At 54.0% G+C, this 57,671-nt stretch carries 55 protein-coding genes and 2 pseudogenes (2 of these 57 cut by a window edge); 31 read left to right on the top strand and 26 right to left on the bottom strand.

Annotated elements, in window-relative coordinates:
- A protein-coding gene (locus K3729_18280) for an alcohol dehydrogenase catalytic domain-containing protein (GenBank protein ID UWR01220.1) crosses the window boundary here: on the top strand, positions 1-727 show its 3' portion. 308 nt of this gene lie to the left of the window's left edge; only the last 727 of its 1,035 coding nucleotides appear in the window; the start codon falls outside the window, past its left edge; it ends in the stop codon at positions 725-727.
- Between the two features lie 2 nt (positions 728-729).
- Positions 730-1,509 carry an SDR family oxidoreductase gene (locus tag K3729_18275; GenBank protein ID UWR01170.1) on the top strand — a complete coding sequence of 260 codons (780 nt, stop codon included), beginning with the start codon at positions 730-732 and terminating at the stop codon, positions 1,507-1,509.
- Positions 1,510-1,801: 292 nt separating this feature from the next.
- On the opposite strand, the gene K3729_18270 is transcribed toward K3729_18275, so the two are convergent.
- The 9 genes from K3729_18270 to K3729_18230 form a co-directional block, all read right to left on the bottom strand.
- The gene (locus K3729_18270; GenBank protein ID UWR01169.1) at positions 1,802-3,109 is read right to left on the bottom strand and encodes a TRAP transporter large permease subunit; all 1,308 of its coding nucleotides are present in this window, start codon (positions 3,107-3,109) and stop codon (positions 1,802-1,804) included.
- Positions 3,106-3,669, bottom strand: coding sequence for a TRAP transporter small permease (locus K3729_18265; GenBank protein ID UWR01168.1), 564 nt, complete (start codon positions 3,667-3,669; stop codon positions 3,106-3,108). The genes K3729_18270 and K3729_18265 overlap by 4 nt, the downstream gene beginning before the upstream one ends.
- A 187-nt stretch (positions 3,670-3,856) precedes the next feature.
- Positions 3,857-4,873: a TRAP transporter substrate-binding protein DctP gene (dctP, locus tag K3729_18260; protein ID UWR01167.1), complete on the bottom strand. Its 1,017-nt coding sequence runs from the start codon at positions 4,871-4,873 to the stop codon at positions 3,857-3,859.
- A 257-nt stretch (positions 4,874-5,130) separates the two neighbouring features.
- Positions 5,131-5,586, bottom strand: coding sequence for an OsmC family protein (locus K3729_18255; protein UWR01166.1), 456 nt, complete (start codon positions 5,584-5,586; stop codon positions 5,131-5,133).
- A 169-nt stretch (positions 5,587-5,755) separates the two neighbouring features.
- Positions 5,756-6,646, bottom strand: a complete 891-nt coding sequence (locus K3729_18250; GenBank protein ID UWR01165.1) for an SMP-30/gluconolactonase/LRE family protein — start codon at positions 6,644-6,646, stop codon at positions 5,756-5,758.
- Positions 6,643-6,852, bottom strand: coding sequence for a tautomerase family protein (locus tag K3729_18245; protein ID UWR01164.1), 210 nt, complete (start codon positions 6,850-6,852; stop codon positions 6,643-6,645). Before K3729_18245 ends, K3729_18250 begins: the two co-directional genes overlap by 4 nt.
- Before the next feature lie 144 nt (positions 6,853-6,996).
- Positions 6,997-7,728, bottom strand: coding sequence for a response regulator transcription factor (locus K3729_18240; protein ID UWR01163.1), 732 nt, complete (start codon positions 7,726-7,728; stop codon positions 6,997-6,999).
- 21 nt (positions 7,729-7,749) lie between these two features.
- Entirely contained in the window at positions 7,750-8,985 is a 1,236-nt protein-coding gene (locus K3729_18235; GenBank protein ID UWR01162.1) for a GAF domain-containing sensor histidine kinase, read from the bottom strand.
- A 93-nt stretch (positions 8,986-9,078) separates the two neighbouring features.
- On the bottom strand, positions 9,079-9,993 hold the full coding sequence (locus K3729_18230) for a 2-dehydro-3-deoxygalactonokinase (GenBank protein ID UWR01161.1): 915 nt from the start codon (positions 9,991-9,993) through the stop codon (positions 9,079-9,081).
- Between the two features lie 443 nt (positions 9,994-10,436).
- Here K3729_18230 and K3729_18225 point away from each other — a divergent pair, with 443 nt between their 5' ends.
- The gene (locus tag K3729_18225; protein UWR01160.1) at positions 10,437-11,297 is read left to right on the top strand and encodes a bile acid:sodium symporter family protein; all 861 of its coding nucleotides are present in this window, start codon (positions 10,437-10,439) and stop codon (positions 11,295-11,297) included.
- Positions 11,298-11,311: 14 nt separating this feature from the next.
- Positions 11,312-12,967 (top strand): FAD-binding dehydrogenase, encoded by a 1,656-nt coding sequence (locus tag K3729_18220; GenBank protein UWR01159.1) that lies wholly within the window; start codon positions 11,312-11,314, stop codon positions 12,965-12,967.
- On the opposite strand, the gene K3729_18215 is transcribed toward K3729_18220, so the two are convergent.
- Entirely contained in the window at positions 12,964-13,602 is a 639-nt protein-coding gene (locus tag K3729_18215) for a TetR/AcrR family transcriptional regulator (GenBank protein ID UWR01158.1), read from the bottom strand. The two genes, K3729_18220 and K3729_18215, sit on opposite strands and share 4 nt — an antisense overlap.
- On the bottom strand, positions 13,599-14,597 hold the full coding sequence (locus K3729_18210) for a 2-dehydropantoate 2-reductase (protein ID UWR01157.1): 999 nt from the start codon (positions 14,595-14,597) through the stop codon (positions 13,599-13,601). Before K3729_18210 ends, K3729_18215 begins: the two co-directional genes overlap by 4 nt.
- A 156-nt stretch (positions 14,598-14,753) precedes the next feature.
- Between K3729_18210 and K3729_18205 the strand changes: the two genes are divergently transcribed.
- The 10 genes from K3729_18205 to K3729_18160 all read left to right on the top strand — a co-directional run bounded on the left by K3729_18205 (position 14,754) and on the right by K3729_18160 (position 23,106).
- Positions 14,754-15,986, top strand: coding sequence for an acyl-CoA dehydrogenase family protein (locus tag K3729_18205; protein UWR01156.1), 1,233 nt, complete (start codon positions 14,754-14,756; stop codon positions 15,984-15,986).
- The gene (locus K3729_18200) at positions 15,983-16,801 is read left to right on the top strand and encodes an SDR family NAD(P)-dependent oxidoreductase (GenBank protein UWR01155.1); all 819 of its coding nucleotides are present in this window, start codon (positions 15,983-15,985) and stop codon (positions 16,799-16,801) included. Before K3729_18205 ends, K3729_18200 begins: the two co-directional genes overlap by 4 nt.
- Positions 16,798-17,856 carry a phosphotransferase family protein gene (locus tag K3729_18195; protein UWR01154.1) on the top strand — a complete coding sequence of 353 codons (1,059 nt, stop codon included), beginning with the start codon at positions 16,798-16,800 and terminating at the stop codon, positions 17,854-17,856. The genes K3729_18200 and K3729_18195 overlap by 4 nt, the downstream gene beginning before the upstream one ends.
- 1 nt (position 17,857) lies before the next feature.
- A complete protein-coding gene (locus K3729_18190) occupies positions 17,858-18,517 on the top strand; it encodes a histidine phosphatase family protein (protein ID UWR01153.1) in 660 nt (219 codons plus the stop codon).
- A complete protein-coding gene (locus K3729_18185) occupies positions 18,492-19,253 on the top strand; it encodes an SDR family oxidoreductase (protein ID UWR01152.1) in 762 nt (253 codons plus the stop codon). Before K3729_18190 ends, K3729_18185 begins: the two co-directional genes overlap by 26 nt.
- Positions 19,254-19,471: 218 nt before the next feature.
- The gene (locus tag K3729_18180; GenBank protein ID UWR01219.1) at positions 19,472-20,092 is read left to right on the top strand and encodes a glutathione S-transferase; all 621 of its coding nucleotides are present in this window, start codon (positions 19,472-19,474) and stop codon (positions 20,090-20,092) included.
- Positions 20,093-20,124: 32 nt separating this feature from the next.
- Positions 20,125-20,793: a cupin domain-containing protein gene (locus tag K3729_18175; GenBank protein ID UWR01151.1), complete on the top strand. Its 669-nt coding sequence runs from the start codon at positions 20,125-20,127 to the stop codon at positions 20,791-20,793.
- Positions 20,793-21,476 carry an SDR family NAD(P)-dependent oxidoreductase gene (locus tag K3729_18170; protein ID UWR01150.1) on the top strand — a complete coding sequence of 228 codons (684 nt, stop codon included), beginning with the start codon at positions 20,793-20,795 and terminating at the stop codon, positions 21,474-21,476. The genes K3729_18175 and K3729_18170 overlap by 1 nt, the downstream gene beginning before the upstream one ends.
- A gap of 3 nt (positions 21,477-21,479) precedes the next feature.
- The gene (locus K3729_18165) at positions 21,480-22,553 is read left to right on the top strand and encodes an FAD-dependent oxidoreductase (protein ID UWR01149.1); all 1,074 of its coding nucleotides are present in this window, start codon (positions 21,480-21,482) and stop codon (positions 22,551-22,553) included.
- Positions 22,543-23,106 (top strand): TetR/AcrR family transcriptional regulator, encoded by a 564-nt coding sequence (locus tag K3729_18160; protein UWR01148.1) that lies wholly within the window; start codon positions 22,543-22,545, stop codon positions 23,104-23,106. Before K3729_18165 ends, K3729_18160 begins: the two co-directional genes overlap by 11 nt.
- Before the next feature lie 58 nt (positions 23,107-23,164).
- On the opposite strand, the gene K3729_18155 is transcribed toward K3729_18160, so the two are convergent.
- Positions 23,165-23,587: a DUF4437 domain-containing protein gene (locus K3729_18155; GenBank protein UWR01147.1), complete on the bottom strand. Its 423-nt coding sequence runs from the start codon at positions 23,585-23,587 to the stop codon at positions 23,165-23,167.
- A 77-nt stretch (positions 23,588-23,664) separates the two neighbouring features.
- The gene (locus tag K3729_18150; GenBank protein UWR01146.1) at positions 23,665-24,498 is read right to left on the bottom strand and encodes a cysteine hydrolase; all 834 of its coding nucleotides are present in this window, start codon (positions 24,496-24,498) and stop codon (positions 23,665-23,667) included.
- 126 nt (positions 24,499-24,624) lie between these two features.
- Between K3729_18150 and K3729_18145 the strand changes: the two genes are divergently transcribed.
- Positions 24,625-25,533 carry an AraC family transcriptional regulator gene (locus K3729_18145; protein UWR01145.1) on the top strand — a complete coding sequence of 303 codons (909 nt, stop codon included), beginning with the start codon at positions 24,625-24,627 and terminating at the stop codon, positions 25,531-25,533.
- A 160-nt stretch (positions 25,534-25,693) separates the two neighbouring features.
- Here K3729_18145 and K3729_18140 read toward each other — a convergent pair whose 3' ends face one another.
- The 3 genes from K3729_18140 to K3729_18130 are packed head-to-tail and all read right to left on the bottom strand — an operon-like array spanning position 25,694 to position 28,646.
- Positions 25,694-27,121, bottom strand: coding sequence for a c-type cytochrome (locus K3729_18140; GenBank protein ID UWR01144.1), 1,428 nt, complete (start codon positions 27,119-27,121; stop codon positions 25,694-25,696).
- Positions 27,122-27,135: 14 nt separating this feature from the next.
- The gene (locus K3729_18135) at positions 27,136-27,897 is read right to left on the bottom strand and encodes a hypothetical protein (GenBank protein UWR01143.1); all 762 of its coding nucleotides are present in this window, start codon (positions 27,895-27,897) and stop codon (positions 27,136-27,138) included.
- A gap of 23 nt (positions 27,898-27,920) precedes the next feature.
- Entirely contained in the window at positions 27,921-28,646 is a 726-nt protein-coding gene (locus K3729_18130) for a c-type cytochrome (protein UWR01142.1), read from the bottom strand.
- 253 nt (positions 28,647-28,899) lie between these two features.
- Between K3729_18130 and K3729_18125 the strand changes: the two genes are divergently transcribed.
- Together K3729_18125 and K3729_18120 are read left to right on the top strand one after the other, a co-directional pair.
- Complete coding sequence (locus K3729_18125) at positions 28,900-29,475, top strand: TetR/AcrR family transcriptional regulator (protein ID UWR01141.1); 576 nt, start codon at positions 28,900-28,902, stop codon at positions 29,473-29,475.
- A gap of 16 nt (positions 29,476-29,491) precedes the next feature.
- Positions 29,492-30,346 (top strand): SDR family oxidoreductase, encoded by an 855-nt coding sequence (locus tag K3729_18120; GenBank protein ID UWR01140.1) that lies wholly within the window; start codon positions 29,492-29,494, stop codon positions 30,344-30,346.
- A 96-nt stretch (positions 30,347-30,442) separates the two neighbouring features.
- Here the strand turns inward: K3729_18120 and K3729_18115 are convergent.
- The 8 genes and pseudogenes from K3729_18115 to vgrG (K3729_18080) form a co-directional block, all read right to left on the bottom strand.
- Positions 30,443-31,452, bottom strand: a pseudogene (locus K3729_18115) (IS30 family transposase).
- A gap of 203 nt (positions 31,453-31,655) precedes the next feature.
- On the bottom strand, positions 31,656-33,023 hold the full coding sequence (locus K3729_18110) for an ISNCY family transposase (GenBank protein ID UWR01218.1): 1,368 nt from the start codon (positions 33,021-33,023) through the stop codon (positions 31,656-31,658).
- Between the two features lie 202 nt (positions 33,024-33,225).
- Positions 33,226-33,663, bottom strand: a complete 438-nt coding sequence (locus K3729_18105) for a hypothetical protein (GenBank protein UWR01139.1) — start codon at positions 33,661-33,663, stop codon at positions 33,226-33,228.
- 1 nt (position 33,664) lies between these two features.
- Entirely contained in the window at positions 33,665-34,099 is a 435-nt protein-coding gene (locus K3729_18100) for a hypothetical protein (GenBank protein ID UWR01138.1), read from the bottom strand.
- A gap of 58 nt (positions 34,100-34,157) precedes the next feature.
- The gene (locus K3729_18095; GenBank protein ID UWR01137.1) at positions 34,158-34,652 is read right to left on the bottom strand and encodes an SMI1/KNR4 family protein; all 495 of its coding nucleotides are present in this window, start codon (positions 34,650-34,652) and stop codon (positions 34,158-34,160) included.
- Between the two features lie 12 nt (positions 34,653-34,664).
- Positions 34,665-36,302, bottom strand: a complete 1,638-nt coding sequence (locus K3729_18090) for a DUF4150 domain-containing protein (GenBank protein ID UWR01136.1) — start codon at positions 36,300-36,302, stop codon at positions 34,665-34,667.
- Positions 36,302-37,294 (bottom strand): DUF2169 domain-containing protein, encoded by a 993-nt coding sequence (locus tag K3729_18085; GenBank protein UWR01135.1) that lies wholly within the window; start codon positions 37,292-37,294, stop codon positions 36,302-36,304. The genes K3729_18090 and K3729_18085 overlap by 1 nt, the downstream gene beginning before the upstream one ends.
- A 71-nt stretch (positions 37,295-37,365) precedes the next feature.
- The gene (gene vgrG, locus K3729_18080) at positions 37,366-39,561 is read right to left on the bottom strand and encodes a type VI secretion system tip protein VgrG (protein UWR01134.1); all 2,196 of its coding nucleotides are present in this window, start codon (positions 39,559-39,561) and stop codon (positions 37,366-37,368) included.
- A gap of 1,337 nt (positions 39,562-40,898) precedes the next feature.
- Here vgrG (K3729_18080) and K3729_18075 point away from each other — a divergent pair.
- The 13 genes from K3729_18075 to K3729_18015 all read left to right on the top strand — a co-directional run bounded on the left by K3729_18075 (position 40,899) and on the right by K3729_18015 (position 55,739).
- Complete coding sequence (locus K3729_18075) at positions 40,899-41,114, top strand: helix-turn-helix domain-containing protein (protein ID UWR01133.1); 216 nt, start codon at positions 40,899-40,901, stop codon at positions 41,112-41,114.
- 1,441 nt (positions 41,115-42,555) lie between these two features.
- Positions 42,556-43,500, top strand: coding sequence for a DUF4123 domain-containing protein (locus K3729_18070; GenBank protein ID UWR01132.1), 945 nt, complete (start codon positions 42,556-42,558; stop codon positions 43,498-43,500).
- A complete protein-coding gene (locus K3729_18065) occupies positions 43,497-44,462 on the top strand; it encodes a hypothetical protein (GenBank protein ID UWR01131.1) in 966 nt (321 codons plus the stop codon). The genes K3729_18070 and K3729_18065 overlap by 4 nt, the downstream gene beginning before the upstream one ends.
- A 70-nt stretch (positions 44,463-44,532) precedes the next feature.
- Entirely contained in the window at positions 44,533-45,870 is a 1,338-nt protein-coding gene (locus tag K3729_18060; protein UWR01130.1) for a hypothetical protein, read from the top strand.
- 101 nt (positions 45,871-45,971) lie between these two features.
- Positions 45,972-48,026, top strand: a complete 2,055-nt coding sequence (gene vgrG, locus K3729_18055; protein ID UWR01129.1) for a type VI secretion system tip protein VgrG — start codon at positions 45,972-45,974, stop codon at positions 48,024-48,026.
- Positions 48,026-48,283, top strand: a complete 258-nt coding sequence (locus K3729_18050; GenBank protein ID UWR01128.1) for a PAAR domain-containing protein — start codon at positions 48,026-48,028, stop codon at positions 48,281-48,283. Before vgrG (K3729_18055) ends, K3729_18050 begins: the two co-directional genes overlap by 1 nt.
- Before the next feature lie 211 nt (positions 48,284-48,494).
- On the top strand, positions 48,495-49,298 hold the full coding sequence (locus K3729_18045) for a DUF4123 domain-containing protein (GenBank protein ID UWR01127.1): 804 nt from the start codon (positions 48,495-48,497) through the stop codon (positions 49,296-49,298).
- A gap of 1 nt (position 49,299) precedes the next feature.
- The gene (locus tag K3729_18040) at positions 49,300-50,613 is read left to right on the top strand and encodes a hypothetical protein (GenBank protein UWR01126.1); all 1,314 of its coding nucleotides are present in this window, start codon (positions 49,300-49,302) and stop codon (positions 50,611-50,613) included.
- On the top strand, positions 50,613-51,383 hold the full coding sequence (locus K3729_18035) for a hypothetical protein (protein ID UWR01125.1): 771 nt from the start codon (positions 50,613-50,615) through the stop codon (positions 51,381-51,383). Before K3729_18040 ends, K3729_18035 begins: the two co-directional genes overlap by 1 nt.
- Before the next feature lie 103 nt (positions 51,384-51,486).
- Positions 51,487-52,326 (top strand): DUF4123 domain-containing protein, encoded by an 840-nt coding sequence (locus K3729_18030; GenBank protein ID UWR01124.1) that lies wholly within the window; start codon positions 51,487-51,489, stop codon positions 52,324-52,326.
- Entirely contained in the window at positions 52,319-53,620 is a 1,302-nt protein-coding gene (locus K3729_18025; protein UWR01123.1) for a hypothetical protein, read from the top strand. The genes K3729_18030 and K3729_18025 overlap by 8 nt, the downstream gene beginning before the upstream one ends.
- Positions 53,617-54,783, top strand: coding sequence for a hypothetical protein (locus K3729_18020; protein ID UWR01122.1), 1,167 nt, complete (start codon positions 53,617-53,619; stop codon positions 54,781-54,783). The genes K3729_18025 and K3729_18020 overlap by 4 nt, the downstream gene beginning before the upstream one ends.
- A 14-nt stretch (positions 54,784-54,797) precedes the next feature.
- Positions 54,798-55,739, top strand: coding sequence for a hypothetical protein (locus K3729_18015; protein ID UWR01213.1), 942 nt, complete (start codon positions 54,798-54,800; stop codon positions 55,737-55,739).
- Positions 55,740-55,947: 208 nt separating this feature from the next.
- On the opposite strand, the gene K3729_18010 is transcribed toward K3729_18015, so the two are convergent.
- The gene (locus K3729_18010) at positions 55,948-56,484 is read right to left on the bottom strand and encodes a hypothetical protein (GenBank protein ID UWR01212.1); all 537 of its coding nucleotides are present in this window, start codon (positions 56,482-56,484) and stop codon (positions 55,948-55,950) included.
- Here K3729_18010 and K3729_18005 point away from each other — a divergent pair.
- Positions 56,483-57,499 carry a hypothetical protein gene (locus tag K3729_18005; protein UWR01211.1) on the top strand — a complete coding sequence of 339 codons (1,017 nt, stop codon included), beginning with the start codon at positions 56,483-56,485 and terminating at the stop codon, positions 57,497-57,499. The genes K3729_18010 and K3729_18005 overlap by 2 nt on opposite strands.
- A 167-nt stretch (positions 57,500-57,666) precedes the next feature.
- Here the strand turns inward: K3729_18005 and K3729_18000 are convergent.
- A pseudogene (locus tag K3729_18000) lies at positions 57,667-57,671 on the bottom strand (IS3 family transposase); it runs 1,062 nt beyond the window's last position.

The following is a 57,671-nucleotide window of genomic DNA, read 5'->3' as shown; positions in this document are numbered from 1 at the left end:
TGGCCATGAACATATCTGCCATAAGCTAAAGTTTCTTGGCCTCGATACCGATGGTGCGATGCAAGAAATCTGGAACGTTCCGGCGCATACTTTGCACGCGTTGCCAGCCGATCTGCGGTTGGACCATGCGGCACTGATCGAACCTGTTGCGGTCGCTTGTCATGACGTGCGGCGTTCAGCGCTGAAAGAGGGTGAAGATGTTGTCGTGATCGGTGGTGGCCCGATTGGTGTTTTAGTCGCGATGGCGGCACGGGATGCTGGTGGCAATGTCGTGATTTCAGAAGTGAATCCAAACCGGTTGGCCATCGCCGAAAAGCTTGGCTTTGCGACGGTGAACCCCAAAGACGCCGATCTGGTAGAAACGGTCATGTCCCGCACCGGTGGCAAAGGCGCCGATGTCGTATTTGAAGTGTCAGGCACGCAGCCGGGCGTTGATGCAATGACAGCGGTTGCTGCTAGCCGTGCACGGATTGTCATGGTCGCAATTCACGCCACCAAACCGCAAATCGATATGTTCCAGTTCTTCTGGCGCGAACTAGAATTGCTTGGCGCGCGCGTTTATGAACCCGTGGACTACGAAAAGGCGATTGAAATTATTGCCAGCGGCGGTGTGGACGCCGAAACGGTCATTACGAATATCAGCCCGCTCTCTGATATTCAGGCGGCGTTTGAAGCGCTTGATGGCAGCGCGACTGCAATGAAAAGCCTTATCAAGGTAGGAGCGTAAACATGCTGGCCCAATTTGATCTCACTGGTAAAACTGCTCTCGTCACAGGGTGTAAACGCGGCATCGGACGCGGCATGGCTGAGGCCCTGGCAGCCGCAGGCGCGGACATCGTTGGTGTGTCTGCCACGTTAGAAAAGCAGGGAAGCGATGTTGAAAAAGCGGTTCAGGATTTAGGTCGTTCGTTCCGCGCATATACGTGCGATTTTTCTGATCGCGGTGCCCTTACTGAATTTGTGAAACAGCTTGAAGCAGACGGCATCGAGCCTGACATCTTGGTGAACAACGCAGGCACGATCAAACGCAAACCTGCCGCTGAACACCCTGACGAATGGTGGGATGAGGTGATTGAGGTCAATCTGTCTGCGCAATTTGTCCTGAGCCGCGAAATTGGCCGTGGTATGATCGCGCGTGCTGCAGATGGTGGTGCACGAGGCAAAATTGTCTTCACCGCATCATTGCTGACCTACCAAGGCGGCATCACGGTGCCTGGATATGCTGCCTCCAAAGGCGGGATCGGACAATTAACCAAAGCATTGGCGAACGAATGGGCGGGGCAGGGTGTCAACGTCAACGCAATCGCCCCCGGATACATTGCAACCGATAACACCGAAGCCTTGCGCAATGACAAAGAACGCTATGACGCAATTCTGGGCCGTATTCCGCAAGGACGCTGGGGGACACCACAAGACTTTGCCGGACCGATTGTGTTCCTGTCATCGCCTGCATCTGACTACGTGAGTGGCGAAATTCTAACGGTAGATGGCGGCTGGATGGGGCGCTAAGCCGAACAAATGTTTAGACTGACCATTTGCGCCCCGTGATAGGGGCGCAAATTATCTTTCACGTCGAAGGTCGACACCCATCTCAGACGCTTTATGGCCTTCACCATCGGTCGCGGTTCAGTTTCCGGCTTGGAACCGGCGCTCGTATCAAACGACCGTCCTACTCAGATCTATACACAAGCACTGCCGTGGACATCGAACTCCACAGCGCGCGCTCCGAAACTGTTGGGGCGTATTCGCACCCCAACAAGCCATGACGTCGTTGGGGCTGCGCGCTGTTGAGATCACGTCCTCACTTTGCATAGGCCAGTTCCGGCAAGAAAGTGGCAATAGCTGGGATGAACATGATCATGATCAGGGTGATCACTTCAACCTGTAGGAACCACCAGATGCCGCCGAAGATTTCTTTCAGCGAGAAAGACGGCGCGACACCTTTAAGGACAAATGCGTTTAAACCGACGGGTGGTGTGATCAAGCCAATTTCAAGCGTTTTCACCACGACAATGGCCAGCCAAATCGGGTGGGCACCCAGTTCGATCAGAGGGGGCACGAAGATCGGGACTGTAAGGAACATGACGGACACAGGATCAACCATGCACCCCAACACGAGCAAGAGCAGCACGTAGATGCAAACAATGCCCATCATCGACATATCAAGACCGACAATATATTCGGACACCGCACCTGATGCACCGCTGACCGCAAGGTAAGACGAGAAAATCAGAGCACCCACGAGAATGATGAAAATCACTGATGTGGTTTGCGCCGTATCGAGGAAAACTTCTTTCAAAACAGGGAATGACAGCCGCTTGCGGATCAGTGCGATCAGGAAAGATCCGATAGCACCGATTGCGCCTGCTTCTGTTGGGGTGATGATCCCTGCGTAGATGCCGCCGATCACAATACCGCCAAGGGCTATGAAGCTCCAAACGCCTTTCAGGGACTGCAACCGTTCCTCGATACCTGCTTTGGGCAGCGCTGGTGCCATTTCCGGATTACGGCTGACGCGGATGTAGATCATCACGAGGTAGGCAAAGGCCGTAAGCAGTCCGGGGGTGATCCCCGCAATCAGCAGCTTGGGAATAGATTCACGCGCGACGATGCCGTAGACGATCAAGTTGATGCTTGGCGGGATCATGCCCGCAAGTGTGCCAACCGTTGCGACACATCCTGCGGCCAATTTACGGTTCACTTTCAGGCGCAGCATTTCGGGAATAGCGACACGCCCAAAAACCGCTGTCGAAGATGTGGTAGACCCGGAGCAGGCGGCAAAGGCGACTGCGGCAACCGTCGTTGCAATCACGACGCTCCCCTTCAGGTGCCCAAGCCAAGCACGCGTTGCGCGATAGATATCCTGCGTAATACCGGCCTTGGCCGCGACATGCCCCATCAGAAGGAACAAAGGAACCGCGCTCAACGCGTACCCCGATCCAATGTCAAACAACCGCCCGCCGATGGCGTCAAAGGTGATTGTAGTGCCACGAATGAACGCAAATCCTGCAGCACCAGACAAAAGCAGGGAAATCCCGACGGGGACGCGCATTATCATCAATACCGCAACCATCCCGATCACGACCGGTAATTGAAGTGACTCAATCATGACTTATTCTCATCTTCTTCAGAGTTTTGGTGCGGAAATTCATTGACTGCGGTTTCTTCCAGCAGTTCATTTTTGACGATCAAGTTGATCAATTGCGTTAAAAAGCGCAGCGAAAACAGGGCCAATCCAATCGGAATACCTGCGCGTGCCCACCAGGTTTTCACCTCTACGATGCCTAGGATTGTGTCGCCCATAACGTAGTTGCTCCACGCTGATTCAGCGCTGGTCCACGTCAGCATGGCGAAAAACAAAAACGCCCCGAGAAGATAGACGGCTTCAGCAGCTTTTCGTGCTGAGCGGGGTAGGAAATCGTAGAGAATTCCAACTGTGATATGTGCGTCGCGACGTTGGGAATATCCCAGACCCAGATAGATCAGATATACGAACATCAAGCTGACGTATTCATAGGCACCCGGTAGGCTCATGGAAAATAAAGCTCTTGCTGCGACTTCGAGGACGGTGATCGTCATCATTGTCGCGACAGCCAAAGCCGACGCATAGCAAGCGATTTCCTCCAGCTTTTTCTGCACCCCTAGGGCGCGGCTGGTTAAACTCGTCATTGCGACATCCTTCCCTCAAAATTCGGAAACTTGAACAAGCGTTTCACTTTGCGATCAGCGCAAAACTTTGAGCAACATGCATTATTCAGTGGTGGTTTAATATGGTTGCGCCGCCCATATCCCGTCTTAGTGGTTTGGACGGCGCAGGTGATAGCCGGACACATTGCCCGACCATCCTAGGGAGGGGTTAGCCGCCGTGCTTTTCAAGAAGCGCAAGGAATTCATCGAGGACAGCTTGGCCAGGAAGACCTTCTTCTTCGCGCGCATCAACCCAGCTTTGCCAAGCAGCGTCGCGTACTTCCAGCATCTTAGCGCGTTCAGCGTCGTCCAATTTCACGATTTCTGTTTGTTCGCTCAATCGGGCATGGGATTCAGTTTCCGCGACTTCCAGAAGGCTGCGGGCTTGATCCACCATTTCTTCGTTCAGCTCTTCAATAACCGCCTGAACATCAGCTGGAAGTGCGTTCCATGTGTCCAAGTTAATGGTGACCGGCAGTGGGAAGAAGAACCAGTCTTCGTCGTCCCAGTAGCTAAAGATTTCGCCAAAACCAAAGGCATAAGCATCCGCTGGTGATCCGATGATCGCGGCTGTAACAACGCCGCGTTCGGCAGCAGCTGGCAGTTCACCCCAAGGGATGCCGTAAACGGTGATGTCCAGTTCTTTCAGGATTTCGGCAGCGCCACCGTGTGCACGAATTTTGGCAGCTTGCAGATCTTCAATCGTACGAATTGGTTCGTGCGACAGCAGCTGAATAGATGTCCAAAGACCCGGAAACAGGTACTTCTGGTTCATCGCTGTAAATTCAGCTTCGACAGTTTCAGACTGGAAAAGTTCGTGGCCAGCACGTGCGTGTGCCAGTGGATCATCACTCATGAAGGGCAGGGATGTCACGTTGGCGAGCGGGAAAAGACCCGGGTTGTAGACAGGGGAAAACTCTCCCATGTCAAATGCACCCACTTTGATATTCTCCGGCTGACCCGAAAGTTTACCAAGCGCGCCACCAAAAATGCGTGTAAAATCCACATTGCCGTCAGTGCGGGCTTCAACTTCATCCATCCACCAGCGAACGGCCAAGTTTGATGGACCTTCACCTGTAAACGCATGGTACTTAAGGTTGATATCCTCTGCCATCGACACGGTTGGCGCCGCGAGCATTGCGACCGCAACTACGGCGGTTGTGCATAACGATTTGACTATCTTCATTTTTCTCTCTCCCACTTCTAGTTCTGTGCTCTTGCAAATGCAGAGCGTCCTCCCCTGAAAGCGACCCCATTTCACGTTATCAGCATGCTGAATGCTAAAGTTAGTGGATTTGGTTGTGTCGCTTAACAGTTTCTTAACTTTGCTTCGACTTGATCGGCACGGGGGATCACGCGGTGACTCTGCGGAAACCCGCAACAACGCGGTGCACCTCCGCAAAACCGCGTGAACGTCACGCTAATCATGCCCCAAAGTCATGTTCACTTTCTGACCCAGCTTTCTTGGATCTCGCAGCCCGCACGGCGCAGTAGAACCGATACCGGGCATTTTTCACCCACGATTTGCGCCAGCTTTGCGATTTGCGCGTCATCTGCGTCGGTATCCAGAATGACTTTCAGTTTGATCACCGGAAACGGCGTTCCGATCTCGGCCTTACCAAACACCCCGCGGGTGTCAAAATGACCGCAAACGTCAAATTCCATTCCGCGGACATCCATCTTGAGAAGACCAGCGACATAATTCGCGATGACATTTGAACAGCCGATGAAGGACGACAGCATCGTCTCCAGCGGGGTCGCAAATAAATCAGTTCCGCCACGTTCTGGCGGTTCGTCCGTCGTGACCACCTTGCCACGGGCGATCATTTCAGTGCGCGCATGCGTCACCGCGTGTCCGGTTACATCAATCTTGAATAGGTCGGGCATCACATGTGCCATTGCTTTCTCCTATAGTGGAACGACTTTTTTTACTTGTGAAAACGGGATCATCAGCACCGGTTCGACAGGGGTTCGGTTTTACCGATTAACTTGCTACGCATTCCGCCCTTGCCTCTACCGAACCAGTTCTGACTTTGGCTGATGACACTGGCCAACCAGCCGAACCGCCTCAAAACAGTGGAAGGCCGGGCGTTTTGACACGGACGCGATACAGCGATGTGGATGAGGTGATGTAGAGGTCATTCAGATCCGCGCCGCCCCATGCAAAGTTCGCCGTAAATTCTGCTGTACGGATAACGCCCAATGTTTCACTTGCCGGCGTGATCACGTGAATCCCACCGGGGCCTGTGCAATAGACGTTCCCTTTGCTGTCGATCTTCATACCGTCGGGATGACCCTCGCCTTCGCCCACAGTCACGTCGACCCAAACATCACCGCCCGTAGCTGAGCCGTCTTCGGCAATCTCGAATTTCCGGATGTGTTTGTGTTCTGTGTCGTTGACGTAAAGCACCGTGTGATCAAGCGAGAAACACAGACCATTGGGTTGCGCGAAATCATCAGCAAGGCGCTTGATCGTCTTCCCGTCGGGTGTGACGCAATAAACGCCCTGCGCGCCCATTTCGAGTTCACGTTCAACGCCAAAGTAATCGAGTCGCCCGTAAGTAGGGTCGGTGAAATAGATCAACCCGTCATTGCGAACTACGATGTCATTCGGGCTGTTCAGCTCTTTGCCGTCGAAGTGTGTGGCAAGAGTTGTGATAGAACCGTCCGCTTCGGTACGGGTCACGGCACTGTTTGCATGCTGACAGGTCAGCAAACGGCCCTGCGCATCATAGGTATTGCCGTTGCCCATGTTGCTTGGTTTGCGAAACGACTGAACCTTGCCATCTGCCCCAAGTCGGAACATTTCGTTTCCGGGGATGTCGGAAAATGTTAGGTGTTTCTCGACCGGATGCCAAATCGGACCTTCGGTGAACAGGAAATCACCAGCTACTTTTTCAAGGGTCGCGGCCGCATCGATAATGTCGTGCATGCCTTCGGTACGAACTTCAACCGTCATGAGTTCGCCCTCAGTTCTTTGACCCGCACGCCACCAGAAAACCAATCCTTTTCGTCGATCTCGTCAAAGGTGACCCAGACATTTTCGGCGGGGATACCGGCGGCCTCTGCCAATGACGCGGTGACGTCGGCTTGCACCTTGGCCTTAACGCCATCCGGATCCTTTTCTATAACTTGTTTTACAATGCGGATGTTCACAAACGGCATCTAGCCTCTCCCCTAATGTTCCGACTTGGATCACATCCAAGACAGCCAGTTTTCTAGGAAAACGATTAGAAGAGATGACATCTTCGGTCTGCGTAAAGACGCGCAACATCTATGCGGGAACCCGCAGATTTTCGATTGGGTGTGTTAGCGAGAGTAAGCCGATATCCACGCTTGCAGTTTTTCCTCTTCGCGGCGCAAGGCGTCAGCGTTCAAAATGCCCTGCGTTAACGCAAGTGAAATCGCCCGCGTGCGTGAATTGAAACTCGCCCCCCATTCCCCTGTTGGAATATCGTCCTTGTCCAGCCCGAGCTTTTGATAGAGGCTTTGCAATCTGCTTTGCACACCGCGCAACGATACATTCCGCCGTGCTGCCATGGCTTTGTCGGTAAGCCCAAGGCAAAGATCAACGAGCGCCTCAAATTCAAGTTCGCTCAACCCAGATAATCGGTTGTCTGCCCTTTGCTGCACGCCGCGCACTTCGCGGTCGATGACGCATTGTTCCGCAATAAAGACGCCTTGCAGGGCCAGTTTGAGCTGTTCGTCAGGGGCGGATTTCAGAATGTACCCGTATACTGCGGCGTCGGGCACAATCTTTGTGATTCCGCGAATATATGCTTCTTCAGTGTAGTTGGACCAAAACAAAATCTTGGTGGTGGGGGCTTTGGCCCAGATGGCTTTGGCAACGTCGACACCGGTGACTTTAGGCATCTGCAGGTCCAACAGGACGCAATCGTATTCGGCAGACTTGAAGGCCTCAATCGCCGCTGCGCCGTCGCTTGTGAGCGTCAATTCCTGCATTTCGGTGAACGTATCACGCGTCAGCCGTTCCAGAAATGTGCGGTGCAGTTTGTCGTCTTCGGCAATCAGTAGGCGCATGCAGCTTCTCGCTTTACAGAGTTATGTATTGTCACTTTCGACCTGCCCCGCATTCATCGGAACCACAATCATGACCCGTGTTCCAACTTGGCCATTCAAACGTTCGAAAACTACCTTCGCAGATATAAGATCCGTACGCGTCTTGATGTTGCTTATACCGCTGCGGGACTGCAAATCAGCGTCCTGAATACCCGTACCATTGTCGTCGATTGTTACTGTCACATTGGTGTCGGATTGCGCAATCCGCACGTCAATTCGGCTGCATTCGCCGTGCTTTAGGGCGTTGTTCACTGCTTCTTGGACAATGCGATATACGGCCGTACGCACAGTGTCTTGCAGTTCGTCCATCTTACCGTTCGACGTATCATCGACATGCATTTCGATCCGACGCTGCATGTTCTTAAGGCATCGCTGCAAATGCGCATCAACGGCTTCTGCAAAACCGAAAAGCTGCAGAACACCGGGTTTCATGTCCTCTACGATGCCGCGGACCTCGTCCAGACAGTGGTCTAGTTCATCCAGAATGGCCGTGATTTCGTTCATTGCGGCTTTTGAACCGCCCTCGATCCGCGACATACGCCGACGAATGCGCGATAAATCCGCGAGCGTTTGGTCGTGAAGATCCATTCCCAGCCGCTGCCGTTCGCGTTCCATCCCTTCGGTAAGACGCAAGGCGCCAATGCGCAGCGTGCGTTCGCGTGCTGTTGCCTCAAGTTCAGTGATTGCGGAATCTTTCGCTTCTTTGCCCCGTTCCAATGCAAACAGATAGGCAGATACCAGATCGGCGGCACCTTGCGCGAGGACGATTAGATCTTCGCTGTAAAAGTTCTTTTTGTGGCTCGAAATCGCAAGCGAACCGATCAATTCGCCCTGCACCCGCAGCGGCACGACGATACGACTTCGCAGGTTGGCCTCGAAAATTGGTTTGCTGTCCGACCCTTCAAAATGGAAGACGGGATCGGTCCAAGCGTCGTCCGTAAGTATATGCGCAACATCGCCGCGCAGGACGTCGCGGATCGGGCTTTCTTCAGTCGGATTTGCAGGGTTTTGTGTGTGGCTCCATGATGTGTGCATGCGGGCTTCGTAACAAATCTGGGTCCCTGTCGGATGCAGAAGCACAATGTCGAGATGATCGTGTGCAATCAATGCACGCAGACGATTTGCAAAGTTCTCGAGAACCAGTTCGTAGTCTGTCGGACCAGCAATCGCTTGTGCAATCGACAGATAACAATCCAAAGCTTCTGCTGCGTTTGGCATAAGAGCATACACCCCCTCTTTGGATGTATTTAGTTGATCATACTCCGACTTTTTTATCAACTAAACCTCTTCATATCCGGCCAGCTTTTGGCATCAAGCAGGTTCAGGCGCTTGCGCAAAAGCACGGGCTAAAGGGCGCAATCCGTCGATTATGGCCTGCATACCATCATAGATCAGCGGGTTGATATCGACCGTTGCCAAAGCTGCCTGATACAGCCGCGCGTTTTCGCGATCTCCGATTATGACGATATCGCGGGCGCGCCACATCTCGCGGACGGCCGCAATTTCAGCGCCAACCAACAAACCGGAAAGATGCGATTTGAGCACTTCATTCGGTGTTCCGTTCAATAGCGTTCTGGGACGCGCCGTGAACAGATTGGCGGTTAGTTTATCGGGGCATGACATCGCTTCTTGGACGCCTTCGAGAAACGCATCTTCATCCCACGCCGGACTTGTCGTGCTAAAGCGCAGCACTGATTGCTTCGTGAGCAAGCTGAACAACTCGCCGGTCATGAAGGTCGTGAAGTTGTAGATTTTTCCATTCGCTACGCGCGCCCATTTCGAATGGGTTCCCGGCAAACAAAAGCCACCATCAAAGTTCGGATTTTTCGCAAGGTATCCTGCGATCTGCGTTTCCTCGCCCCGCATGACATCCTGTGGTTTGCGCTGGCAGACGCCTGGCACGATGCGCACAGCCAAACGCGGATCATCAGTTGGAACCTGAACGGTTGTTTTTCCATCCACTGGCAGACACGGGGCTTCGGAATATCCTGCGTCCCGCCAGCCTTCCTTTGCACCGACCATACCGCACGCCAAAACAGGGGTGACCCGATCCGCCCGCAGCCAACGGCCAATCACGTCCAGCAAGGTGGGCTCAAATTCACTTGGTATAAGCTGGGACATTCCCATGCTGCTGTGAAACTGATCCACAAGCGTGCCGTCAGCGCCAATCGCATAGGCGCTCAGATTAGTCGTTCCCCAATCAAGGGCGACCCATTGAATTTCCATTTCCACTCCTCCGCCAAGATGACCTTGCCAATCGCCTCGACGTCTTCCGCTCGAAAACCTTTTAGGGCTGCAATCGCGTGTCCTGACAGGTTGTTCGTTCTTGGAATTGCGTTCCCATGTGGGTCGCTGTCTTTTGGTCGATTGGTGGTTCTTGACCACTGTAGAATGGTCATAAACGGTGCCGTTCGGGGTGGTATCTGCGATGCCCGCAAGAAAATTGCGGAAACCCGCAATGGTGATTTGTTTGCCGGACGGCATACTGCGCGGCTGCCGAACTTGATGTGACGAACGCAACGATGGCCCGTCAAACAGGGATTACATTAGACAATGAACGCTACGTAATACACGCTACCCTGCAAGAAAACGTTGTCGAAACGGCTTCAATCGGGAAAAACAGAATAATATTCCGATTCAGGAAGCGAGTCGCATTGGGAGGTGCAAACGTGGACATATTAATATCAGTGGTGCTGCCGCTAGGGCTGGCCTTTATCATGTTTTCACTGGGGGTGGGGCTAACAGGTGCGGATTTCTTGCGTGTCGGGCAAAGACCTGTCGCGTTCTTGATCGGTGCCGTACATCAAATCGTTCTGCTGCCCGTCGCCGCATATTTTGTCGTGACAGCCTTTGGCATTTCCGGTGAATTGGCCGTCGGTTTCATGATCCTTGCCGCATGTCCGGGTGGCGTCACCAGCAACATCATCTCGCGTTTGGCGAAGGGCGATGTGGCCTTATCTGTGTCACTGACCGCCGTGATCAGCCTAGCGAGCGTGGTGACGGTGCCTATCATCCTTAGCTTTGCGCTGATGACATTTCTGGGGGCAGATGCGCCGGACCTCGACATTGCGTCGACCGCTTTTACGATGTTTTTGCTGACTGTGGTGCCGATCCTTTTGGCCCTTGGGGTACGTCGCTTGGCACCTGATGCGATGACGCGGGTTGAGCCGACGCTGACACGGATTGCAACGGTGTTATTCATCATCATCATTTCTGCCGCTTTAGCTGCAAACTGGGATGCGTTCGTCGCGAACCTGCCAGAACTTGGGCCAGCATCGTTGGCGCTGGTGGTGGTTTTGACAACGATCGGGTTCTTTGTGCCCCGTTTGCTGGGGCGGAGCCTGAATGAAAGTAAGACCGTCTCAATCGAGACTGGCATTCAGAACGGCACCTTGGGAATTGCGATTGCCGCGATCATCGTAGGCGGCGCAGAGGGCTTTGGCCCATATTCGCTGCCATCGGCTGTCTACAGCATATTGATGTATGTGATCTTGGTCCCCGTCATTTTTGTCTATCGTCGCTTGAAATAAGCAGGAGAAATACATTGGAAACTTCTGATGTCATCGTTGTGGGTGGTGGGCTCGCGGGTTTGGTCGCAGCCGCAGAACTGGCGGATCGCGGCAAGTCCGTCACGATCATTGACCAAGAACCCGAGGGTTTCCTTGGTGGTCAGGCCTTTTGGTCGCTTGGCGGTTTGTGTTTGATCGACACGCCAGAGCAACGCCGGATGGGCGTGCGTGATTCACGCGAGTTGGCGATGCAAGACTGGATGGGTAGCGCGCAGTTTGATCGCCCAGAAGACATGTGGCCGCGTAAATGGGCCGAAGCCTATGTCGACTTTGCCGCGGGCGAAATGCGGCCTTGGCTGTATGAACAGGGCATGCGTTGGTTCCCGATTGTGGGCTGGGCTGAACGCGGCGGTGGTTTCGGGTCTGGTCACGGCAATTCGGTTCCGCGGTTTCACCTGACATGGGGTGTCGGCCCAGGCACGCAAGAGCCGTTTGAAAGACGCGTCCGCGAACATGAAAAAGCGGGGCGTATAACGCTAAAGTTCCGGCACCGCTGTTCCAATATCATTATGGAAAACGGTGCGGCCAAAGGGGTCGCAGGTGAAATTCTAGCTGCCGACAATGCAGAGCGTGGTCAAAAGACCAATCGCGATATCGTGGGTGATTTCGAACTACGCGCCGCTTCGGTGATTGTGACCTCTGGCGGGATCGGCGGCGATTTCGATCTGGTGCGCAAAAGCTGGCCGGTGGATCGGTTGGGACAACCACCCAAGGAAATGGTGGCTGGTGTCCCCGCGCACGTTGATGGACGTATGGTTGCTATCAGTCAGGCGGCCGGTGGTCATCTGATCAACGCGGACCGCATGTGGCACTACACCGAAGGCGTCAAGAACTGGGACCCGATCTGGCCGAACCATGGCATTCGCATTCTGCCGGGGCCATCGTCGATGTGGTTTGACGCAAACGGCAACCGCTTCCCGCCGCCCGGATTGCCAGGCTTTGACAGCCTTGGCACCTTGAAGATGATCCAAGATACCGGCTTCGACTATTCATGGTTCATCGCGACACAGAAGATCGTGAAAAAGGAATTCGCCCTTTCGGGATCGGAACAGAACCCAGACTTCCGCGACAAATCATGGAAAGAAGTTCTGAAGCAGCGCATCTTTAATAAAGCTGCGACACCTGCTGTCGAAGCGTTTAAAGAGCATGGTGAAAACTTTGTTGTCGCCAACACGCTGCGCGAATTGATTGCAAAGATGAACGGCCTGACGACGGACGATTTGTTGTCGGTGGACAAGATTGAAGCCGAAATTCGAGCACGTGATGCGCAGGTGGATAACCCGTTCACGAAAGACGTGCAGATGATGGCGATCCATGCGGCACGCAATTACAAAGGCGACCGCTATCAGCGTACCGCAAAGCCGCATAAGATCCTTGATCCGGCGAATGGCCCATTGATCGGTGTGAAGTTGAACATCATCACGCGCAAAACGCTAGGCGGTCTGCAAACGGACCTTAACAGTCAGATGCTGGACGCGTCGGGTGCTGTCATTCCGGGTCTGTTTGCTGCTGGCGAAGTCGCGGGGTTCGGCGGCGGCGGTTATCACGGCTACAACGCGCTTGAAGGAACGTTCTTGGGCGGCTGTATCTTCTCAGGACGGCAAGCAGGCCGCGCGGACACAATCGCCTAGTCGTCAGTCAGGTAGTGCGCGAGGTACGCTTCTAGCAGGGTCGAAAGCTCTGCTGAATAGGGGCGGGATGTATCGCGGTCCGGTTGGGTCGCGATCAAATCCTCCATCGCAAGTGCTACCTGCACCGTCGTATTTGCGACAACGGCAGGGTCGCCGCCATGAAATCCATCACCGCCTTGTGCCCAACGGGCCCGCAAAAACACGACCAATTCATCGTGGTCGTCGTCTTCGACGGCCACGGTTTCCCGATTTGCCATGAACCGCATGAGCAACGGCCGGTAGTAGGGGTGCCGTGCAATGTATTTGCGTTGCTTGGATAGAACGGCGCCCAGTCTGTCGCGCCAACCCGGATAGGTTTGTTCATCCGCAAAGATTGCAAAAAGCGCCTCGCGCAGTTCACTTGCTGATTGCAGATAAAGTTCGCGCAAAAGATCGTCGAGGGTCGGGAAATAGCGATAGATCGAACTGACAGGAATGCCCGCGCGTTTTGCGATGACGGTTGTCGACAAATCTTGCAACTTATCCGTCGCCAGATAGTCAGCCGTTGCACGCAGAATATCGTGAACACGGCGTATCGCGCGTTCTTGCTTTGGGGTGTCACGGCTTCGTAACGGGCTAAAGGACAGTTCGCTCATAATCCAACCTCTCGTAACAACCGCTGCGATGCAACTGGTCCGACGCTGTCACCCGTTTCTGCTGATTTCACAAGTCGTACCAGCGCACTGTTGACCGGTGTCGGAATTTCGTGTTGTCGTCCCAATGTGGCAATTTCACCCGAAAGTATGTCAATTTCTGTCAAACGTCCCGCCCGTAAATCGCTGGCCATTGAGGTCATTGCGGACCGGTCCAGACGCTGTTTGCGGAGCACCACAAGCCGAAACAGCCATGTCGGTGCGCGAAGCATACGTGCGGCAAGTCGTGGGTTATTCGGGCCGACTTGTGTCCAATCGATGCCTGCTTGATCGTAGACGTTCAATGCCTCTGCAATAGCAGCGGACAGCACCAAACGATAGCCGCGATCAAGTAGCATGTCGTAAAGCGGAATGCCCGCGAGCGCATTGATCGGATTGGCGAGGTTCAACAATAGCTTCCCATATTGGATGGGCGTCAGATCTGGATGCAGGTCGATTTCTACGCCTGCCGCAGCCAACCATTCGGTCGCCGGATGGCGTTGCAAGGCAATGTTGCCAGCGCCTGTGCGATGCAAATGGGTGCTGCTTTGCCAGACGACATTGTAAGGCACCATGCCAGCGAGACAATCCCGTTCGGGCAGGGATTGGCGCAGCAAGCGGACAGGTGCGACGCCGTTCAATAGCGACAGGATTGGCGTCTTTTCAGCGCTATGTGCGCGGATGGCATCAATCGCGTCGGGCAGCGCGCCAGCTTTATGCGTCAATACGATCAAGTCAGCCTCGGAAAGGATGCGCGGATCATCTGTAATGTGAAGCGCACCGGGGGCGACATTGACGTTATGCCCACCGGAAAGGTCCAGCGCGTGATCACGCAGGGCGGAAAGCCGTGAAGGACGTCCGATCAGCGTGATACGCCCACCCGCCGCAGCAACCGACGACAACCAAGCCGCACCAGTGTGGCATCCAATGGCGCCTGCGCCGAAAAATACGATGTGCATAGCATCCTCTCCCTTGAACCTTTGCGATTTAACAAAAGCCGTAACGTAAAACAGAATTATATTCTGTTTTTCTTGCAGCGAAAGCCATTTACCTTCAAATCCAACGTAAGGTTACGTTTTGTCGGACCAATGACCAGACAGCAGTAGGAGATGACTATGGATTTTCAGCCAAGCGCACGGTGCCAAGACTTGCAAGAACGACTGCAAGAATTCATGCGCCTTGAAGTCATCCCGCATGAAGCCGACTACCGTGCCCAACTGCGTAACCTGAATTCTGGGTCAGATTGGAAAACGTGGCAAGTTGTTCCAATGATGGAAGATTGGAAATCCAAGGCACGCGATGCGGGGCTATGGAACCTCTTTCTGCCTGACGACAAATTGGCCCTAGGGCTGAGCACCCTAGAATACGCGCCATTGGCCGAAACCATGGGCCGTTACCCATTCAGCGCCGAAATTTTCAATTGCAGCGCCCCAGACACCGGAAACATGGAAGTGCTGTGGCATTTCGGATCAGACGCACAAAAACAGGAATGGCTGACGCCGCTTCTTGCGGGCGAAATACGGTCTGTGTTTTGCATGACCGAACCGAATGTGGCGTCATCTGATGCCCGGAATATCAGTGCGTCGATCACGGAAGATGGCGACGAACTGGTGTTAAACGGTCGCAAATGGTGGTCCACGGGTATTGGTCATCCCAATGCGAAACTCGCTATTTTTATGGGTATATCAGATCTGGACGGCGAACCCCATGCCCGCCATTCAATGGTACTGGTGCCGCTTGATACACCGGGTGTCACGATCGAACGGATGCTGCCGACGATGGGTGAATATGATCCGCCTGCCGGACATGGCGAAGTCAATTTTGACAACGTGCGTGTCCCGAAAGAGAACCTTATTTTGGGTCTCGGCAAAGGTTTTGCTATCGCGCAGGGCCGTCTTGGACCGGGTCGCATTCATCATTGTATGCGCGCCATCGGTGCCGCGGAGCGCGCTTTAGAGCTGATGATTACCCGTGGCGGTAAACGCGAGGCTTTTGGAAAACCCTTGATCGCGCTGGATGGCAATCGCGGACAGGTCGCGGATGCGCGGATGGCCATAGATCAGGCCCGTCTGCTGACGCTTTATGCGGCGTGGAAGATTGACACTGTTGGCGCAAAGGCCGCGATGAGCGAGATTTCGGCAATCAAGGTTGTTGCGCCGAACATGCTGCAGGACGTTGTCGATAAGGCAATGCAGATACACGGCGGCCAAGGTTTGACCCATGAAACGCCGCTTGCCGATTTGTGGCTGATGGCGCGTGCCTTGCGCTACGCCGATGGCCCTGACGAAGTCCACCGCGCGATGGTCGCCCGTCAGGAACTGTCCAAATACCGTGGGAAAAGCGCATGAGTGCGCGTCGTGTTTTCATAACAGGGGGCGGCGCGGGCCTAGGGCGGGAATTTGCGCGTCAACTGGCCGCCAGCGGTGCAAAAGTCTGTATTGGCGATATCGACGCCGTAGCCGGAGTAGCCACCGCAAAAGAAATCGGCGGACATTTCATCAAGTGCGACGTGCGACTGGAAACGGATTTGCAGGCTGCCGCCCGTTGGATGAAGACGGAATGGGGCGGGGTGGATCTGTTGATCAACAACGCTGGCGTCGCACAAATGGGAACACTGACCGACACGCCTGTGGGTGACTGGCAGTGGATCGTTGAGATCAATCTGTTGGGTACCGTGCGCGGATGCAAAACCTTCGCGCCGCTCTTAGCCGAAACGCAGGGTACGATCCTGAACATTGCATCAATGGCGTCCTTCCTGCACCTGCCTGGTGCAGGGGCATACAACGCCACCAAAGCGGCGGTCTTGGCTTTATCGGAAACGCTGATGCTTGAGCTTGAACAGGATGGGATCACAACCCATGTCGCCTGTCCAAGCTTCTTTCGGACCGACCTTGCGCAGAACATGCGTGCCGGTGACGACAAAGCCCGCGCAATGACAGAACGTTTGGTTGAACGGTCCAGAACCAGCCCCGCCGACGTTGCCGCTGCGATCCTCGAAGGTATGGAACGCGGCGAACCGCGCATCTTTATCGATAAACGCACGCGTAAGGCGCTGCGGATGAAGAACTGGCTGCCGTTTTCCCGCTATCTGGGCGGGTTGCGCAAGGAGGTTGCCAAACTGGATGCGCGCATGGCCCGTGTCATGAAAGGACAATCGACATGAGCATTGATCAAGCAGGTGCCATTCGGGATGGCGAAGAACTGGACGTCGATCTGTTAGGTCCTTGGATGTCACAAAACCTGCCACATCTGCAGGGACGTCCTGAGGTCACACAATACACGGGCGGCGCTTCGAATTGGACGTACCGCCTGAAGTACGACAATGATGATTTGATCCTGCGTCGCCCGCCAATGGGCACCAAAGCCAAAGGTGCCCATGACATGGGCCGTGAATACCGCTTGCAACAGGCGCTACAGCCGGTTTTTTCATACGTCCCCACTATGCATGCCTATTGCGAAGATCCGGTTGTCATCGGCGACGAGTTTTACGTGATGGAGCGTCTGAACGGCATCATCCCACGCAAGAACCTGCCGCGTGATGTGTCCCTTTCACCAGAGGAGGTGCGCACCCTTTGCACTAATGTGTTGGACACCTTGATCGCATTGCACAAGGTCGATCACGTTGCCGCGGGTCTGGATACGCTGGCAGCCGGTGCTGGATACACGCAGCGCCAGATTGCGGGTTGGTCCAAACGGTATCGCGACGCCCGCACATGGAACGTTCCGCGCGGCGAAGGCATCATGCGGTGGTTAGAGGCAAATCTGCCCGAAAACGAACGCCTTTGCCTGACACATAACGATTTCCGCTTTGACAACGTCGTCCTTGACCCGTCCGAACCAACCCGCGTGATCGGCGTTCTGGATTGGGAACTTGCCACCATCGGCGATCCGCTGATGGATCTTGGCAACACGCTGGCCTACTGGGTCGAAGCGGGCGACGACCGACTGGCGCGTGCGACGCGTCGGCAACCAACGACCCTGCCAGGCATGCTGACCCGTGACGAAGTGATTGCCTACTACTGCGACGCCATGGACCTGCGCCCTGAGAGTTTCACATTCTATCAGGTCTACGGGCTGTTCCGCCTGTCCGGCATCGTGCAACAAATCTACGCCCGCTATCATAAGGGCCAGACGAAAAACCCAGAATACAAACGCTTTTGGGCCTTTGTGCATTACCTGCACCACCGTTGTCGCAAATTGATCCGCAAGGCTAGCTAAGATGGCACGTGTTCATTTGATACGGCACGGGCAAGCCAGCTTTGGCGCGGACAACTATGACGCCCTTAGCGCAAAGGGTCATGATCAGGCCAGTCATTTGGCAAAGGCGGTGTCGCTGCCGGATCGACTGGTTAGCGGAACAATGCAACGGCATCGCGAAACCGCAGCGCCATTTGGCCCCGTGAACACGGACGCCGGATGGAACGAATTTGACTATCTTGATGTTCTTGCGGCCTATCGGCCCGAATTGAACAGCCCTGCTGCCTTACGCGCTGCCTTTGCAGACGCGCCCAATCCGAAACGGGCCTTTCAAGACGTTTATGACAAGGCGACAACCCGTTGGGCGGACGGCGCGCATGACGGTGATTATGTCGAAAGCCGCAGCGCTTTTCGCGAACGCGTGCGCGATGCCATGACGACTTTGGTGGCTGAACTGGGCAAGGATGACACCGCCTATGTCGTGACCTCTGGCGGCCCCATAGTGGCGATTGTGCAGGATGTGCTGGGCCTGACCGAACATGCAACACGCGCCATGGAACATGTGCTTGTGAATTGCGGCGTCACGACTCTATCTGTGCGGCCCGGCCATGCGCGCCTGATCAGTCTTAACGAACAGCAACATCTGGGAGCAATTGATGCCAACCTCATCACATTCCGCTAAAGGCGTCATTCTAATCACTGGCGCAAGTTCCGGGCTGGGCGCAGGCATGGCCCGTGAATTCGCAAAGCGGGGCTATGATCTGGCGCTTTGCGCGCGCAGATTAGACGCGCTTGAAGCATTGAAAGGCGAATTGTCGGGAACCCGCGTTGAACTAGCAGCACTCGATGTGACTGACCATGCAGCGGTTTTTGAAACCTTCCGTCAATTTCGCGACAGTTTCGGGCGGCTGGACAAGGTGATCATCAATGCCGGTATCGGAGAAGGCGCACCGATTGGCAAAGGTGGGTTCGCGAAAAACCGGGCCACGCTTGAGGTCAATCTGATTGCAGCGCTCGCGCAAGCCGAGGCGGCGATGGAAATCTTCCGCGACCAGAATGCCGGGCATCTGGTTTTTATTTCCTCCATGAGCGCGATCCGCGGCATGCGTGGCGCGATGACAAGCTACGCCACCAGCAAAGCGGGTCTTGCACACCTTGCAGAAGGGCTGCGCCTAGAAATGCTACATAAGCCAATCAACGTAACGACCCTTATGCCCGGATATATTCAATCCGAAATGACCCAAGGGCAGGATACATCAAAGACCCCGTTTATCATTGATGGCGCCAAGGGTGCGCGTCTGCTGGCCGACGCCGTTGAGTCTGGGCGCAACCATGTGACGGTCCCGCGTTGGCCGTGGAGCGTTCTGGGCGCGGCGATGAAAATGTTGCCACTTTCATTGCTGCGGCGTGTAACATAGCACCAACTTTCAGGCGTTAGTCCAACCTCAAACAGGGCTCGTCACTGCAGGCATTTGCAGCGTGCCAATCGCTGCAAATTCACAAATCCCAGATCAATCTGTAGCAGGGCACGTTTCACGAAGCCGTGAGTGCCTAAATGTTGGCGAGAATTATCTTGCCAGATTGCCTACCTACTAGTAGGTGCATGAATATCGAAATTGAAATGGAGACGACCACGATGAAGATTTATGACACCGAAGGCTTCCCGAACCCTGCACGTGTGCGCATCGCACTTGCCGAAAAAGGTGCAACAAACGATGTAGAATTCGTCGCGGTTGACGTCATGGGCGGCGAACATCGCACAGATGCGTTCAAAGCAAAGAACCCAGATGCGGTCGTGCCTTGTCTTGAACTGGCTGACGGCAGCCATATTTCTCAGTGCACTGCGATCACCGAATACATCGACGGTCATTTTGAAGGACCGTCCTTGACAGGCGAGACCCCAAAAGAACGCGCACAAGTGTCGATGATGAACCTACGTGCTGAAAATGGCCTGCTGAACGCGGTTGGCGCTTATTTCCATCATGCGACTCCCGGCCTTGGCCCCGATCTGGAAACCTACCAATGTGCCGAATGGGGCAACAAACAAAGGGAAGTTGCCGGTCAGACGATGAGCTATCTGAACGAAGTTTTGTCAGACAATGCGTATTTGGCCGGCAATAAATTCTCGATGGCAGACATCACTGCTTTCGCAGGTTTGGCATTTGCCGACTTTGCCAAAGTAGAAATCCCGCAAAGCCTATCAAATCTTAATGCATGGCGCGCCAAAGTTGCTGCGCGTCCAAGCATCGCGGGCTAAGCTGCCTCCACTCAAGTCGAAAGGACAAAACAATGGAACTTAACGCTGACTTTTCTCAACGCGTGGTCGTTCACTCTGATCAGCTTGAGTGGAACGCATCGCCTATGCCCGGCGTTGACCGGCGCATGCTGGATCGCATCGGTGGCGAAGTGGCCCGTGCGACAACCATCGTGCGCTATGCACCGGAAAGCAAATTTTCGGCCCATACCCATTCGGGTGGTGAAGAATTCATCGTGCTTGATGGTGTGTTTCAGGACGAACATGGTGATTTTCCAGAAGGCACCTATGTGCGCAACCCACCCACGACATCCCACACACCGGGATCCGAGCAGGGGTGTACGATCTTTGTGAAGCTCTGGCAGTTTGACATGGAAGACCGCAATCAGTTCCGCAAAAATATGGCGGACGAATTGGCAGCGCCGGTTGATGGTGTCGCCACGGCCCAGTTGCACCGCGATGACCGTGAAACTGTGACCTATAGCCATGTCGATCCGGGTGCTGCGTTGAACATGTCGGATGATGGTGGGATTGAGATGCTTGTCATCGCAGGATCACTGACAGAAGGCGGTGAAACGCTCGGCAAAGGAGCATGGTTGCGCTTGCCCGATGGGAAGGCATTGTCGGCGGTTGCTGGGGCTGAGGGTGCTAAGGTTTGGATCAAATCCGGCCACTTGCCACATGCAAAGCCACCGGCTGTCTGATGGCTACACAGAAAAAACTGGCGCTTGTCGCCGGCGCGGGGGCTGGCCTTGGTCAGTCCCTTCTTGCGCGTTTTGAAGCAGGTGGGTTCACACCTGTCGGGCTTGGTCGCACGCAACCTGAAATCACCGGTGGCGCGTTCCATACGCTTGATATGGCGGATGACACAGCCGTGCCTGACGTTATTTCAGGGATCATCGCAGAACACGGCCCACCTAGCGTCGTCGTCCATAACACTGCTGAATTGTTCATTGCGCCGTTTGGCGATACGACGCTTGCGGATTACCAGCGCACGTGGACATGCATGGTGCAAACAGCTGTTTTGCTTGCGCAATCAACGTTGCAACCCATGATACGGGGTGGGGGCGGTACGTTTATCGTTTCCGGTGCAACGGCGTCACTGCGCGGCGGCGCAAAGTTTTCGGCTTTCGCGAGTGCCAAGTTCGCGCTGCGCGGATTGACCCAATCGTTGGCGCGTGAATATCAGCCCGCAGGCGTACATGTCTGTCATGCCATCCTAGACGGGATCATCGACACACCGCGGTCGCGCGACCTGCACAGCCTTGACCCTGCGAAGATGATGAAACCCGAAGACATCGCCGAAACCTATTGGCAATTGGCCCACCAGCCGAAATCGACGTGGACGCACGAGCTGGATCTTCGTCCAGCAAGCGAAGGATTCTAGCCCATGACAACTGTGATCATCGGCGGCGGTCTGTCGGGCCTTGCGTTGGCCGACATGCTGGAAACCGCAGGGCAGGATTACATGATGCTAGAGGCGCGCGGCCGATTTGGCGGGCGTATCATGACGGAACATCACGGAGCAGGGTACTTTGATATGGGGCCCGCGTGGTTTTGGCCCGGCCAGCCACGCATTGCTGCCTTGATCCAAAGGTTAGGTATGGAAAAATTTGACCAGTTTTCTGACGGTATTCTGACATTCGAAGACGAACGCGGGAATGTTGAACGCGGACGCGGCTTTGCATCGATGCAGGGGTCTTGGCGCTTGAAAGGCGGATTGGCTGCGTTGACGCAAACATTAGCGGACCGCTTACCGGATGCGCGAAAGCAACTGAATGCCCAAGTGGCGTCTTTGGATAAGAACGCAGCAGGGATCGTTGCAACGTTAACCAACGGCGATACCATCCGCGCGGACCGTGTCGTTTTGGCCTTGCCCCCACGGGTCGCAGCGGAGATCAAATTTACCCCAGCGCTACCGGATCAAACGATTACGTCAATGCGGTCCACCGCGACGTGGATGGCTGGGCAGGCCAAGGCAGTAGCGGTCTACGACACCCCGTTCTGGCGTAACGACGGCCTATCCGGCGACGCGATGAGCAGGACCGGTCCGATGGTCGAAGTCCACGATGCGTCCCCAGCGGACGGTGGGCCTTACGCGTTGTTCGGCTTTATCGGGGTGCCGCCACAAGGACGCGCTGATGAACAAGTGTTGCGGCAACATTTGCTTGCGCAACTGGGTCGTTTGTTCGGGCCACAAGCCGCGGAACCTGCCAAGCTGTACATTAAAGATTGGGCGTTTGATCCGCAGACGTCGACCCCAGCTGACCAAGCGCCGCTTCACGCGCATCCGACCTATGGGTTAACGCGCGCGATGGTCGGGCTTTGGGATGATACATTGCACTTTGGCGGAACAGAAGTTGCCCCCCAGTTTGGTGGCTATATCGAAGGTGCTTTAGAAGCGGCGGAAAACGTATTAGCAAGGCTTAAGGTCAACGATACGCGTGATACAAATGCCAACTGATACAAAAACCGCTTTGCTGGATTCTGCGGAACGGGCTGCGCGCACGCGCGGCTTTGACGGGTTCAGTTATGCCGATTTGGCGCAGGATGTCGGCATTCGCAAGGCCAGTATCCACCATCATTTCCCGACAAAGGCCGCCCTGTCCGCCGCTTTGATGGAACGTTATTACAACGATCTGAAAGCCGTGTGCGAAGACATCGATCTAAGCCAGAAAACGGGCGGCGCGCGGCTTACAGCGCTAATCGATCGCTACAGAACGGCGCTGGATGGCGGCAAAAGCCTGTGTTTGTGTGTGTCGTTTTCAACCAGTCGCGAAAGCCTGCCTCCAGAGGTGATCGCCCAAATCGGCCGCTTTCGTGAAATGATCATTGCTTGGACTGAAACCGTTTTTGCGGCAGGACAGACCGACGGAAGTATCGCACGTGTCACCGATCCGGCTGTCGAAGCGGCGGCAGCGCTACCGCTTCTGGAAGGCGCACAACTTGCGGCGAGGGTGGAAGAAAACCCCGCACTATTTGACAGTGCAGTGCGCATTTTAACCCAACGCCTGTAATAATCTGATCACTGAATTAGCTCGCAAGGAACGACGCGCCCCTTGCGAGCCATTCCATTTATTCCGTCGGCGCAAAGTCGAATTCGCTGTCGGAATACATGAAGAATTCGCAAGGCGTGTCAGAAACGCATGCTGTTGAATGCGTTTCACCTGCGCCCACAGCCCAGTACGATCCCGGACCCATAACAGGCGCATTGTCTTCGCCGTTGAACGGATTGGTCATTTGGCCCTTCAAGACAATTGCCCGGTAGCTGTGCGAATGGGTGTGTTCAGGTGTTTCAAAGTTCGCAGGGAATTGGCCAAAGGTGCCATGCGGCCCAGTCGCGCGGTCGCCATAGGCGTCTGCAAAATTGATCGGGCCCATCACGTTTTCAAAGACTTTATTTTCTTCCTGTAGAACGGCAGACATCACGCTGTCATCGGCGGTAACTGTGCTTGCTGCCATGACAAACAGGGCAGACAGAATTGGCAATGATTTCATGGGAATTACTCCTGTTGGGTATTGTTTAGTCTCGATCTGGGCCACCCGACATGCATCAGGCGGCCCAAACGGGGGACTTAGGACGCCGCTTTGATTTGCGCGACGGCTTCTTCGGTGGACCAAACAGCGTTGGCCATGTAGCGGAAGTTAATCAGCGCGGCGAGGTATCCATCACCTTCGGGCAGCATGGCAGCAGCGGTCGCATCACGGACAACGGCCACTTCAAAACCGTCCTCAAGCAGCTCACGCATGTGCGATTCCGTGCACAGGTTCGCGGACATACCCGCCAAGATAACCTGATCGACGCCTTGTTTGCGCAACTGAAGTGACAGATCATTCGTGTCGTTGCCGTAAACCTTGTGCGGCGATGTCACGATAGTTTTGCCGTCGTTAATGTACTGCTTGTACTGCGGCATCCAATCGGCGCCTGACCCTTCGAACCCGTCAAGGTTCAGCGGACCAGGACGGTCAAACATGCCAATGTTATGCATCAGCTTTTCCAGCGCGCCTTCAAATTTCCAGCCGTGATCGGTTGGATAGTAGTAGTGTGGGGATACCGCGACTGTCAGATCAGCGGCCTTAGCGGATTTGAAAAGCGTTTCGATGTTGTTGACCGTGTTGTGTTCTTCAACGCTGGCACCGATCACGCCCCAAGTCACACCTTCTGGATGCAAGAAATCGACCTGTGGGTCTGTGACGACAAGGGCAGTACGGCTAAGGTCCAGTTTCATAGTCGACGGCGGCAGCGCAGGTTCGGCAGGCGGGGCGTAGGGGCTGGAAGATTGCGCTTGGGCTGCAGTTGTTGTGGCGACCGCGGCTGCTGCGGCAACGGAGCTTGCAACGCCACCGCGCAGGGCAGCCCGACGTGTCATCCGGCCGTGGTTGTGGTTTGGATCATCGCATTGGCACATAGTCTGTTCCTTTCAGTGCTTGTGTTACATGAAGCTATGGCCCCCCATGTGCCTTTACGTCTTCGAAATGTACCCTTGCTTCGAATTGGGTGCCCTTTCGTCCAGAATGCGGTTAAGAATCTGGGCATGAGATACGATCACATATTCGATGAACTTGAGATTAAGACCGATCCATTTGCCCTGTGCGAACTTAGCGGGGCGTGCAGCCTTGGGCTGGGGCGCGATGCATCGGCGACACTGCATTACATTCTGTCAGGTGATGGGGAGATCACGTTCAAATCGCGGCCGCCTTTGAAAGTCGCGCGTGGTTCGCTTGTCTTTATTCCGGCACTCCAGAAGCATACCCTGAACAACTTTGGCACCGGCGGGGACCCTATCCCCGATTGCAAACCTGCCGAGATGAACCTGTCGCGTCTGATGGCGGGAACTTGCGAAACACAAGCGGGGCAGATGACCGCGCTTTGCGCCCATGTTGGCGTCGGATTGCGCGGTGTCACCGACATCATCGACCTGATCAAAGAACCATTGGTGGAACATGTATCGTCGTCCCACCGCATGCGGCCTACTCTGCAGATGTTGTTGCACGAACTGTCCCATCCGGGGTTGGGAAGCCGCGCGATGATCAAAGCTTTGCTGATGCAATGTATGATCGCGATGCTGCGCGAACGCCTGTCATCACAGGATGCTGCATTTCAATGGATGGCAGCGCTTGCCGATCCGTCGGTCTGGAATGCGCTACGGCTGATGTTGGATGCGCCGGGCGATCCGCACACCGTCGAAAGCCTTGCTGACAGCGTCCGGATGAGCCGATCTGCCTTTGCCAAACGCTTTGCCGCTGCATACGGATCAGGACCGATGAAGTTACTACGCGAACTGCGTATGCGCCGTGCTGGCGTCCTACTGCGCGACACAGATCTGCCGGTGAAACGTATCGCAGAAATGGTGGGCTTCGCATCGCGCAGTGCTTTCACACGCGCTTTCGAAAGCCAAGCCGGGCTATCGCCACGGACATTCAGAACGGCGCAGCAATCCTAATATCGCCCGGTCTTGGGAACCGCCGCTCTGATGACAAACGCCTGCACAACGCAATTTGGGCCACCCGTTCGAGGTGGCCCAAAGTTACGTTCTTACGTGTTTGTGGGGTCGCGCGATCAATCGATGTCGCAACTTTGTTCGCGCCCAAGGCAGCCCAAACTTATAGTTCAGGGATGACCAGAACTGTGCCAACCGCCAAATTCGACGGATCGCTGATAAGGTCTTTGTTCGCCTCATAAATATCTTGGTACCGCAGCACATCGCCATATTCACGCTGCGCAATAATGCCAAGGTTGTCACCAACCTGAACGATCACTTCGCGGCGACCAGATGACGGTTCCGCAGTTGGCGCGGTTCCGCTGGACATGTCGATGACAAGTCCGGCGCTGGTGGAAGAGAAACTGCTTTCAGCTGGTGTTTCTGCAACCGCCGCCGGCGTTGCTGTCGATGCGTTTGCGGCAAAATCACCGGCACCCGCTGATGTCTTCACTGCAACCGCGACCGTTTCGTAATCGGGCAGATCAGGGTATGTTTCGACGATCTCTGTACCAGAGAGGCTTTCAAGAAACGCAACCAGATCGGATTTTTCTTGATCAGTCAGGCCAAGCGGTTCGATCATGGCAGATTTTGTGCCAAAGACGTCTTCGGTGCCGCCTGCGTCGTAGAAGTTCACGACCTCGTCCAGCGTATAGAAAATGCCGTTATGCATGTATGGGGCCGTAAAGGTCAGATACCGCAACGGCGGTGTGCGGAACTTGCCCATGTCTTCGTCGTTTTGGGTCACCGCATATAGGCCAGGGTCACGATCAAGGCCTTCATAGACTTCCTTCGCGACACCGAAACCGCGCATCGCGGACCGGAATGTCACCTGAACAAGCGGATCTTCCAAGAATTCCGGATTGCGCGGCACGCTTGTGTTGTGGAAATCTTCGTCAGTGGCCAAAGCGCCGTTATGGCACGATACGCAATTCCCTTTGCCCGCGAAAATCACCTGACCACGGGCGGCTTCTGGGCTAAATCCAAACACGTCGCCAGCAGCAAAACGGTCGAATGGGCTGTCCGCAGAAACCAAGGAATGTTCATAAGCTGCAATAGCTTGGGTAATTTGTTCGATGGTTGGGTCTTCGCCCCAAATTTCAAGAAAGCGGTTCCGGTATTCCGGAATTTGCTTCATCCGCTCTTCAGCCATTGTGACGTCGATGTTGGCGGCAAAAGCCGTTCCCATCGCGCCCGGAACTTGGTGCAACAACGACCCAACTGAACCGTCCCAATGCAGGCCGTTGGTCAGATAGGCCGAATTCACCAAAGTTTGGGCGTTGCGCCAATGTTTCGTGCCGGGATAGCCACGGCTAAGTTCGGCACCATCGCCGTAACCGTATTCCGGAGCGTGACAGCTTGCGCAGGACGTCGAACTGTCGCCTGACAGGCGTGGATCGAAGAACAACAAGCGGCCAAGTTCAACCATGGCCTCGTCTTTTTCGGGTGTTGCACTGACTGGCAACGGCGGCAGTTTCATGATGCGGTCTGTTTCGGCAGCAGCGGAAGATGCTGCGGCAAGCGCTACGAGTGTCAGGATACGTGTTAACATTTGCTTTACTCCACTTAAGTGAGAACGAGATCGAGCTTCAAATCCGCATTCGCGGCGACGCTCAGGTTCGCAGTCTTTTCACCCAACAGAGGGTGCCAAATTGACAGGACGTACTGGCCCGGCGGGATATCAGGAATATCGAACCGACCATCGACACTGGTCACAGACAGATACGGGCTAGTCGATGTGTAGACCCAAGCCGCCATCCAGTTGTGTGCGTTGCAATCGATCATCATCAGATTACCACGCCGCAGGTTCAGATCGACGCGGTCAACCAAACCGGCCTCTGGCTGCGCGAAGTTGAACATGGACCGACGTGTCCCGTTGAACACTTCGTATGCGTGGATGTTGTGCAGGATCGGATCGAAGTTGTGGACATCGACGTAGGCGCTGCTGCGGATGATCTGCACATAAGGCTGGAAGCTGCAGTCGATCTGGTAGATCTTTCCGTGATTAAAAATCGGGTCCCAGTTTTTGCCTGCGGTGACGCCCTTAATTTCGACAACACAATCGCCAAGCTCGCCGTCGTCCGAAACACGCAAAGCTTTGGGTTCGCGATCATCGACGCCGCAAATATCGTGATCCTTGATGACAGGAAAACTAGGGACAAATTCGCCGTTGCCTGCATATTTCAGCTGACCAGAGACCCGACCCGCAGATTGCGGCGTACCAGTTTCATTGTATGCGGGGGTAGCGGCATAGATTCCCGTGCCAAGACCGGCTGCAAAAAGTGTAGAAGCGCCGCCCTTGATAAGCGAACGTCTATTCATTTCCATCACACTAACCTCAAAAATAGTTATTAATTTTCACTCAGGGCAATGACAGCACCTGTAAGATTCCAGAGATCGTCTACGTTAACATTCTGACCGAATGATGGCATGGGTGTGCCCGGAATCCCGCGATAAAGGCGCATAAACACATCTTGTGGATCACGCCCCCCTTTGAACGTACCCACCGTCAGGTCTGCAGGCGAAATGCTTGCGCCGCTCATGTCCTTTAGCGGTGCGGAAAGAACGCCGTCGCCTTGACCAGTAGCGCCATGGCAACTTGAACAATCAAGACTTTCGTACAGTTCCATACCGCGATCGATATCAAGACTTGCAGGGACGACGATGTCTTCTATCGGTTCGCCATATGCTGTTATGTCAGCGAATTGACGGATAACTTCGGCCAGAGCCAGCCGTTCACTGAGTGTGAAATCGGTAAAGGCGGGCATGGTCCGACCGAATGACCCTTCGATTCCCGTTTCAATGATTTTTGTGATGTCTGCGCGTGCTGGAAAGTCGCCTAGGCCGGTTGTGCCAAACTTGAAAACGCCGCCTGTGAAATCACGCGGGGCAGGCGCAAATTGGGCCGCCATAACACCATCGCCAGCGCCCGTTGCACCATGACAGATCGCACAATTTTCGATGTAAAGTGTCATGCCTAAGCGATGTAGTTCTGGGGTGGGGACGTTCTGATCGGCTTGGGCGCCGGAATTGATCAATAAAAACGGTAGGATGGCGAATGCCGAGATCTTCTTCATTTCTATTAACCCTTGCTCAACTCTGAATAACTACGCAGTGCGCATTAATTTACGCCTGTGCGCCGTATATCTATAAATATTGGCATAATTTTGTCCGATCTGGACCTTCGCAAAAAGATATTTGCGGTTGCCAGTGACGCTTGATGAGCCGCGACGCGCTGTCCTTCTCAACCAAAAGAAAGCCACAAAAATCGTTCGCTCTACTTGATAATGAATATTCATTATCCTAATTGAAGGCATGAAAGGGTGACCCATGCCGAAACCTGCCAAGCCAGTAACCAGAGCAAAAATTCGCGATGCGCTTGTCGCGGAAGTGGTTGAAAAAGGGATCGCGGCGGTGAACGTCGCAGGTATCGTCAAGCGTGCCAAAATTTCCGCAGGCACTGTTTACGTTCATTTTGAAAACAAGGACGACATGCTGCGCCAAGTCTATATGGAACTTAAGGCAGAGTTTCACAGCGCCATTACAGAAGACGGAAACGCAACAGATAGCGCACAACGCGTGCGGAACATGTGGTTCGCTATGTTCCGTTTTGTACGTGAACGTCCGCAAGATTTCTTGTTCCTCGAATACGCCAACGCCGCCAAAATTCTATCGCCTGATGAACAAGCCACCGTTGACGGTTTTGCCAAAGATATCGCCGCACGTCTCAAACGCGGTGTCGACGATGGCACTTTGGTCGATCTTGATACCGAGCTGCTTTCGCTTTTGCTGGTGGCACCGGCCATGCAGCTTGCGCGACGCGCGGTACTGTCTGGCGAACCCATCCCTGAAAATCTGATTGTCCAGACCTTTGATCGGGTCTGGCTATCTATCGCGAAAAACTGATCGAAAGGATCAAGTCATGTCAAAAATTGTTCTTATTACGGGCACCTCTACGGGGCTTGGCATTGCCACCGCTGTTCAGGCCGCGCAAGCAGGCCACACAGTCTATGCGACGATGCGCAACACCGGAAAACGCACTGCTCTTGATACATCGGCGGAAGCGGCTGGCGTGTCGCTTCGCGTATTACGACTGGATGTACAAGACATGTCCTCGATCAACGCTGCAGTCGAAACGGTCATTGCAGAACAAGGCCGCATTGATGTGCTTATCAACAACGCAGGCATGGGTTACGCCCGCAGCCTGGAACAGGCCGAAGAAGCCGACATTCAAAAGATCTTGGACGTCAACTATATGGGCGTTGCACGCTGCACGAAGGCCGTCATGCCCTTTATGCGCAAGGCCCGTGCCGGTCATGTCATCAACATCAGTTCTGTCGGCGGATTGGTCGGCCAGCCGTTTAACGAAATCTATTGCGGCGCGAAATTTGCGGTTGAAGGCCTAACGGAATCGATGGCCAGCTATATCACGCCGTCCTTCGGCATCCATTTCACGGCTGTCGAACCGGGCGGTATCACTTCGGAATTCGCCAATTCCGTGATGGAACAGATGGCGCAGACTGGCGGCATGTTAGAGGACGAATATCTTCCAATCCTTCAGAAATACGTCGCAGGTGCGCAAAACCGTCAGGACACAGGCATCTATCAAACCGCCGATGAAGTCGCCGCGGTCGTTATGCAAGTGATGGACGCACAGCAGCCACCAATCCGCGTCCGTACATCCGAATGGGCTGAAACCTTCACCAAGCTTAAGACAAGCCTTGACCCAGACGGCCTCAAGCAACAGGCGCAGGTTGTCGATCAATTCCTGACATAAAGTTAAGGTGCAAGACTGGGCATTGTCAGCCTTGCCCGAGCGATTGTGCGCGCCCCATGTGAACTCACGTTGAAGTGCAGTTCCTGATTTTCTCTTTTACTCCAACGGGTTCTGTATTTCCATCAGCTTGCCTTCGAAGACTCCGGCAGGCGTCCGGTAGCCAAGGCACTTGCGCGGGGTGGAATTGAGAGTCTGGCAAATCGACCTCAAATATCGATTTGTCAGGGCCGTCGGTTCGGTTGATCGGGGCAGGTAACGCCGCAGCCCATTGTTCGTGTTCTCGACGGTGCCTTTCTGGTAGGGCGCTTGCGGATCACAGAACCACGCGTCTGCGCCGATCCCATCTTTGAGACGTTTCCAGGCCGAGAACTCTGTGCCGCGATCAAATGTAATTGACTAGCGTGCATCGGAGGGCAGGGGCGCGAGGCCGTCGATCAGCGCCTCCATGATCGGCTTGGATGTTCGATCCTCGTTGCGCATGACGACGGCAAAACAGCTGACGCGTTCGACCGAGGACGTCACGTTCACCTTTCCATGCTCTTTGCGGAACATCATCAGATCGCATTCCCAGTGGCCGAAATCTGCACGTTTGGCAATGCGTCAGGCCTGTGTGACAGGCTTTGTGTATCAACGAAATGACCACGCTGATGGCGTCGATACCCGCGTGGTCTGCGGCGTCTGCGATGCTCGGGCAGGTGGCGATAAAACTGCTCTGCGCGGCCATCCTTGGAATAGGCGAAGCGGTAGATCGTCTCATGGCTCACGCGGATCGGATGACATTCCAATCGCATCCGGCCAGCGATTTGCTCTGGGGACCATCCGGCTTTGAGGCGGTCTTCGATGGCGGCTTTCAAATCGGGGTGAACCACCATCTTGCGATGAACTGCGCGGCACTTCTCATATATGTCTTGAGCATTCAAAGCATAGTAGCCGTTCAGGTGCGGCGGTTCCTTGTCATCAAAGTGGTTCCGCCTCAGATCACGGTAGATCGTCGATGCAGCGCGACCTAGACGATCCGCCATCTCTGAGATCCGCATTTTTGCGTCGCGCCAATTGGCAATCTTGCGGCGTTCTTCCAGACCCAGGTGACAGTAGTGGGTTCCCATTCAACATCCTCCATGCAGCACTCTGTTTTGATACAGAATTTGCACTTCGTTTGTGAATCCACCATCTGGACCCTATTATTGCAACCAAGTAGAAATGTCCGTCGTTGCGCAAAGTAGAAATGTCCCACTTGGCGGAGTTCGAGCATGGCTGGGCAGGGCGGAGACTTCACATATCGCAGCCCGGACTAGCCATGCGGGCGTTGTTATTCTGCTGCTGTCTGCGTAGCTTCCGCCTGTTTCTTTTTGGCTCTAATGGCCAGCTTTGAACTCCAACCTTCTGTGTTGCGCCGCCCGGTTGGCTCGTAGCGTGTGCGCTGTTTGCCAGCGCGGCGCTTTTTAGGAGCGGCCTTGTCCTGTTCAGCTTTGATGTGTTCAAGCACGGCACCTAGGCGCTTGTTCTCAGTGATGGCCGCATGTGTGACGCGCTGATCCTTGTCGAAGACGGTGTAAGGGATTGAAACGCCTTTCCATCGGATGTCCAAGCTGCCGTCTGGAAAGGCGAAGGTATCCACATATTTGCCCGGCAGATCGCGGGTGATCTCATTCTCGGCCAGGATGATACGTTGGCGCTCATAGGAGAAGGCCAGTTGTTTGCTGACAAGCCGCTCGTCTCTGAAACAGAAGATGTCACGCAGACGATCCGGTTCGATGTTCATCGGACGGTGCAGGTTGTCGGCGCGACGGGGCACCTTTGCAAACTTGGCGTTATAGCGGTCCGTGAAGCCGGGCAGGAACGCATTCGCCTCCTCCATGTCTGAGATGCCTGCAAGCCTAAGTTCTTTAACCAAACGATCCTGCAAGGTGCGGTTGGCGCGTTCGACACGCCCTTTGGCCTGAGAGCTGTTTGCGCAGAGAATCTCGATGTTTAACGCGTTCAAAGCCCGACCAAACTGGGTCATGCCGTGCCCTGATTTGGCCGACTGATTGGCGACACGAAACACTGTGTGTTTGTCAGAATAGAACGCAACCGGCCGACCATGTGCTGCCAGATACAGATCCAGCGCTTCAAAGTAACTGAAGGTACTCTCAGAGGTCACAAACCGCAGTTGCATCAACGTACTGGTCGCATCGTCTATGAAAACGAGCAGAGTGCACGCTGGCCCGCGATTTTCGAACCAGCGATGATCTGAGCCATCAATCTGGATCAACTCGCCAAAGCATTCCCGGCGCAATCTGGGCTGATGGAATGTGCGACGTTGTTTGCGTGACAACCAGATTCCAGCGTCCTGCATCAACTTGCGAAGCGTCTCACGGGATACCTTCAGACCGTGATCCTCGGCCAGCTTCTCAGCTGCAAAGGTTGGCCCAAAGTCGATGTAGTTCTCTTTGACCAGCGTCACAGCAAACTCAAGCACCGCAGGATCAATACTGTTGTTCGATCTTCGGCCACGCGCTTTGTGACGGATCACTGCTGGGCCTTCTGCCTGGAAACTCTTCAACAGCCGATGGACTTGTCGTCGGCTCAGTCCCAGAACATTTGCCGCTGTCACTGCCGTCATCCGGCCTTGTGTCACTTGGCTCAGTACTTCTATGCGGTTCAGCTCGCGTTCGCTCATGATCACCAATCCCACGGCCACACTCCAATCCTGCTTCAACAGGGAAGTGTGACACTTCTACTTTGCAGATGTGAGACATTCTAACTTTGCAGCGACATCTATAGCGCCAATAATCAGGGTTATGTTTTATTCTTTGGCGGCGCCAACGATAAATACAGACCCAGTTGTACGCTGCTGAGCAATCCTGAGGCTTAAACCACCATAGTCTGTGTGAGCATTACAAAGCTGACTTCAAGTCGACCCGTTTGGACAGGTAGTCAAGGTATGTCATTTCATCTTCAAACATGCTGGCACCTTCGATCATATAGGCACGTAACAAAAACTTTGTCGCGAGGTCTTCGTTTTCAAGGTCGGCGTTAAGCTTTCCAAGTTGCAGTAAAATGTACGGGTTTATGTGCCCGTCCGGGCATCTATACGCTGTTTCAAAGGCGTCTTTCGCGTCGTAAGGCTTATTGCCGCATGCATAAGCCTCACCGATTGATGCGTAGAGCCACATTGACTGTGCATGCGCTACTTTTGGATCTGGGACCAAGGTAAGTGCTTGTTTCCACTTGTCCAGCGCACCGGACCAGTCCCCGGTGTCTTCGAGCAAGACATTCCCCTCTTCGGCAAGAATATCAATCTTGAGCTCGTCGCGCTCCGACAAATTGGGCATCTTACTCTGCCTCGGCCAGCGCAAGATATTGTCTATGCTCGCCACGAAAACCTTCGGGGCCGAAGAGATTATAGATGCGTTTGAACAATGCGATTGCAGGCTCCCGCTGTCCAAGCTGAAGGCGTGCTTCTGCCTCTGTCATCAGCGTATAGTGATCGGTCTTTTCCGCGTCACCGTAAGCCGCGTATAGATGGGGAATCCACTTCTCAACCTCACCCACGTCGCCTAACTCTGCAAAATCTCGGACAAAATCCGCAGAGAGGGATTGCGCATAGTAATCCCAGTCATAGGGCGGAGCCGGGATCATCCCCCAGGCTTCTTCAGCAATCTCGAGTGAGCGCCGTAACTGACCGGCGCGGTAGGCTTCGCCCGAGCGATCAAGAACAGCGTCAATTTTGGTGCGAATAGCATCTGAGAGTTGTGGTTTTCGAGGCAAAATATCGGTCTTAGTTTATTTTCTTAAGTATTCTTGAGACCCCCTGAAGGACGAATTTTTAGCTTGATGAATTAGCTTCCATTTCTTTTTTGATCTGTAGCGCGGATTTAATCTCTGACAGAAAAAACTCGCCAAAATTCCCTAAATTGCGATAGTCCTCAGGCACATTATCGCCTGCAACGACTACAGGACACTCACCTTCAGGGTCCATTTCTCTTGTTGAAAGCACGAAGTAAGGGCCGAACCCCGTCGACATGATGGCGACCATATCTTTATCTAGTTCTCCGCGTTCACGGTTTACTTCAGTGACCCATATCGCGCTGGGTGCTTTTTGTGCTTCGAACCCATCTTTCGTAAATCCGTAAAACTCAACGCTCAGGAAAGCAAGACGCCCATAACGCTGCAAAAAAGTCCTATAAGAGTGCGAAAACTTGCAACCCAAACGCTCTTCCATTGCATTGATGGTAACGTCGTCGATGCCGCCGGATGCACGGATCGGGTAACCTGAAGCACGCATCAATTTGTCTGCTTCTTCAATCTCGTTTCCGTTCATTGTCAATAATCCTTAAAAGTCATTCGCGCGGGTCATCCAGTATTGTGTGCGATATCGTCCAAAAGCTGCCCGATCAAGTGAAGGAGGAGCACTTGCATAAGGGCGCCGTATACCATCCGGACCAACCCATGTTTTATCCCATTGGTTCAAATAGCTATGCAACAAGCGTCGGTTTTCTTGATGCATTGTTTGTGTCATCTCTACCAGTGTACCCGGTTCGGTCTGCGTCAAATGGTGAAGATTCAATTCTTCGCCGTCAATACCGATCGGTGCCCGGCCATCAGCCATTCTTTCGATATTAGTTAGACCGTCTTCGTCAATGTAGTGAGGGTCAAAAATATCGTTTCGCTGGAATACTTTGCGGCCATTGATTGATCTAGCGGTCCAGGCGTTGCGCGTAACCCGCGCCGTTTGTTGGGATGTCGTTTCCGCAACTTCATCCACTTGCCGCGAAGCAACCTCTAGCGTTTCTCGGCCAGCCGCGCGCGTGCCTGCTGCAACCCCACCGCCAATACTAAGCGCACCGCTGGCAAGATCGGTCGTGTTCATGATACTTTCGACTGTCTCAGGGCTCGCGCCGAGCGCTCCGGCTGTTCCGCCAATCGCCTCGGACATCAAATTGTGCTGAAACTCGCCTGTCCATGCGGTGCGCATGCCGGTAACTGCATTGTCCCACCCGTTGACCCATAGTGCTGCCCCACCCACCATTGCAGGAATGCCGGGTGCTGCACCAACGCCGGTTGCACTCGCCGCGCCGCCGCCGCCGACAAGACCAGCGCCCAAAATTGCTTCGCCGACGCCACCAACCGCCTGAACGACGCCCACACCACGTGTCAGGACCGCGCCATGGTTGCGATCAAACTCGCCAATCGCCGCTGCCGCGTCTGATGCCGCTTCTTTCGTGGCGTCCCAGGCATCGCCCGCGCCATCCCATAGGCTGCCCCAGAAGCCCGGTTCTTCTTCGGGTTCCGGTGGCGTGGGACCGTTCGCGACCGTACTTCCTGCAAGTTCGGCCACACCAAGGTTGTTGCGATTGTTCATCCAGACTGCGTCGCCGTCGCGAATGACTTCTGAACCTTCAGCGCGGACTGTTGTCGAGTGCTCTAAGGGCTGAACGGGGCCCATAATCGTACCCGATTTCACGCCCATCGCGACGCCCTGCTCTGCGCCATAGGTCAAGGTTTCTTGAGATCGCAGCACCATCACGTTTTGCCCAGCTGCACGAACCGATGACGGGAATTGTAATGGATGCGTCGGACGCGCCCACGTATCGTATGGAATTGGCGGGGTCGCTGATCCGCGCGGCGTTAAGGCCACATCTGGGGTTGTTGAGCTGTAAAGCGGTGCCGCACCATCGCGGATCAATTCACGCGGGGTTGTGGTCCACACCGCATCAGGCGGCGGGTCCGGTTCCTGTTCGGCTCGAACAGCTGCTCCCAATTGCGGGTCATCAAAGATCTCTAATTGGGCATTGTCGTTCGTTGCCCAATCGTGTCCAAAATAAGAAAAATTATCGCCACCATTCCACTGGACCGTACCGCGAGGGTCCAAGCCCAACCGACCAAACGCACCGGTTGAGGCGGCCACATTGGTGACTTGCGGGTTTGGTGTAATCGTCAGGGTGAGAGGCGGGGACCCGTCTTGTGGCATCAGGCGGTTCTCACCTTGTCACGTTGCGGTAGCGCGTTAAATTCAAGCGGTCCAATATCCACGGTCTTAACGCCATCGCGCCAGGGCAGTGACATGCGCCATGTTAAGCGCACCTGCGGCACTTCTTCCAAGAGCTCCAAATGAACACCATCAAGCACCATGGGTGATTTGACCGTCTGTCCTGAATCGTGTGTGGCGACGGCCCCAAATGCTAAATGTGGGAGGTAAAACGCAAGATCAGGACGCCCGGGAAACATATTCGCGACACGGATCAGTTCATCGCCTCGAAGATATGGGTCAAACTGCAAAGAAGGATGGGCAACATTGTAAAACCGCGGATTGAAGTCTGGTGGTAAAAACGGATGTTGGGTCTCAAGCCAAGTCGCATCATATGTTCCGACATATTGCTCACGAAACCGCCAAACTGGTGCAATTGGTGCAAAACCCTGCGGTTGATAAACCTCGAGCGCATCAACAATTGGTGTGTTGGCATGTTCGATCTGCGGGGCGGTGACCGCGATTTTATGGGAGGTTTCTGGCGTTACAACACCCGGACCTGCAGGGTTCCAAATATCCACATTTCCGTAACTATCGTGATCCTGCGGGACCAGTATCTCGCCGCCAAATGATGCGTAATAATCGAGTGGCACCTCTGTAACAGGTATCGCATCGCTTAGTTTCCAACCGGCCGCTTTGTCATAAAACCAATGCCTCGGGCCATGAACACGAAGAACGTATTGTTCGCTGTCGACCATGATACCTGCAAGCCAGCTGGGTTGCGCCTTGCCTGTAGGTGATCGCGCGATCGCCAGAGCCGTGACATCCGTCGCTGGCCGAAAGGGTGCAAAATCAGAGGTTCTAAAAAGATGATCCGGCGCATTTTCTGCAGACCGGAACTCATCCGACATTGCGATGTCACGCTGCTGTTTAGCGGGCCGAAGCACGCCCTCTGCGTCAACCACAAATAATGCAGAAACCGTTGCGACAGCCATTAACTCTTTGCGGTTGTTGTATTTCTGAAAAACAAACGCTGGAAAATCTATGTGTGATCGAAGCTTCATGTCTAGTTCAGGTCTACGGTTGAACCATTGATCTGCACCGGCCCAGACATCGTGATATTCAAGTTATCACCCAGCATGCGAATAGTACCGTCTTTCTTCATGACGAGCTTGGATTTGCCCACTTGGATGACCAATTCTTCTCCGACATCGACAATTTTCTTTTTACCGACATAGGTTGTCTGCACCATTCCCACGACTGTGTTTTTGAAAAGTCCGACTTGTTCGGTGCTGGCTAAGCCAACTGTTTCGGATTTCGCTTTTTCTATGACTGTATTCATGATGCCCGAGACCGGCATGACGCTACTTAGCAGATTTCCTAAGGCAGCACCCGCCCCGGCTTGCGCGGCCCCTGCTATTTTGGAATGCCCGCCTGCTCCCGCGAATCCTGCGATACCGGACAACGACAGAACCTCCGAAGCAACACTTGCATCAGCCAATCCACCAACAAAGTCCGAGACTGTTTTGTCCCCAACTTCAGCGGCACCTTCTTTCATTTTGGAGGCTGCTTGACCGATCATGCCCCCTAACGCGCCAAAAAGCGCGCCATTCTGTGCGCTACCGACCGACACATTCATCGAACCACCAATTTTTTCTTGGTGGTTGCCGCCAACTTCAATCGACTTATTGCTGCCAATGCTCTCGTTTTGGTTATTGTCTACCCGCTTTGAGCGGTTGTTCAGAACCTTGAGCGTTTGATCTTTTTGCGCGTGCAGGCTGATGTTCTCTGCACCCGTCGCATCCTCAAATGTGAATTCGTTAAACCCTTCAGACTTATGGCTATCACTGCGGAACACCGACTTTGTTTTATGCTCAGGCAGAGGATAAGGCGTGTCGTTTTTGCCGTTGTAAACACAGCCCGTCACCAGTGGTTTGTCGGGGTCGCCTTCAAGAAACTCGACGACCACTTCCATACCGATACGCGGCACAATCATGCCGCCCCAGCCTTTACCAGCCCAGTTTTGCGACACACGACAGCGCATCGAATGACGCGCGTCCAAATCCCAATGGAACCGCACCAAGATCCGGCCATATTCGTCGCAATCAATCTCGCCCTCGCCCACTACTTCAGCAGTTTGCGGGCCTTGCACGATGGGTCGCGCAGTTTTGCGTTCCGGCGCAAGCGGGGTGTCGGCAGGCATTAACAAATAGCTACCATCATAGCTCGGCTCGCCATTTTCCGTCGTGCCATATCCACCCGACGCGTAGGTGTGCTGCGCCGCAAGGCAAAGCGTCTTATCCACACCCGGCACCTTATCACCCGTAATTTTCACTTTGTGACCGGCGCGCAGCGAGGCACAATCGCCAAGTGCACGATGTCGCGGATCTTGGCCGCGCTCTTGATCCACACGCAGACGCGCAACGCCTTTGCCAGTACCCTGCGCCAGATAATCACCCGGATAATCGTAACTTTCGATGCTGCCCTCTTCATAGGGGGCAGCCCCATCCCGATCGACTTCCATCGCGGCGTTAGGGGTCTTAAAGTTGTAATCCGTTAAGCGGATCTTACCAGTTGTTAACCTTTGTGAAGGCCGCATATCCCAAAAATGTTCGGCGTCACGGCTCGTCTGACCGTTCTCGGCCATGTGAAATTCACGGGCGGCACCGGGCAAATCATCGTGTGACACAACCGTATCGGTCAGCACCAGTGTATGCGATCCGACGTCGTGTTTGAAATGATAGGAAATCCCGAACCGCTCCATCAAACGCGTCGCAAAATCCAGATCGCTTTCGCGGTACTGGACGGTATATTCAAGCGTCGGATAGGTTCCGGTCAGGCGTTTTTCGACAGCAGGTTTGCCAAAACCAGTATAAGGCGCAAAGACCTCATCTAAAATCTCAACAACAGTTTTCTCATGATAAATCTGCTGCTTGCGTCGCAAGCCCAACAGCCAGAACCAAGGCTTTAAGGTCAACGTATAACGCCACCCATTCTCACCCTGCCCCAACATCTCTGCTTCCGTAATGATCCCGTCAAAAGGAGTCTCGAGAAGATCGTAGGACTTCAGGTTCACCGTCGCATGGGTGCTGATCAACGCGTTGAAATCCAGATCATCAGTCTTCGCTAATGCCTCAACACGGTAGGTGAACAAGCCGTTCAGATGCTCGTCACCACTAAACCGCAACAGGTTCAACACGTCCTTGCCTAAGGTCGTCGACAAAGACCCCATGCGGTCCGCTTGCTTGAAAATGGCGTTCATAGTACCGATCAGTCCAGTTCATTCGTTACCAGATCACCATAAGTCACCGGCCACCATTAGCAACCACCGGTTGCGATTTTACTCTGATGCGCGGCGATATGGCCAGAACTGGCAAACGTGCGCGGATATCCTGTTACGGTTTAACTGCATTTTCTCTGATTAGTGGGCGGGACAGGCTGTCCCAACGTGAGCCAAACGCGTCCATGACGAATTAACCCGCTGAAAATAAACAGTAAAAATGCTACACCACTGAAACACCTTCAAAACGCCCCTTACGCCATTGTTTTTGCTCGCGGAAACGCCTTTCGCAGAGAGCTGCGTGACGTGTGTAATTTTTATGGGACTGGCTGTCCCACGAGGTGCAGTCCTTCGAAACAGGTTCGAGTGCGTTGTCACTGCTGACCCTCAGAACGCCTGACAGAGCGATTGCGCAAAACAGGGGAATTGGAAGCCAGAGCCACGCAGCGCGCGCTCAGGCACCTCCGCCGCGCAAAACGGCCCGAGAGCCCTGACGAAGCTCACTGAGGCGCAACTACTAGCATTGGCGCCAGGGTCTCCAAGCAAAAGAGACCAGCAGCACCCAGTGCCGCTCATTTCACGGGCGGCGTGACTTGCTACAGAACCCGCCCATTCAATTTTGCAGGGTCTCAGTGTTCGTGCGAGATATCTTCACCATTACCCAGTCAAAAGATCGGTCCAACTAACCTCAAAATTTCTACACACGTCACGCAGCTCTCTGCGGCGGGCGTTTTTGTGAGCAAAAACAGGGCTTTACAACCAACTAGTGGGTCGCGAAGTGGTTTTGACTTTTTACGCATTTATTTCAATGACTTGCGGGGCGCTGGACGCATTTGGCCCACGTTGGCGTTTACCGTGAAAAGCAAATTTTGACAGGGTGTTTCGTACGTTCAATAATCACGATTTATGCTGTTTTTACGTAGGATTGATGGAATGGACTGAACTTGCATCATGGTTTTCGTACGGTAATGTGTCCGAAAATCATTTCGGACAAAATGATCCTGTATTTTGAGAAAGACCGCACCTGTGCCTGAAGCCCGAGACTTCATCTATTGTCGTCGAGATCCGGCTCCAGCAGATCGGGCGGTCAGTCAGGGGCCAACGTCGTCCGAGCTTACGATGATCCGCGGGCGACTGAAGGCCGCGCGGGACGAGGGTTTTGACGTGCGTAAACAGGATGTGATCATCGAGAATGCGAACGCGGCGGTAGCAGCGTCAGGTCGCCCAAAATTTACGAAACTTTTGCGCGGGCTAGGACCGCAAGACGGGCTTATTGTTTGGCGGCTTCACGCGATCAACTGTCGTCAACCGAGCAGGTCATGAGCACACTAAAGGCCCTTGCGAAACTTGATCAGAGTGCGGCGAAAACAAGGAGCGCGGGACGGACGCCCGTCGGAAGGCCGCCGTCGCTTGATCAACAGGCGCGCTCCAAAGTCCGAGCAGGCATCGCAGCGGGTGAAAAGATCATCGATCTCGCGCGCACGTTTAACACCACCCGACAGACGATTATGCGTATCCGGAACGCAAAGGGATGATGCCACCGCAATCACTCACATCGGCGATGCCCCCTTTCAAAAAGCCTCTAAAAGAACCGCCGCATCTATTCCTATTCGCCACGTTTGACGGAGAGGCTGGCCGACCCAGCTACGCCGTAGAAATTCGAAGCTGTGGCCGTTCATTGCAATTCGATCAGCGATACGCCTCTGAGGGGCGCATAAACTCAATCATCGACGCGTTCCAATGCGTTGAGCCAACCGTTCGTGGCTGTCAACGGTGGCGTAACCACCGACCATTATGGCAGAGCGAAAGTCGGCCACTGGGTGTCGCGCCTTAGGGCGTGATGCCCTCAAATAGCAAGCACGTTCCAAGGCGCGTTGGCCGTCAGGCCAACCTGATGATTGAGGTGCCCCTGGTTTTCTAGACGCCTGCCTGACTACATCGCGTGTGAGATAGGTCTGCCGCCTGATACGTTCATGTTTCAGAAGATGAGAGAGGCTTTTGGCGACTGCGTTGTCGTGGCAATTTCCAAGTTTGCTTATGCTGGCAACCAGATTGTTTTTGCTCAGGAAGGACTGCCACTCTTTGCCAGCTAGCTTTGATCTTTTGCCCGGCATGCGATTGCAAAGCAATCTGCCAAGGGGGTGGACCGTCCGACGACGTGTCTTGAGGACAAGTCAATGACAACAGACAAATACGACTAACCTTGGTCGGTTCTAATATAGGGAGCCTCAGTCATCCAGGCGATGTCAGCAACTACGGCAGGCTTGCCAGCATATCGACCAAGGCGACGTTTGTCGTCAATCTGTGCCGCGCCGCACGCGAGGCCGGCTAAACGGGCCACACAGCTCTTAGAGCGCGTCTCGCCCGCTTCCGCAGATCATCCGTCAATTTGCGATAGCAATAGACCTTGCGGCTATCGGGCCATGCCTGCTGGACGAATTCAGTTTGACGGACATCTTTAAGCGCGCGCGCACTTAACGGTTCTTCAAGCCATGCATAGAAACCGCTGAAATGAACCATCAGCACCCGGCACATCGACCGCACTTAAAACTCCGCGCGATGGGTCTCCCTATCGGGACATTGTCGCGCGATGCCCTGCCGTGAGTCGAATAAACGCATACGTCACTGAGACTCGCGCGCAAAGTATCCAGTCGCCTTTTCTAAGATAGTGCGTTCCTCGGTAACCTGCGCCTTCCACGTGTATTCGCGCACCACGACCTGTACCACAGCGTCTACAAATCTGGGCGTATCTCAGGGGACGTCCACGACTCAGTTAGCGAAGCGATAATCACTGCTGGGATGTGCTAGACGAAACAATAATATACATATGCGGCGATGCAAAACTGGCTGAGCTATCACAATGCTTTGGATCATTTTCTAAAAACTGCTTCGGCTATCTTGCTAATGTGCATGCAAAAAGCCACATTTCAATCATGCGTTGTGTTGAATATCGTTTTACTGGCGAGGGACAAATAGGTGATTTCTGATCTGATTGAAATTTCACCAGTTACCCCGATCGCAGCGGATCACGCTGATCACAATAGGACCTTTATTCCTGTCGGATTGAGGGCTGCCATCGGTGACGATCCTCATGACTTTCAACTTTATGCCGTTCTGGACGCGGCTAAAATTATGCATCTACCAGAGCGTCTTGTTGCGGCTGATGTTCCACATAAATGTTTGTTCGTCGGGAAAGCGATGGAAGATTACAGCGATGTTGCTCCGTGGCTCGTCCAGTTACCGCTTGATCACGAACTCACGCGCGACCTGTTTTCACAAGGCGACGATTACCCGCATTTGTGGGATGCATATTCAGGCATTTTTATCCAAACGGCTCAAGCGTTCGACCCTGTCTGGACCCATTGTCGCAAGTTCATCATGATGCAGGACAGTGCCGAGAAATGGGTTTTTTTCCGGTTTTGGGAGCCATCAACCTTTCGCGCACTGACCGATATTGACAGGCAACTCGAACCTTGGCTGACTCGGTTTTTCTCTGGATTTAGGTATGTTTGGCCGGACCCAGAAACCAATGGCGAGCGATGGTTTACGTTTGATCTATCTGACACGAAGACGCCAGATCATGTTAAGCTAGCAATGGGTTTACCGACACTGACTGCTCTTAATGCGGCTGTCCGTGAACGTGATTTGCGCAAGGATTTGTTCGTAGTTCGCGATCAGCTTAACACCACCGATATGCAGCATGCGTGCACTGACGCCTATTTGACGCAGATTAGAGCATGGTTAATGTCGATCGGCTTTCAGCAACCCACGCACATTCAGGACGCCACTTTTGGTCTCGCGAAGCGCTTTCCTGAAGGCAAAGGTAACATGCCAGATGCACTTTTGCAGATCCTCACGGATACACGTAAAGGGCCTGGTGTTCGACTGTGGCACATTGAAAATTGGCGGGAAACGTTATGACACCAAGAAAAATCGCCTTCTTGTGCACCTTGTATTTTGTTGTGTTGTTACCGATGAGCAGTTTTGCCCAAGAGGAGATCCCGATGACTGAACAGACCCGAACTTGGTGCGTTGGGAGGTATAACATAGACCTTCCGGTTGCTTTCGAATTGCAGTCAATGCGTCCAAACGTTGGCGCGCCTAGAGGGGTCAGGGTCACCGGATTGGGGCCGGGCGATACCAATGACTTAGAAGGATTGGTAGACGCGCGTCGCACTGCCCTTGCAATTGGCACAACAGAACAGCCGTATTACAAAGCCGCTGGTCAGCTTCGTATGGATGACATTTTTATCTTGGGCCGAAAGCAATATGACCCTTTGCTCCCGACCTTCGAGGCTCCCTCCGTCGATGCGGAAGCCTATTACATTCGTCATGGCCACATGTTTCGCGCTGAAGCCGACGCTTTCCTGGATCTGACAGATGTCATCAAATTGGGCGACGACCCTCATCAAGTTGGGCTAGCCACGATCGCGCAGGCCACCAAACCACGTGAAAATAAGGACATCCCCACTCAGTCCGGGATTTGTGTGGATCGCGCATTCTTAGACTTACCGCATATCCCCGCAGATTCTGTGACCGTTCGCTTTCGCGATCCATCCGTATTTTTCGTTGGTTTTAGTCTCTACCTGCGCCACGTGAGCTCATCGCCGCTTGGCTCAGATGTATATCTGGAAAGCACGCCTTTCGTCGAGAACAGAGACGTAGCTGGTGTTCAAGGTATTGTCGGAAAAGTAGTTGATCCGGCTCAAGATCGATGGGCGTTTGAATACTCTGGTGGTAACGGCGCAGGTGTTGGATTACCTGAGATTCAAGTCAGAATGTCGCTGTATCGAAACGAAGTTTCGATTGATGCGCCTCCTTATGATGTCAAAACGCTTGAAGGTATCTGGGATACTGCACTAAATAGTCTAAGGTTGCGATAAAATGACCGATGATGCAGTTGCGACATGTACCCAAGATATTGTCGCCCCAATCATTTTCATCCCCGGCATTATGGGCAGCCGCCTGCGACGGACGAGTGATGGCGAAGTTGTGTGGAATCCTGGAATCGATGGGTGGGAGCAACTTGGGAATACCGCTGATTTATTTACACGTGGCGCAGGACGAAAACGAAACCGGTTGGTCGGTGATAGCGGGAGCTACTTTGACAAAGACTTCCTTGAGGTCGCGCATCGCAGTGACGGCGGAATCGAAGATCGCGGCTGGACAGGGATGCTTCCAACCTACAGCCGGGTTCGTAACTTACTGAATGGTGAGAAACATGGATACGTCAACGGATGCCTTGTCTTCACGAAGCTTGTGCTCTGGTTTTACCCTTACAATTGGACAGGATCAAATCTAGATTCTGCGCGTGATCCGCAAAACGCAGCATATGGCAACCTTGAAACCGTGATCGCGCGGGCTGCCGCAGATGCCAAAGAACAAGCAGAACAATTGGGCCGACAAGCCGTCAAACCCATTATTGTGACCCATTCTATGGGTGGATTGGTGGCGCGCGCATTCACCGAAATCATGGGAAAAGGCGATCAAGTTCATGGTGTCATTCATGGGGCTATGCCGACGCACGGATCTCCAGAACTTTACAAACGCATCAAAGGTGGGTTTGAGGGGTTAACCAAAGGTGTGCTTGGCGGCAATGGACCAGAGGTTACAGCGACCGCCGGAAATTGTCCCGGACCATTAGAGTTAGCACCGAACAAGTGGTACAAAGGAGCAGGTGGGCGGAGCGACTGGATCAGTGCAGTCGTTGCCAATGGTTCTAACCAAAGCATTCCGCGCAGCGATCCTTATTCTGAAGTCTACCGGAATCAAAGCGACTATTGGCGGCTCATTATCAAAGAATGGCTTAACCCTGTTGGCGATCCGTCAGGTGATTTCGCTTATATTCAATATCTGAGCCGAATAGCTGTCGCTTCCGGTTTTCACGACGCTCTGGGTGAACATGGGTTTCATCCGAATACGCGCATGTTTTACGGCACGGGTTTGACGACCCGTGATCGGATTGACTGGACCCTGCAACGTCTCAATGGTGCGTTGCCCGCCAGTGGAACTTTTTCGGGAGAGTACACGACATCAAACGAATTTGGTCGCATGCGTGTAAGAGGAACACCCGACCCCGGCTTCAGTGGCCTTTACGGCGGGCACATTGTGATGTCCGGCCCCAACGCGCCGGGCGACGGCACTGTGCAGGCCGGGGCTGGTTCGCATTCTGGGCAAATGGCAGTGCCCATCGACGATGGTTTCGAACATCAAGCCGCGTTCGATTCGCGCGCCGCACGTGAACAAACACTGGCTTGGTTGTCTGAAATGATAGAAGAAATGGCTGTTTGATGCATTTTTGACGACAAAACCACTCTTTCACTCGATCAACTTTGAATTGCCATCTTGCAATGCTATCATCTCAGACATGTTTTTGAGTAAGGTGTGTCATCATGAACGCGCGATTTAAGCAAGATGAACGTATGGGGCAGCTTCATACGGCGTTGGGTGCGAATACGCTGGTGCTTCTTCGTATGACGACTGAAGAACACGTCAACGATTTGTTCACCATTCGCGTCGATGCTTTGGCTGAACGCAACGATCTGGACTTTGACGCGCTTATCGGCAGCCATGCGACGGTTGAGCTGACGACGTATGACAACCCTGACGTCCCGTTTGACGGGATCATCTCTGAGGTCAATTTCGACGGCCTGCACGAAAATGGCTGGCGTTATACCCTGACGCTCAAGCCGTGGATGTGGCTGGCGGGCCTGCGCCGCAATCAACGGATTTATCACGAGAAAACAGTCGTCGAGATTCTCGACGAACTGCTCGCCCCCTATTCGGGTCTTGGCGAACCTGCGATGGAAAAGCGGCTGTCTGGCAGCTATCCGACGCTGGAATACACCGTGCAATACCGCGAAAGCGATCTGGATTTTGCGACCCGGCTGATGGAACGGTTCGGGATTTCCTACCATTTTACCCATAATCGCGGATCGCACACTTTGGTGCTGACCGACGCGATGACCGCGCATGAACCGCTGCACGGCAGCAGTCGCGCATTCAAGATGGTGTCCGACGGGAACCGCACCACCGATGAGGAACACTTTACCGATATGCGCCCCGGCAGACGGTTAACGACGGGCGGGATCAGGTTAACGGACTACAACTTCAAGAAGCCGAGCGCGTCGATGGAAACCGACCGGATGGGCGACGCGACTTACAGCCAAGGCCAGATCGAAAGCTACGATTATCCGGGCGATTATTTGGATCAGGGCACTGGCAAACTGGTCGCCCGCCTGCGCACGCTGCAAGAACGCGGGCAAGATCACCGCCATCAAGCCAGCGGTGATGTGGCGTCATTGCGGGCTGGGCTCACCGTCAAAGTGAAGGGCGACAAGGTCACGGGCGTTGACGATCCGTGTCTGTGCCTGTCGGCCAGCCACAGCTTTGCGACGGCGTCTTTTGCATCCGGTCAGGGCAATTCGGACCCCGTTTACGACGGATCCTACGTACTGCTGCCGATCTCTGCGCCGCTGGCCCCTGAACGCAAAACCCGCATCCCCGTTGTGCACGGCCCCCAAACGGCGGTCGTTGTCGGCGAAGGCGAGATTGATTGCGACGAATACGGCCGCATTCTGGTGCATTTCCACTGGGACCTCGACAACCGCTATTCGATGCGCTGCCGTGTGTCGCAAAACTGGGCCGGCAAGGGCTGGGGTGGCATGGTGATCCCGCGGATCGGGATGGAAGTTGTCGTTGAATTCCTCGAAGGTAACCCCGACAAACCGCTGGTCACAGGCTGTGTTTACAACGGCAAAAACGACGTGCCTTATCCGCTGCCTGCGAACAAAACCAAGTCCACGTTCAAAACCGACACCCACAAGGGCGGCGGCTTTAACGAGCTGATGTTCGAAGACGAAAAAGACGAAGAACTGATCTATATGCATGGTCAGAAAGACCAGCAGGTTGATATCCTGAATGACCGGACCAAGACAATTGGGCAGGACCAATCGGAAACGGTCGGGCGCGATAAAGCGATCTCTGTCGGACAAGATCATACCGAAGTTGTAGGCCGCGATGAAACGATCAACATTGGCCGCGACGTGCAATATACCGTTGGCCAGAACCAGATCGAAAACTATGGCAAGGACCATGTGCACAACGTGGCCAACATCCACAAACAGGACATTTTTGCCGATCACCTGACCCAAGTTGGCCGTAACGCCGAACATACGGTCCTTGGGAAATCGACGCTGAACGTGAACCAGTCGATCACGAACAACACGAAAGTTCACACGCTGATGGCGTTCCAGAAGTTCGTGATCAAGGGGCCGGGCGGGAAGATCACGCTTGATAGCTCCGGCGTCACGATTGAAGGCGCACAGATCAAACTCAAGGGCAATGTGTCGATGGGCGGCTCTGGCAGTTCACAAGTCCCGACCCTGCAGGGAGCTGCGAACGCGGGCCTACCACTGGTCGAGGAATGCCCGAAGGAGGGTGAATAATGATCCCGATTGCACGCCTTGGCGATAAACACGTCTGCCCGATCCACGGCCCCAACACGATTGTGTCTGGCGGCAAAGCGATGATCGACGGCAAACCCGTCGCGCGCATGGGCGACAAAACCGCCTGCGGGGCCACCATCATCATGGGATCATCCATGTCCACCGACGACGGCAAACCCGTCGCCTACATGGGCTGCGCAACATCCCACGGCGGCGCAATCGTCGCAGGTTCACCAAACCACAAGATCTTGCCGTAAAGACCAGATGCGTTTCGAACCACATGATGATCCATGGTTACTTGGGGCTACGCCAGCGGCGACTGCGACCACGCCTGACAAACAGCCCTCTAACCTGACGATCACAATCATTGATAATATTGTGCCACTGTCTGCAGGCCTTGATCAAACTTCGGTTCCAGAAGTTCTAAACGATCCTTTGTTTGGAGGGACGCAACAGACGTTTGCCATTTTGGATGCAGCAAAAATACCAAATCTGATCGAGTTTCTGGGAGCATCTGATCAGCCTCACCGATGTATCTACCACAGCAATGATGACCCGGCACTAGAAGCCGTTGCACCTTGGTTGGTCCAGCTTGACCCGCATGCAGATTTTACCAAGAAGCTGTTCACTTCAAGTGATTTACCATGGGATTTTTGGGAGAAGAAACCTGGTTTCTACCTCCGGTCAAACCAAGATATTGACCAGCTCACACAGCATTTTCGCAGATACGTTCAAGTTCCGGATCCAACCGGGAAGCACATGTTCTTTAGGTTCTGGGAACCTGACGTTCTCGCGCTTTATTTACAATTTCATGCAATCGATGCGCGGCAACGCGTAGAAGGCTTTGTTAGCCAAAATACGTTCCTTGTGCCCGACCTGCATCATCGCCACGTCGTCAGCGCAATGGTATCCGACCCCAGCTGTGGCGTGCGTCATGGCAGATGGCCAAACCTGATCGAAGACCTGTCTCATATCCGATTTGAACTTTTCTTACGCGGCCTTAACGCAAAAATCTGCGCGAAAATGCCAGCGCTTTTGCAACTGGCAGACGACAAGCGTGAAGCAGGCGTTCGCAAAATGGCGTTGGCTGCTTTTGATCTTGGGCTCAAATCTGAAACTTCGATCACGCGCTATGTACAAGCGACCTTGATCCTTGGGCACGGCCCCGAAAAAGACGCCCAATTTGCGGATTTAATCCATAGCAAGCAACATGAACTTGACCGGTCGCGCAAAATTCTCGCCCGGGCCAAACACACATCGGAGACACCCTGAAATGGCTGCTATTCCCTGCAACGATCCGTTAGCCAACTGCGAAGAAGGCAACCTGTTCCGATTTAATGGCGAGAACGTCAGTGGCGTCGTCGAAGGTGCCGTGAACGGGATGAGCACGGGGCCATTGCCGCATGGGCAACGTATGATCTTGCCAAACACACTGAGCGGGACTGTGAATTCAGTCGATCTCAAGATTAATGGCACCACCCTACCGGTCTGCACAGGTCTCCAAGAATTTAACTTAGCGCGCCCGCAAGACGTCGGCGTTCTGCTGAGCGAAATTCCAGAGAATGCGCCGACCGGCGGTGGAGACACAGAGCAAGATATTCTGGTTGTCGAAATTCCCTACGCCTACCTTGACGGAGTCCAAGAAGGCGAAATCGACGTTGAAACGGCATCCAATGGCATGTTGCTCTGGCTTGCGATTTCTATTGTCACTGCGGTTGAGGCGATTGACGACGTCACCGGATCATCTGCGCTTTATGGCCTGACAGATGGGATGGATTTCAGCATCGCAGGAACCGATTTTCCAACAGCTATTGCAGATGCAGTCGCTGCGATCCGATCGCAAAACGGGCGCGCTGCGGTGCGTGCTTTGCTGAACGGGGCAAAGGGCACTGTGCACGTCATGCGCAACGCAATGGGCGCACTGGTGATCGTTGCGCGAACCCAACCGGGCCTTGCACGCAGCCTTGTCGCGGGCGTTGCGGCCGGACTTGTGCGGTCGCGCATGACCCATGTCGTCACAGGTGTGCGCGGCCAGATGGCAAGTGCCGCTCCTGAATCATGGAAAGCGGGCGGCCGAATTCCTGTCGTTGGCTTCGTTATTGTCGGGTCGATGAACGTTGTCCAATGGTACGCCGATCCCAATTCGCGCGGGGATTGGTCAAAGTTGTTTTCGTCGCTCATGGTCGATGGGGTCGCATTGGTTTTGGCAACCGCTGCGGCAAATTTCGTTGCGGGTGCAGTGGTCGCGGCCCTCGGGGGTGCGGCGGTACTAACGCTTGGATCTGCGGCACTGGTCGTTGGAGTTGGGATCGCCGTTGGGGTGGTCGTCGGCATGACACTCACTTGGCTAATCAACAAAACTGGGCTGTATGACGCTGTGAACCGAGGGCTGACTGCGCTTCACGACGGATTGCGCGCCGTTGTGCAGGGCGCGATCACATTGACGGGCAAACTGGCAGACGCATGGAGCGAAACAATGGAAGGCCTGCGTGAAATAGGCGAAGAAATCGAACGTGAAACCTCATGGGGGTTTCGGGAATTGGAGCGCAGACTGATGAACGGCGAACCGACCGGGATATTCGATTGATGTCGCTCAAGTCACTCTTAAGCATCCGAATTCGTTTTGGTGAACCACCTGAAAACTGGGGCACCATTTTAAAGACTGCCGGTTTTTGGGTCGCAATCATCGCACCGCTGTTTTACCTTTCAGCACTTGTCGGGTTAGCCAACCCAGATGTCATGTTCGACTTCAGTGCACCTCCGCTCACCGCAATCATAAGTTTTGGGGTCCCGATATTAGCGTTTGGAGTCCAATTCGTAGCAGCAATTCTGCTCCTGAAACGACGCGCGTTGGGGCTTGCGCTTTTCCTTGCCGGATTCCTTTACTTCGTTCCGCTGATATCTGCGCTTGGAATAGCCGTTGCGGTGCTGGGATCTATTCCCGTAATCGCGGGCACACTTATTGCCGGCCTTTGGTCTTTGTGGGTGCTGAAACGCGTGAACACCGCCATCACGGACAACGACGTGAAACAGGTTGCGGCGGAACGCATCGTTCTAAATGACGGTCACCTACATCTATTGCCCGGAGGTGCGTTTGATCGTGGTGGTGCAGTCAATGCCATCATGCGCGAACACAAAAGCACGCTGCGGGGCATCGTCGAATTCGCCGCCGTCTTTGTTCTGATCATCTTTGGGCCCACATTGGTTCCGCTCACCATCGGCGGAGGCGAGGCATCACTTGGTTTCGCAGCCCCTTTGCTATGGTTCATCAATACGGCGCTCTTTCTTGGGGCGCGGGGTATCGTGAACAGTCAAATCTTGACACTGCGGGCGATGGCCCAAAGCGCGGCTGATTAGGGCCTGAGATTTGGCAGGCCAAGGCCCCATAACGCTGATCGAAGGCGTCACCCCGCTTGAAACCCAATTTGGGGCAGTGGCCCCGAAAACGGTTCCCGACGCTTTGTTACGTCCACTGCTAGAACCTGCAGATATCCCTACTTACGCCATCATCGACGCGGCCAAGGTCACCAACTTGGCCGAAATGCTGGTAGGTTCCGGATTGCCACATCGTTGCCTGTTCAAAGGGGCGGCTTATGATGAATATAAAGACGTGGCCCCGTGGCTGATCCAAATTAAAGGCGACAACGACTTCACGCGTAACTTGTTTACGGCGTCCGATGCTCCGTGGCACTTGTGGGATATGGTACAGGGCATCTACCTGCGCTCAGACGCGCAATTTGACGTCATCTGGGCACATTTTCGCAAATTCACCAAAGTCCGAGACCCAAAAGGGAAGTGGTATTATTTCCGCTTTTGGGAGGCTCCCTATCTCACTGGTTTGTTGCATAACGGCGACCCGACTACGATCGCGCGCTTACTGAGTATCGGACCGTTTTTAACTTGTGACCCTTCTCAAAAGACAGCAACGGTCTTTCCGGCACAAATACTGCAAAAAGATCTGCCACAAACGGCTTTCGCGCTGCGCGATGCGGATATCGCCGCACTGGGCGATGTATCGCTGCGTCAGTTCGCGACGCGTCTCAGCACTTGGATCACGCAAGACTATCAACACGCCCCGCCCCGTCATGAAATGGACGAGATCGCATACCAAGGTATTTTGCGGGCCCGCTCGGTTCTGGGGTTAACAGATGAACAATCAATTGCCGACTACGTCGCTGCAAGCTGGCTATTTGGCGAACCCGCCGAAACCCGTTATGATATGGCGAACACGCCAAATTTAGGACACGTGTTAAGTGTAGTCCACGAAGAGGCACGCAAGAATAGGTACGGCCATGTTTAGTTTTCCTCAACCGGTCTACCAACAAGCTGACACTGGCGGCGGGGGTACGAACCCGTTTTCCGCCCAAACACCTGCAGGCGGAATTGTCGCTGCTGGATGCCACGAATGCGAGTGCGAGTTGCTGTTCGCACAGGTCATGGCCAAGGTCATGCGCGTTAAAGATATGTGCTACGACGACGTCTGCCGGGTCGAGGACTTCCGGTCATTTCGACGTCGAAACATGGCTATTTCAGCGGATTACGCAAAGATTTATCTTCAGCCTTTGGGCGAAGCGAAGCGGCTAAAATTTGCAGGTGGGGCGGCTTTTGGGTCAACACACATTGGCTACGCCTTAGATCTTGCAGCTGAAACGCTTGAGGCTTGGGGAAGCACCAGGCAACGCGGCCCGGCGGACCTCATCATGCCCGACGGGACAGAAATTTCGCCTGATTGGGCAGGTCCGACGCTCGATTTTCAAGAACTGGTTGCCAGCGTCATGACAGGCGTCGGATACGAAGCAACACGTGCAGGCCTACGACGGCTCGTCTACGGAAACCTCTCAATCTATACCGACTTGGGGGCAGTTCTATGGTTCTGCCAAATGCACGAACAACGCTTCAACTACTTCCGTGACGGTCGCGTTGACGAGTTTATGGAGTGCTTTGAACGGTTTGTGGAATACGTGCGTGCCAACCACGCGCACGACCACCATACTTTTGCACCAAATGGCAGTTTTGGATCGGAAGAAGGTGGCTATCTGCGAGCAGGACTGCGGGCTCTCGCTGCCGGAGATATTCCCGGAAGCATGAAAATCGTTGACCACGAACAACGCAATATTTTGCAAAACTTTATGTATACACTTGGCCCTGCGGTGCCGGGTCATGTAGCGTCATCACTGGGGTCCAATTCTGACTTCAAGAATTTCATGAACGCATTGGAGTCCGTTCAGCTAGGCGGCAGCTCTGGCTACGGAACATCGCCGCGGTTTAACGGCATTCGGGCACAATTCTCGTTCTCTAAAGAAGCTCACTTTCTGACGCAGCGCGGTGTGCCGTTCCGAGAACAACCCTTGATGTACTCGTTCAAACCAGAGGATCATGGCGAAGACTTCACAAACCCAAATGTTCGCACCCCTTGGTTCCAAGAGGTTGTTCTCCACTGGGTCAAGGCCGAACAGAATGAGTTTAATTGGCCTGCATATCAACCGCAGACCCTGTTCGAAAGTGCTGGTCCCGACCACGACATGATAGACGGGCCGCCCGACCTGCAACAACTTCTATACGCAGATTTGGGCCGCATCAGGAGCGCTGGATGATTCACAAGGCTAAGACCATCGCCGTGACAACCGGCATTTTGATTGCTGGTGTAGCTGGTTTTGCTTGGGCGAATACGACCCGCGACATACCGGTTCTTGACGTCGATCTGAAAACACATCTGGCTGAAAATCTTGATAAGTCGACTTATGCGTTGGATGACCTCTTTTTGTCACCCTATGATACCTACGCTCAAATTCTGCTGACATCATTCATGAATGAACGCGATGGCTACACGTTGATCCGGCTGCGCGATGGGGAAGAAACGGCGACCATTCCATATTTCCCAATCTACGGCGATCTGTATGTATCTGGATCTATCGTTCAAGAATTTGATCTACGTTACTATAACTTCGCAGCGGTCACGCCAAATAAACGTCCCGACATGACGGACATGTCGAATGCTGTTGCGACGACGCCGCAAGAAGATATTGCTCCTATCCTTGAGATCATAGATTTGCTGGATGGCTTTGAATGGATCCCCTTCAAAGGGCATTGCTACAAAAACCGCTTTCCCGATGTAAAGGTCACCACCCCTTGTCCGCATCAGGCGATATTTGATCCCGCAGGCAACATCTCGCGCCGTGACATCGTTGAAACTTACATAGACCAAACCACGGATGCCTACACATCCGACAACATTCAGGCCCTGGAGATGATTGGGCGACCAGTTTTAGGAGCTTGGATTCAACCGGATGGCACACTCGTCCGAGCGGAGCTGACTACACACACAGATCTCAGCATACCGTCTGATACGCCTTGGTCGGATCGCAAATTCAACTTGGAATTGCATATGAACTTCCAAAGCCAATACGCGGCCATCAGAGCAAACCAAGTGGGAGAGTGCTTTTCCAATTTAGAGACACCGAAACGCCAATATACCCCCACGCAATCACAGGTCGTCTTTGAGGGGCTTTATGCGGCCCTCGGTCCACCCGAATTCGGAGGCGATTTACTAGTTGACCCAGTTCGCCAGGAACGGCTTGCTTGGGGATTGGAACGCCTTGTCGATGAACCATTCAGCTATGCAGGCTATCATTCTACACGCGCATGGGATCGCCATTATACGCAACCACGTGAAGCTGGTGGGGCCATGAAAGGTCTACTCAGTATTTGCAATTTGGTAGAAGAACTTGAAACTAGAGCTGGATATGCGCAGCGTTGACCGATCGCACAGACATGACCATCACCCTCTTTTCCCACCACCTGACGACGCCAACTCCCATCGCGATGCCTGCGTTGCGCGTTTGTGCGGCGCTAGATGGGGCTTTGTCGGATGATGCGAACAAGACCTGCGCGTCTGATCTGTTCGAGGCGTTCTTGGACAACTTCGGTCCCGACGTCGCTTATGCCGCGACGTCCGGTAAATCACGGTGGACGCCGAAACTGGTGAAACCCACAGCCACGAAATTGAAGCGGATGAGAGAGGTGATCGCGAACGGTTTCAATACCCATACCGGAATGCGTCTGTATGGTCCCGACACGAATGCGATCGGGAAACCAGCAGTGCCTTTCCTCAGCATCACGCAGGTTTATCCGACCTTCATCGTGATCGACATTGCAGTTCCGCACGATCATCCCAACCGCGATACCTTTGCGCAGGCCAGCGATCACGCCTTGCGATCGGCCAAATTGATGGCGGGATATCAAGGGTTTGGGTTCTTCAAATCCCCGATCAGCGGATTGGCTGATAGAAATCTGCCCAACGTATCGACCCGCTTCCATACTGCTACATTGGGCGAATGGATGGGCAATCCAGCTTGTACGCAATGGAACAAGGTTTGGGAACAGAACAAAGGCCCCTACCAAGCGGGCATCACCGAACTCGGCTGGCGCACCTACGTCGGTCATATGTTTACAGATCGCATCACCGCCGCCCCTGCCCCGAGCTTAACCATCGAAGACCTGTCCAACATGCGGATCGTCACCGCAGGTCCCGCCCCGATCTGGGGCGACGTTGACGCGAACGAAGACATCACGGCCTACAAAGACGCCTACGCCTACCTCGCCCCCGCATTTACCAGCCGTGACATGTTGCGATCCAGCACGTTGGGCGGGATCCCATCCTACGACCCTGCCCGCGCCGCGGTCGTCGACGGGTACCTTAACCGTTTCGCCTAACCGACGCGTGTTTTGCGCAAGGTTATCAACCAATAGTTGCCAATCGAGGATCATCTCCTATTGTGGTGCTGGTAACGAAGTGCTGGGATTGATCAGCGACATGAACGCCATCTTCAAGCAAAATGACCGTATGGGTTCGTTGTCCACAATTCTTGGGCAGGATGTGTTTAACCTGTTACGCTTTGACGGAGAAGAACATCTCAACGAGTTATTCACTTCCCGCATCGAAGCATTGGCCAAGACCGATCACCTCGCACAAGGTCCCGGCAAAGACGTCGCACGCTTGTGCGTTAACCAAGATCGCGGACAAAACCCACGGCACCGTGCAAGGCCCGCAAACGGCGGTCATGGTTGGCGAAGGCGAAATCGATTGCGACGAATACGGCGGGATCGTGGTGCACTTCCACTGGGACCCCGCGCAAACCAAATTGGACGACCAGGCGAGGGGCCGCGCGGACAAGGTAACCTCACGGTCTCGGTCGAACGCAGTAAGGTGCAAACGGTAGGTGAGTCGCACTCTGAATAAGTCGGTGAACGCAAATCGACGAATGTCGGGACCTCTTACGATCTTTTCGCCAAGAAGAATATTCACATCGAGGCCGATCAAGAAATCCGTCTCACCTGCGGACCTACTCAACTGACAATGACAAGCGATGGAAATATCCGAGTGAACGGCAAAAAGATTTTCAACGTCGCGAGCGATCTGGCCGAGCTCTTGGCCGATAAGGTCAAGATTACCTAGCATGATGCGTCGCCTCATCATCGCAGGCATTATTGGGTGCGCAGTAGCGTTAGCCATTGTCTATTCTTTTTCTGCACAGGACAGGCAAGCGATGTCGATCCCATCAGAAATTCAGGCCGCCTATCCAAACGCTTCCCTTGAAGTTCAAAAAATTGCGGCCGACATTCACGCCGGTCAGGTGCCTGCCAAAACCTTGCTAGATTCTGTAGGCAACGATGCCTTGAACACGGCCTACGGCCCTCCTGACCGCGCCTCATCTATCCTGTTAAACGATACGCTTTTGCAAGAAAACTTTCCGGCCGCCCAAGCCCTCGTCGCTGCAGGCGCTAATGTGCGATATGCACGCGATTTGATGGTCTTTAATGCGCTTGATATGAGGCAAGGCCGTCGCGCCGTTCCTTTCGCGGACTACACGCCCAGTATCCCGTTCTTGCAGCTCTATCTCGAAAACGGCGGCGACCCCGACGCCCAATATTTCAGAGACAACAGCGGCCACTTGGCCTTGCTACATTCCCCGGATAACCTGGAAGGCATGCTCATGCTGTTGGACTTCGGCGCTGATCCCTGGCGCGAGGCAAAGACACCACAAGGTACCAATGCGCGCAGCTTCTACGACACCTATGCCTTTTCTGCGTCAGGTATCGTCAGTAGTGAAATCCTGTTCCGGATTGCGCATGCGGGTCATTTTGCGGGGCAACCAGCCGATCAAATCCAGACGATCTATGATGATTTTGAACGCAGCCTCTCAGCCAAAGCGGGTTCGACCCAAACCGATGATCTTCATGCGGTTTGGCGCAGACAAACCATTTTGGACGCGATCATCGCAACCAGCGGTGTCGCCCCGTCTGCGAGTTTGGCCGGGTTATTGGAGAACCGCGTGTCTGATGTCTACGGCGGGTGGCAAATGCGACCTGATCAACTCCACAGTGGTGAAGAATTTATCGGGCCAGCCATCTCACATGGCACGTTGATTTGGACTCACACGGCCCCCACTCCGCGGCAAAGGCCTGCTAAATGAGCGTTTGTGGCAATTGCGCTGAATTCCCCAAGGTTAAAATCGCAGCTGTGAACTGCCCCCCGAGGCTCCCTCATTTTAATGTAGAGTTTGCAGGTCTGGATTTCATATTCTCCGTCGTCTGTTTGGGCAAGCGCGTCGTGCGCGGAGCCCTCAAATTGTTCAAGCGCTCAGC

The sequence above is a fragment of the Rhodobacteraceae bacterium S2214 genome (genome assembly GCA_025141675.1).
Lineage (GTDB): Bacteria > Pseudomonadota > Alphaproteobacteria > Rhodobacterales > Rhodobacteraceae > Yoonia.
This window is presented reverse-complemented; position numbering and strand designations above follow the sequence as displayed.

Coding starts and splice junctions, on each gene's coding strand:
- K3729_18095 (UWR01137.1), bottom strand. CDS start 34,652: ATGAACGGAAACGAGATTGAAGAAGCAGACAAATTGATGCGTGCTTCA.
- K3729_18125 (UWR01141.1), top strand. CDS start 28,900: ATGCCGAAACCTGCCAAGCCAGTAACCAGAGCAAAAATTCGCGATGCG.
- K3729_18185 (UWR01152.1), top strand. CDS start 18,492: ATGCCAACCTCATCACATTCCGCTAAAGGCGTCATTCTAATCACTGGC.
- K3729_18170 (UWR01150.1), top strand. CDS start 20,793: ATGGCTACACAGAAAAAACTGGCGCTTGTCGCCGGCGCGGGGGCTGGC.
- K3729_18205 (UWR01156.1), top strand. CDS start 14,754: ATGGATTTTCAGCCAAGCGCACGGTGCCAAGACTTGCAAGAACGACTG.
- K3729_18245 (UWR01164.1), bottom strand. CDS start 6,852: ATGCCGTTTGTGAACATCCGCATTGTAAAACAAGTTATAGAAAAGGAT.
- K3729_18020 (UWR01122.1), top strand. CDS start 53,617: ATGATTCACAAGGCTAAGACCATCGCCGTGACAACCGGCATTTTGATT.
- K3729_18275 (UWR01170.1), top strand. CDS start 730: ATGCTGGCCCAATTTGATCTCACTGGTAAAACTGCTCTCGTCACAGGG.
- K3729_18240 (UWR01163.1), bottom strand. CDS start 7,728: ATGCGCCTACTGATTGCCGAAGACGACAAACTGCACCGCACATTTCTG.
- K3729_18200 (UWR01155.1), top strand. CDS start 15,983: ATGAGTGCGCGTCGTGTTTTCATAACAGGGGGCGGCGCGGGCCTAGGG.
- K3729_18175 (UWR01151.1), top strand. CDS start 20,125: ATGGAACTTAACGCTGACTTTTCTCAACGCGTGGTCGTTCACTCTGAT.
- K3729_18155 (UWR01147.1), bottom strand. CDS start 23,587: ATGAAATCATTGCCAATTCTGTCTGCCCTGTTTGTCATGGCAGCAAGC.
- K3729_18160 (UWR01148.1), top strand. CDS start 22,543: ATGCCAACTGATACAAAAACCGCTTTGCTGGATTCTGCGGAACGGGCT.
- K3729_18145 (UWR01145.1), top strand. CDS start 24,625: ATGAGATACGATCACATATTCGATGAACTTGAGATTAAGACCGATCCA.
- K3729_18255 (UWR01166.1), bottom strand. CDS start 5,586: ATGGCACATGTGATGCCCGACCTATTCAAGATTGATGTAACCGGACAC.
- K3729_18210 (UWR01157.1), bottom strand. CDS start 14,597: ATGCACATCGTATTTTTCGGCGCAGGCGCCATTGGATGCCACACTGGT.
- K3729_18040 (UWR01126.1), top strand. CDS start 49,300: ATGGCTGCTATTCCCTGCAACGATCCGTTAGCCAACTGCGAAGAAGGC.
- K3729_18085 (UWR01135.1), bottom strand. CDS start 37,294: ATGGCTGTCGCAACGGTTTCTGCATTATTTGTGGTTGACGCAGAGGGC.
- K3729_18190 (UWR01153.1), top strand. CDS start 17,858: ATGGCACGTGTTCATTTGATACGGCACGGGCAAGCCAGCTTTGGCGCG.
- K3729_18015 (UWR01213.1), top strand. CDS start 54,798: ATGACCATCACCCTCTTTTCCCACCACCTGACGACGCCAACTCCCATC.
- vgrG (UWR01129.1), top strand. CDS start 45,972: ATGAACGCGCGATTTAAGCAAGATGAACGTATGGGGCAGCTTCATACG.
- K3729_18235 (UWR01162.1), bottom strand. CDS start 8,985: ATGCCAAACGCAGCAGAAGCTTTGGATTGTTATCTGTCGATTGCACAA.
- K3729_18105 (UWR01139.1), bottom strand. CDS start 33,663: ATGCCCAATTTGTCGGAGCGCGACGAGCTCAAGATTGATATTCTTGCC.
- K3729_18060 (UWR01130.1), top strand. CDS start 44,533: ATGGGCAGCCGCCTGCGACGGACGAGTGATGGCGAAGTTGTGTGGAAT.
- K3729_18120 (UWR01140.1), top strand. CDS start 29,492: ATGTCAAAAATTGTTCTTATTACGGGCACCTCTACGGGGCTTGGCATT.
- dctP (UWR01167.1), bottom strand. CDS start 4,873: ATGAAGATAGTCAAATCGTTATGCACAACCGCCGTAGTTGCGGTCGCA.
- K3729_18135 (UWR01143.1), bottom strand. CDS start 27,897: ATGGAAATGAATAGACGTTCGCTTATCAAGGGCGGCGCTTCTACACTT.
- K3729_18250 (UWR01165.1), bottom strand. CDS start 6,646: ATGACGGTTGAAGTTCGTACCGAAGGCATGCACGACATTATCGATGCG.
- K3729_18035 (UWR01125.1), top strand. CDS start 50,613: ATGTCGCTCAAGTCACTCTTAAGCATCCGAATTCGTTTTGGTGAACCA.
- K3729_18150 (UWR01146.1), bottom strand. CDS start 24,498: ATGTGCCAATGCGATGATCCAAACCACAACCACGGCCGGATGACACGT.
- K3729_18025 (UWR01123.1), top strand. CDS start 52,319: ATGTTTAGTTTTCCTCAACCGGTCTACCAACAAGCTGACACTGGCGGC.
- K3729_18075 (UWR01133.1), top strand. CDS start 40,899: ATGAGCACACTAAAGGCCCTTGCGAAACTTGATCAGAGTGCGGCGAAA.
- K3729_18180 (UWR01219.1), top strand. CDS start 19,472: ATGAAGATTTATGACACCGAAGGCTTCCCGAACCCTGCACGTGTGCGC.
- K3729_18090 (UWR01136.1), bottom strand. CDS start 36,302: ATGCCACAAGACGGGTCCCCGCCTCTCACCCTGACGATTACACCAAAC.
- K3729_18270 (UWR01169.1), bottom strand. CDS start 3,109: ATGATTGAGTCACTTCAATTACCGGTCGTGATCGGGATGGTTGCGGTA.
- K3729_18005 (UWR01211.1), top strand. CDS start 56,483: ATGATGCGTCGCCTCATCATCGCAGGCATTATTGGGTGCGCAGTAGCG.
- K3729_18130 (UWR01142.1), bottom strand. CDS start 28,646: ATGAAGAAGATCTCGGCATTCGCCATCCTACCGTTTTTATTGATCAAT.
- vgrG (UWR01134.1), bottom strand. CDS start 39,561: ATGAACGCCATTTTCAAGCAAGCGGACCGCATGGGGTCTTTGTCGACG.
- K3729_18265 (UWR01168.1), bottom strand. CDS start 3,669: ATGACGAGTTTAACCAGCCGCGCCCTAGGGGTGCAGAAAAAGCTGGAG.
- K3729_18140 (UWR01144.1), bottom strand. CDS start 27,121: ATGTTAACACGTATCCTGACACTCGTAGCGCTTGCCGCAGCATCTTCC.
- K3729_18010 (UWR01212.1), bottom strand. CDS start 56,484: ATGCTAGGTAATCTTGACCTTATCGGCCAAGAGCTCGGCCAGATCGCT.
- K3729_18215 (UWR01158.1), bottom strand. CDS start 13,602: ATGAGCGAACTGTCCTTTAGCCCGTTACGAAGCCGTGACACCCCAAAG.
- K3729_18195 (UWR01154.1), top strand. CDS start 16,798: ATGAGCATTGATCAAGCAGGTGCCATTCGGGATGGCGAAGAACTGGAC.
- K3729_18050 (UWR01128.1), top strand. CDS start 48,026: ATGATCCCGATTGCACGCCTTGGCGATAAACACGTCTGCCCGATCCAC.
- K3729_18230 (UWR01161.1), bottom strand. CDS start 9,993: ATGGAAATTCAATGGGTCGCCCTTGATTGGGGAACGACTAATCTGAGC.
- K3729_18165 (UWR01149.1), top strand. CDS start 21,480: ATGACAACTGTGATCATCGGCGGCGGTCTGTCGGGCCTTGCGTTGGCC.
- K3729_18065 (UWR01131.1), top strand. CDS start 43,497: ATGACACCAAGAAAAATCGCCTTCTTGTGCACCTTGTATTTTGTTGTG.